This window comes from Yersinia enterocolitica, from assembly GCA_002082245.2.
Classification (GTDB): Bacteria; Pseudomonadota; Gammaproteobacteria; order Enterobacterales; family Enterobacteriaceae; genus Yersinia; species Yersinia enterocolitica_E.
The window spans coordinates 2,710,558-2,768,228 of sequence record NBTC02000002.1 but is presented as its reverse complement, the minus strand read 5'-3'; the positions used below and the strand labels follow the sequence as shown (position 1 = coordinate 2,768,228).

Below are 57,671 nucleotides of genomic sequence, written 5' to 3'. Positions count from 1 at the left end.
CACGTTACGTACCGACGAGAGCATCACACCAAATATCTTTATTGCCATCACCCTATTGGCGATGCTGCCGAGCATCATCGTGTATCTGGGTCTGCAAAAACATTTCAATCGCGGGATCATGTCTGGCGCGGTTAAAGGTTAGGGAGAAACAAAATGGGATCGGTTGTACTTAAAAATGTCTGTAAATCTTACGGTGACACCCATGTGATCCGCGATGTATCGCTGGAAATCCCTGACGGTGAGTTCTGCGTATTAGTTGGCCCGAGTGGCTGCGGAAAATCCACCTTACTGCGTATGATTGCCGGGCTGGAAGAGATTTCCGGCGGCACGGTAGGCATTAATGATAAAGATGTCACCGACGTTGAACCTAAGATGCGCGATATCGCTATGGTGTTCCAAAGCTATGCTCTCTATCCACAGATGACGGTGCGCGAGAACATGGGTTTTGCACTGAAAATGGCCAAAATGTCCAAGGCGGAGATCAATAACAAAGTCGAAACCACGGCAGAGTTATTGGGTTTACAGGCCCTTTTGGAGCGGTTGCCGAAAGATTTGTCCGGTGGTCAGCGTCAGCGCGTCGCCATGGGGCGGGCTATCGTGCGTAACCCACAGGTATTCTTGTTTGATGAGCCATTATCGAATCTGGACGCCAAATTGCGTACTCAGGTGCGTGGTGAGATCCGCGAATTGCATCAGCGGCTGAAAACCACCTCTGTTTATGTCACCCATGATCAAATAGAAGCGATGACGATGGGGCAAATGATCGTGGTACTGCGCGAAGGGCGCATCGAGCAGGTCGGATCGCCATTGGACTTGTATGATCGTCCGGCTAACTTGTTCGTCGCGGGGTTTATTGGATCACCTGAAATCAATCAATTGAAAGGCTCCGTGGTGCAACAGGGTGATAAATTCCTGCTACAACTGGAAGATGGCTCATTGCTGACATTGCCTGTTGGCTTGCAGTTGAGCGACGGGCAGCGCGTGGTGTACGCCATTCGGCCAGAGCAGGTCAACGTGGTAGATGCGACACACAGTGCCAGTGCACTGAAAGCGACCATTACTGCGATTGAGAATACCGGCTCGGATATGCAGCTATTTTGTAGCACTGGCGGTGGCCGCTTTACCTCGGTTTTCAAACAGCGTTTGGCGGTGAATGCAGGGGAGACGGTCTATCTGCAACCTAAGCTTGCCGGTATCCACATTTTTGATGCTGCCACCGGTTTACGGGTTGCTTGTCAGGCTACATAAGGAAGCAAATACCCATGACGCCAATGAAAACGTCTATGACGCCAATAAAATTGTATACGCTGGATCTAGATTGCCTGATCAAGGCGAAAGCGGTATTACAGCAACCTTTTTCACCATTACAACCGGCATTACGCCGGTTATTAAGTGAAGCCGATATATTGCGTGATCAGCCACCGGAAAGTGTGACTGATAAAAAGTTATTGCCGGTCAGTGGTGATATTCACGACTATTACAGCTTTGGTACTTATTGGTGGCCAAATCCGCGCAAGCCTAATGGTTTACCCTATGTGCGCCGCGATGGGCATACCAACCCGCAGAGTCAGAATGACGATACTGATACTCAACGTATCGTACGAATGTGTGATCGCTGCCTGACACTGGGGCTGGCCTACTATTTTACCGGGAATAGCCGTTATGCACAGGTGGCCGCCGAGCAGATACGTTGCTGGTTTTTAGATGCTAAAACTCGTATGAATCCGCATCTTAATTACGGGCAGGCCATTCCTGGTATCGTTTCTGGCCGTGGTACCGGCCTGATTGATACCCGCCTGATGTGGATGGTGATTGATACTCTCGGCTTGATATCACCAGCCAAGCTGCTCGATACCGAGGATACTGCGGTGTTACAGCAATGGTTCCGTGATTTTAACCATTGGATGTTCCACAGCGAAGTGGGCCATTCAGAGTATGTCTGGCACAACAACCACGGCACCTGGTATGACGTACAGCGCGCGGCCAATGCGATGTTTTATGGCGATCGCGGGCTGGTTTCCACCATTATCCAGCAAGGTATCACCCAACGGTTGGCGGCGCAGATTGCCCAAGATGGTAAACAGTGGATGGAGCTGGAACGCACCGTGCCGTTCCATTACTCGTTGTTCAATTTGGAAGCCCATCTACTGCTATGTCGCTACGGTGAACATGTTGAAATTGATCGCTGGGAGTGGATACAGGATGGCCGCAATGTTCAGCAGGGGATTGACTATCTGCTACCGTTTATTGCTGAACCGGAGCTGTGGCCCTACCGCGATTTGCGTGGCATCGACTATGACAGTGCATTGCGGTTGTTATTACAGGCCGCCCGGGGTTACCCGATGGACGCCAAACGCTATCATGCGGTGCTTGCCACCTTCCCGGTGGAAACCCTGACATCCCGTGATCGTCTGTTGTGGCAGAATTAATTGGGTCAAAGTTAATAGAGGCATAGTTGATGTACACTCAGGGCTATTTCTAAGCCAGAGGGCGTTGTGAATAATGAGTGACGTGAATAACCCTGAGGATCTGCTTGGTATTAACCGCTTTCTGCGCCAGCAACATGTACTGACGCTGTGTGCGGGCAGTGGTATCGATATGTGGTGTGCCAACTGTTTTTACGTATTTGATGAAACGCAGATGGCGCTATTTATCATGACAGAAAAGCACACCCGACATGGTGAACTGATGCAGATAAACCCACAGGTTGTCGGCACCATCGCCACCCAGCCGCGCACAGTAGCCTTGATTAAAGGTATTCAATACCGCGCAGAGATAAGCGAATTAACGGGGGATGCGGAACACCGCGCCCGCCAGCGCTACTGCCGCCGCTTTCCGGTGGCTAAAGTGGTATCCGCTCCACTCTGGCAGCTCAATCTGCTGGAAATCAAGATGACTAATAATACCCTTGGTTTTGGCAAAAAACTGTATTGGCAGCAAGACTCTTCACTATAAATTTCCTGTTTTAATGATAACTGCTATTTTTCGATTCTATGTAATAGTGTCTCTGGTATGTATTATTCATAACAATTGATTTCAATAATTGTCTCCGCACTTTTTCGCGGCATTAGCATCAATACCAGAAGGCAGGAGGTCAGATGGCGAAGGTATTATTACTGGGCGCAAGTGGCCTGGTGGGGGGCGAATTACTGCGCCTGTTACGTTTGGATGCCAGAGTGACATCCATCATTGCACCTAGCCGTAAACCCTTGCCAGCCATGAATAAACTGATTAATCCGCAGGGTGAAAATATCGGCGAGTTGCTGAAAACCTTGGATCAACCGGTGGAGTTGGTTTTTTGCTGTTTGGGGACCACCCGTAAGCAAGCTGGCAGCCAGGCGGCATTTCGTTTGGTGGATTATCGGTTGGTATTGGCCGCTGGTGAAACCGGCTTGCGGCTGGGCGCACGGCATTTTCTATTGGTAAGCGCGATGGGTGCTAATGCCAACTCATGGGTGTTTTATAACCGCACCAAAGGTGAGGCCGAGCGTGACTTACAGGCTCAGGGCTGGCCACAACTTACTTTTGCCCGGCCCTCAATGCTGGCAGGTCAGCGCGACAAGCCCCGCTTGATGGAGAGCCTGAGCGCGCCTCTGTTTGCCTTATTGCCAGATAAGTGGCGCTTGATTAAAGGCAAAGATGTCGCACAGGCGATGCTGGATCAGGCTTTTGCGCCGCCGAAAGAGGGCGTGACAATCTTAACCTCCGCTCAGATGCAGCAGCGTTGATCATAATAGGGTAATCGTCTGATTATCATGGGCGATTGCCACCTCTGCCGGTAATGGGTGGTCAAGCAACCATCGATCAAGTTGGTGGCTGGCATGGGTCAGCAACGTCTGTTGTGGCATTAGCAAATCCTTAATGGCTAACGCGATGGTTACATCATTGTGATTGCGTGGCGGCGGCGTCTGCGGCGGGTGGCTGCAATCCAGCACCAGCAGATCGATATTTTTGCTGGTCAGAAATAGCGCACTATCAGCGGGTAGCCCGACGGTATCGGTTAAATAGGCGATGGTCCGGCTGGGGCTTTGCAATAAATAGCCGAAGGTTATTTTGGAATGGGTTAGCGGCACCGGTGTGACCCGTAAGTCACCAAAATGGAGGGTCTGGAATGCGGCCATCGGCGGCTGAAAATGCAGAATTCCAGGATGTTTGAACAGATCGTCACAGCCGTCTGGATCCGGCGGTCCGTAGATCGGGATCGAATTTCCGCATCCCCAACGTAACGGAAATAACCCCTGAACATGATCCATGTGGTAATGTGTAAGCAAAAAACGCTGAATTTCCCCCGCAGTAAACTGCTGATCCAGTGTCGGCAATCCGGCATCAATCAAGGTGGTTTCCCCCTGATATCGCAGCATGGCACTGCAAGGTTTACGGCCCAATGCGGGCTGCACTCTGGCTTTAGCACAAATCACGCAGTCACAACCAAATACCGGCACCTGCTGGGCGCAACCGGTGCCTAACAGTGTCAGTTCCATTTTTTATCCCCCATTTCTTTACTGGTTAGGGGAGCTAGCAGTAATTGTTGTAACTGCCCCAGTGTGTGGTGCAGCTCACCATCATTAGACAGTTGCAAACAGTTAACCGGTAGCTGTTGCTGATAGTGTTGCGCCCGTTGTAATCGTGCATTGATCTGTTCACTGTTCTCTCGGCCACGTTGTTGCAATCGTTGCGCTAAAATAGCCGGAGAAACCGTCAGACAGAGCGGCAAAAGTTGGTCGGAATAGCGCTGTTGTGCCTCTGGCAGATAAGCTCTGGAGCCATTAACCACCACATCTAACCCGTGTTGTAGCCAGATATCAATCTCAATACCTATCCCATAGCGATACTGATGCGCTTGCCAGTACAGCGCGAATAATCCTTGGGCCGCCCGCAGTAAAAACTCCTGTTCACTTAGCGCAACATGGTTTTCCGCCCCGGCATTGGCCTGGCGGGTGATATAACGATGTGCCACGATAATATTTGCCGGATTGGCTGCCCGCAGCGCCGACAGCAGACAATCTTTTCCGGCCCCTGATGCCCCCATCAGATAGATTAAGCGCCCCATCAGAACACCTGTATTCCCTGACGCCAGACGTTTTGCACGTAAACATGTTTACTTTGCGCACTGTCATGAGCGCGTGCCAGTATCAAATCAGCCCGTTTACCTTCGGCAATAACACCACGATCCTGTAGTCCCAAGGCGTTGGCAGGATTACGTGTTACCAAATTAACCGCTTGCGGTAAGGTGAAGCTATTGGTTGCATCGTGTGCGATACGAAAGGCCGCATCCAGCAAGCTGGCTGGGTAATAGTCAGACGATAAAATATCCAGTACTCCAATAGCGGCCAGTTGGTGTGCTGCAACATTGCCTGAATGGGAGCCGCCACGGACGATATTTGGCGCGCCCATCAATACTTGTAAACCATGCTGATTTGACGCTCTGGCCGCCACCTCCGTGGTGGGAAATTCAGCAATCACACTGCCCAGTGCTTGTGATTGTGCCACATGTTCCGCCGTGGCATCATCGTGACTGGCGAGGGCAATGCCCCGCTGAGAGCAGTGATCGGCGATCGCTGTTCGATTCGGCGCTGACCAGCGCGCTGACAGGGTGATTTGCTCTTCCTCAAACTCTGCCATTTGTTGATCATTAAGATGGTATTTGCCCTGATAATACTCACGATATTTTGCCCGGGAGGCGAATTGACGCTGGCCTGGTGAGTGATCCATCAGCGATACCAATGACAGTTCAGGCTGCATCATCAGTTCTTCAAACAGCGGTAGAGTACTTTCATGAGGTAATTCACAACGTAAATGAATCCGGTGTTCTGCCCGGTTCAGTCCCGCCCGCTGACTATCCACCACCGCATTAATCATTTTTTGCAGATTATCCAGACGATGCCCGCCATCGCGCACATCGCCAATCGCCACTGCGTCCAACACGGTGGTGATCCCACTGGCAACCATCAGCGCATCATGGCTGCTCATCGCCGAATGAGCTGGCCAATCAACGTTGGGGCGTGGGGTAAAAAACTTGTCCAGATTATCGGTATGCAGCTCGATCAATCCCGGCAACAGCCAGCCATGGTGTCCATCTATGGCGGCAGAGAGTTGGGTTGGGCGATCACTGTAATTGTGGATAACCCCGTTTTTGATTTCGAGCGATCCGTTGACCACCTGATCTTCAAGAATAAGGTTGATGTTATTGAGGATCATGCGGGTATCTCCGGATTGGCATCGGCGGGAAAGGGCGTCATGACCAGTAAGCGATCACTGACATGGTTACGTACGGCCTCATCGTGGAAAATTCCAATGATGGCGGCCCCTCGCTGTTTAGCTTCATCAATCAGGCTAACGACTGCCGCGCTATTGGTGCTGTCGAGCGATGCCGTTGGCTCATCAAGCAGCAATATGGGGTAATCTTTGATAAAACCACGGGCGATATTGACCCGCTGCTGCTCGCCGCCGGAAAAGGTCGAGGGGGCCAGATCCCATAAGCGTGGTGGAACATTGAGGCGAGTCAGGAGATCCTGCGCGCGCTGTTGGCATATATGGCGTTCAACGCCAAGCTCCAGTAGCGGTTGCATCACCACATTTAATGCACTGATCCGTGGGATCACCCGCAAAAATTGGCTGACCCAACCCACGGTATGACGGCGTACCTCCATAATTTGTCGCGCTGGTGCTGCCACAATGTCGAGCCATTCCCCCTGATGCTTGACCCAGATATGCCCGCTGTCTGGCAGATAGTTGGCATATAAAGAGCGTAGCAGAGTAGATTTACCGCTGCCGGAATGGCCGTGTAATACCACACATTCACCGCTACTCACTTCCAGTGAGGTTTGATGCAATACCGGTAAGCGAATACCATGCTGGTGGTGTAGTACGAAGGTTTTACTGAGATTTTCAACTCTCAGTTGTGGGTGATTGATAGGCCGTTGCTGGTGATTCATAGTGAGCTCTCGTTAATCTATTCACGGGTTAACAGACAAAACAGTCAGTTTTGCAGCACCGATGAAACCAATAGTTGGGTGTAGGGATGATGGGGATCGTCTAGTACTCGATCGGTCAGGCCGCTTTCGATAACCTGACCCTCCTTCATCACCAGCAACCGGTGTGCCAATAGCCGGGCCACACCGAGATCATGAGTGACAATCACCACTGCCAGTTGCATTTCCACCACCAGATTGCGCAGTAAATCCAGTAGTCGCGCTTGTACTGATACATCCAGGCCACCCGTCGGTTCGTCCATAAATACCAGCTTGGGGTGGGTCACCAGATTGCGGGCAATTTGCAGACGTTGTTGCATGCCGCCGGAGAAGGTAGTGGGTAAGTCATCCAGGTGTGATAGTGGGATCTCGACATCCTCCAGCCAGCGCCCTGCTTGTTGGCGGATGTCGCCGTAATGGCGCTGGCCAATAGCCATTAGACGCTCGCCGATATTGCCACCGGCGGAAACCTGTGGGCGCAAACCATCCAGTGGATGCTGATGGACCACCCCCCATTCGGTGCGCAGTAAACAGCGGCGCTGACTTTCAGCCATCTGATATAAATCAACTGGTTGCTGGGCACCAGAGTGGTAAATAACCTGCCCATGCTGTGGCGGCAACCGGGCAGAAATCGATTTTAATAAGGTGGTTTTGCCAGAGCCGGATTCACCGACAATTCCCAATACTTCACCGGGATAGAGCTGGAAAGAGACGTTGCTAAACCCCTTACCTGGCGCATACAAGTGTGTGAGATTCTCCACTGATAGCAGTGGGTGAGCGGCTGCGGATGATGAAATAACCTGTTCGGAAATCATTGAATATTTACCTCTTGTGCCGCCAGTTGCTGCTGGCAAAAATCAGTATCAGAACAGACAAACATTCGGCTGCCCTGATCGTCCATCACCACTTCATCAAGATAGCTGTGGCGCGAGCCGCACAAGGCACAGGGTTCATCCCATTGCTGCACGGTAAATGGGTGATCGTCGAAATCCAGACTTTCCACCTTGGTAAAGGGAGGCAGGGCATATAACCGCTTCTCGCGACCGGCCCCGAACAGTTGCAGCGCGGGCATCATGTGCATTTTGGGGTTATCAAATTTTGGGATCGGTGAAGGGTCCATCACGTAGCGATCGTTCACTTTGACCGGATAGGCGTAGGTGGTGGCGATATGGCCGTAGCGGGCGATATCTTCATACAGTTTTACCTGCATCACGCCGTATTCTTCCAGCGCATGCATTTTGCGCGTTTCGGTTTCGCGTGGTTCGATAAAGCGCAGTGGCTCTGGGATCGGTACCTGATAGATAAGGATCTGATCTTCGCTCAGTGGTGTTTCAGGAATGCGATGCCGGGTTTGGATCAAGCTGGCATCGACAGTGCTTTCGGTGGTCGTCACCCCACTGACGCGCTGAAAAAAACGGCGGATAGAGACAGCATTGGTGGTGTCATCTGCCCCTTGGTCGATCACTTTTAATACATCTTTGCGGCCAATCAGGCTGGCGGTCAATTGAATGCCACCGGTGCCCCAACCATAAGGCATCGGCATTTCCCGCCCGCCGAACGGCACTTGATAACCGGGGATCGCCACTGCTTTTAGCAGCGCGCGGCGTAAAGTCCGTTTGGTTTGCTCATCCAGGTATCCCAGATTATAACCGGTGAGAACCTCAGTCATGGCGTGGTTCCTGTTCTTGAGAGGATGGCTGTTGCGAGGCGAGTAAGTGCTCACGACGCAGGCGTTTTAGCAATTCCAGTTCCGCTTGAAAATCTACGTAATGCGGCAGTTTAAGATGAGAAACAAACCCCGCGGCTTCGACATTATCGGCATGGGAGAGCACGAATTCTTCATCCTGCGCCGGGCTGGTGACCTTTTCGTCATATTCGCGGCTTTGTAAGGCTCTATCCATCAGCGCCATCGACATCGCTTTGCGCTCACCACGGCCAAACACCAGACCATAACCACGTGTAAAGTGCGGAGGTTCTGATTCCGGGTTGACAAAGCCATTCACCATCTCGCATTCGGTCAGTAAGATTTCGCCGATATCAATAGCAAATCCCAGTTCTTCAGGCTGAATTGAAACGGTCAGGTGACCGGTGCGGATCTCGGCGGCAAAGGGATGGGTGCGGCCATAACCACGTTGCGTGGAATAGCTCAGCGCCAGCAGAAAGCCTTCGTCACCACGGACCAATTGTTGCAGCCTGGCCGAGCGATTGCAGGGATAAACGGGGGGATTGCGGGTGATATCTTCCGGCGGAGTACCGTCATCTTGCTCTGTCAGGGCAAGTTGCTCTTGAACTAATAAATCAAACACATGGGCACAGTTATTGTGTAATAAGTCATCGGATAATGTTTCGCCATCGTTGCGCGCTTGCGGTGCATCGCCTGCGGCCAGCAGGGTAAAATCCAGCAGCCGGTGGGTGTAATCATAGGTTGGGCCGAGCACTTGCCCGCCGGGCAAGTCTTTGTAAATGGCCGAAATACGGCGCTCTAGCCGCATATGCTCGCTTGCTAGCGGTTGGCTGACGGCCAAACGGGGCAAGGTTGTGCGGTAAGCGCGTAGTAGGAAAATGGCTTCTACTAAATCGCCGCTGGCTTGTTTAATTGCCAGTGCAGCCAGCTCGCGATCATAGATGCCCCCTTCGGTCATCACCCGATCAACCGCCAGACCGAGTTGTTGCTCAATTTGCTCACAATCGATCGCCGGGATCTGGCTGTCGCCACGCCGTTGCTGTTCCAGCAATTGATGGGCTGCTGCAATCGCTTTTTCGCCCCCTTTGACTGCAACGTACATCAGCACACCTCCACATGGGTGGTTCGTGGGATTGCCATCAGGTTCTCGCCACAGGTAAACAGAAAATCGATGCCAGCCGGAAATGCAGCAGGGCGGTTAAGCAGATAATTCAAGACGGTGGCGGGCAGGTGTGGTGCAACAGTGCGGCTGTGTTCAATACCTGGCCCGCGTAACCGTAATGGCATGCCGTGGTGTAGGCTGTCGGTCTGAATCACCACCGTAGTGGATTGTTCCGGTGACAGTTCATTACCTGCCGGGCAGGTGGCGAGTTGCTCTGCTGTTATCTCATTATTAAATAATGAAAAAGAGGATTTATCACCGCATGTCGTTAGGGGCGCACCGGTATGAAAACGCACATTGTGTTGCACGCTGTCACTATTAAGTGCTGCGTCGAGATAGAGTGGCGTCTCTTGGTCGGCCAGCGTGAGCAAAACACTGGTGGTTGCTGGGTTCAGTGGTTGCCAGCCGGTAGCATGGGGCAGTGTTACCAGCACGCCCGGTTCACTCAACGCTTTGAGAATACGACGAAAAGTGTGCTGCGCATCATCCACCGGATGCTCAAAATGGGTTAATAAGTTCATCAGTCCTCTCCCCGCACCAAGGTGAAGAAATCAACCTTACTGGCGGTGATAGCATCAGCGCGTAATTGCCGCCGTTCTTGTTGTATTGCGGCCAGTGGGTGAATCACGGTTTTCAGCAATAATTCATTCAACCCGGCGGGTTTACCCTTGACGGTGGAGAGTTGTAACAAGGCATCCAGCACGGCGCACAGCTCGGCATGAGGCTTATTACGCCCGGCAATGTAGCTGTAACCATAAATATCCGTGCTGTCGTTAAGCTTGATAACGGCACGCGTTATGGTCATATCACCAAGGATAAAACGGCGACCAGTAGCCCCCATCCGGGCCTGTAATTGGTTTAAACCTATCTCTGGGGCGCGGATCACCTGATATTCCGGTGATAAATTCAAGGCTTGCCAGTGAGCGAGCAACTCTGCTGGCTGGCAGTGGGCTAACACCGACATCCAGTTTTGCCGAGTGGTATGGCGAGTTTCCATTCAGTGCTCCATCGTCAATTCAATCATGTCGGCCCGCGTCAGGCTGACGGAGTATTCCGCCACCTGCTGGCTATCAACACAGATATTTAAGGTTCGCACACAGAGCAGCGGCGCATGAGTCGCAATCTCGAGTAAGCGGCTCTCTTTTGCCTGCGCACGACGTGCGCTGATGCGGGTTTGGCTACGACTCAGTGGTTGTTGTAAATGCTGGGTGATGAATTGATGCAATGAACCGGAGTTGAATTGTTGTAAAGCAGGCCACCAGCGCAGGTCTGGCAGGTAGTGATCGATAACACAGACTGGTACGCCATTAACCCGCCGCAGAGTACGTAAATGGATCACGGTGGTGCCTTCTGCCAGTGAGAGCGCTTTGGCTACATGCTCTATACACGGGCGCAAGACTGCGAGTAAGCGCTCACTGGTGGGGTCACTACCTTGATCCAGCAAGTTCTGGCTAAAGCGAGCATTAGCATGCAGTGGATAGTCATACGGGCGCATTAATACCAGCGTGCCGATGCCCTGGCGGCGTTGTAGCCAGCCACGTTCAACCAGTTCATCCACTGCCCGACGCAAGGTATGGCGATTAACTTGATAGCGATCAGCCAGTTGTTGTTCAGAAGGCAGGTAATCGCCACAACGATAGGCACCACGCAATTCCTGTTCTAATTGGGCCGCAATTTGTTGATAGCGGGTGGGGTAGCTGGTCGGTGGTCTAGATAAGTGCATGGTAGATATACCCTCTCAGTGCTATCCCCCTCATGGCCGTTTCTAGCCGCAGCGAAGCAACAGAAGTAGCAAAACGGACGAGCAGATGGCGGATAGTCATAGTGATAACCGGTAAGTGATCTCACCGCTATGCTGGCTGTTTTTGATGACAGTAGGGTTAAGCTGAGATGGCGGAACGATGAAGTTTTTGCGTTTATCGGTGCGGGTTTTATTGAGAAAATAGAGATTTTTATAAGAAAAAGTTTTATCGCATTATCAAAATGATACATATCCAGCCGATAAATTTTCATTTAAAACAAAAAATAAACATTACCTTAACCTGAGTGAAACATAAGTGTCTCTTATAGTTATTTCACGCCGCTGTGGCGTTCTCTCTGGGGGGTTATGCTATGAGCCCTAATAATATCAGCCGTCTGAGCACAATCAGTTTGGTAATATTGCTTGCCAGCTCACTTGCGGCATGTAGTGGAAGTGGTGGTGGTTCTCACAATACTGCGAAGAATAATGCGGGTCAGGCCGCCGGTGGAACTGGTTCTGGTAGTGATGGCAGTGGCGGCGATGGTAATGGTGGCACTGGCTCTGGTGGCGGCTCTGGCGGCGGAACGGGCGGAGGAACAGATAACGGTGGTGGGACAACCGCGAATAATTCCGCGGTCGGGAATGTGGTTAGTGGTGTCGGTACCGCCGTAGATGGTGTCGGCAATACGGTCAGTGATGTTGTCAGCCAAACACCTGTCGGCAGCTTGCCAATCGTCGGTGGTGGTTTGGTCACCGTGGTTGACAGTGCAGGTAATGCAGTCAGTGAGGTTGGGACCGGATTACAGAATGGCGTCGGCCAATTAGGAAATAATCCTAATGCTTTAGGCACGACAGCCGCCAGTGTACCGAAAGCAGTCGCTGATGTCGGTACTGGTGTTTCAGGATTGGGAGGCACGGTCTCAGGTATCGCTGCTAATACACCATTGGGCGGTGTTACTAGTACGGCAGGTGGGCTGGTGGATAAGACCGGTGGTGCGGTAACGTCCATTGGTAATGGGCTGGCGCAAGACCTGCAAACCGGTACCACCAGTAAGTTGACGACCGCAGCGACCGGCATAGTGACGCCGGTGGTGGGTCAGGTACAAGACATTACGCAAACCGTAGGTGGAACCACGGGGATTGGCGCGCCGGTTAATAACTTATTGACCGCGGTCGGCGGCACCGTTGCGGCGACGGGGACACAAGTGGGTACGAGTGTGCCAACCTTAGCGGGCGTGGGCCAGGTATTACAAGGCACCGGGCAGGCAGTTGAGAAGGCCGGTGGTCTGGTCACTCCTCCTGCGTCAACTGGCGGTTCGAATGGCTTATTGGCGGGCGTTACCACGACCTTGACTCCCAGCACCGGTGGCAGTAATAGCGGGTTGCTGGCAGGTGTGACTAACACCGTTGGTGGCATTACCGGTGGGTTGACTGCGGGCGTCTCCGCTAACGCAAATGCCAGTGCGGGGGGAGGCTTGGGCGGAATATTAAAACCAAAAACCAATTAAAAATATAATGAGATTTGCTCTCCCTTACTCTCTGGGGAGAGCCTCGCTGTCTGACGATAATAAAAATAGGCTATTAAAATTATAATTTAATGTGCGCATAAGGAAATATTCTATGAATAATAGAGTGTGGCTGTTATTGTTATTTGGCACTGGTGGTATATGGCAATATAGTGCATGGGCCAATACGGTTCCCATGTTGATTGATCAGAATAATCCGTCCAGAATATCACGTGACATTGCTAAGCCCCAAACCACACGAACAGTACCACCTGCTATTTCAGTGTCTGCTCCCAATGCTAAGTTAACACTTGAAACCTTAATTGATGTGCAGCATATTCAATTTATTGGCGGTACACGTTATGATCTTAAGTTACTTCGTGAACCGTTCAACGGTTATATTGGTAAAAAAGTACCGTTAAAGAATTTATTGGTGGCAACTCAATCTATTACTACATTATATCAGCAAGACGGTTATATTCTCTCTTATGCTTATTTACCCTCAGATAACTTTATTAATGGCACGGTAAAAATAGGCTTGGTTGAGGGTTACATTGCCAATACGCGGATTCAAAGTGAAAATGTTGCGATAGGCCGCTGGCTAACCAAGCTATCACAGCGCATCATGGCAGAGAAGCCACTGACGCAGGACACCTTTGAACGCTACAATATTTTGATGAGCCGGACCCCGGATACCAAAATCATTGCCACGGCTAAAAACCCGGATAATATTTATGGCGCGACACTACTGGACGTTAAAGCCGAACATCCACGTAACTGGAATGTTAGTACTGCGCTGGATAGTCGCAAAGGAGTATACAGTGGTGTACTTAATGCAACCTTAAGTGGATTTACACCCTATGCCGAACAATTTGGTGTGGCAACGTTATTACCGCTCGACAGTAAAAATCGCGACCAATATCTTGGTTTAAACTATCAACAATATCTAGGGAGCAATGGATTATTACTACAAACCCGTGGCAGCTATTATAAGCAGGTTTCCAAAGACTATACCGATGTACTGACATTGTATCCGCAAGATATTACCTTATCAACGCGTTCCGAGCAGACGCAATATACCGGTGGTGTGGTATTGAGTTATCCATTGCAATTAACGCGCAAGCGGCAATGGACCCTGAGTGGTGGCGTAGATTATCTAGAGAAAAGTTACAATTTAAAAACTCGCGCCCGATTTAATACTGTTAATAATTATTTGCTGGATTTAGAAGAGCAGAATCAGCGAATGCGTTATCCGGCGGCTGAATTAGCACTGGCGGGTTATCAGGAATATACCCAATCTTATTGGAGCACCCGCGCCAGTGTGCGCAAAGGGATCAATGGTGCTCTGGCATCCAGTTCGGTACCGTGGGGCGACTTGGGCTTTACCCGCTGGAAACTCACCGGTGACGGGGCATATCTGATGGACGAGAAATGGCGCTTGAGTGCCTCGGCAGAAGGGGATTGGTCGGACAATGATTTACCCGAGGCCGAGCATGTCACTTTTGGCGGACTGCGCTTCGGCCGTGGTTATCCAGACAGTGACGCAACCGGGGATTATGGTTATGGCGGGCAGGTAGAAATGCGCTATCTGCATAACCGGGAACAGGGCAACTGGTTGAAGACGGTCCAACCTTATGTGGTTTTGGATACAGCCCACACGTGGTACAACTCTGCCATTTTCCCCGCGAAGAAGCTGGCTTCATATGCCGTTGGGGTGACCTTTGGTGACAACAAACACTATTCACTGTCATTGGAAGGGGCGAGGCCGATTGGCGACCTCCCCAGTGATAGCACACGCCGTGATTGGCGGTTTAATGCTACTTTGACCTATAATTTTGCCAATTAACGCAGGTGATGGATAACCTGATTACCGCTGCCACGCCAGATAAGCGAGGGATCTTTTAGATCTTGCACGAATTTGCCGTCAACCAACACGTTGATCAGATCAACCACTTGCTGTTGTTCGTCGGTCAGTTCAGCCAGGGTGTAGCCCGTCCAGACCCAAATATCTTTGCTATCGCACTCATTACGCACTCGCTTAACCAGTTGCAGTATCGCAGACAGGTTTTGCGGGTGCAGCGGATCACCGCCGGAGAGGGATAACCCTTGCCGATGGATGCGGGCGTCATTGAGATCAGCCACTATCTGATCCTCTAGTTCACGAGTAAATGGCTTACCCGAATTCAGTCGCCAGGTACTTTTGTTATAACAACCCACACACTCGTGCATGCAGCCAGAGACGAACAGCGTGCAGCGGGTGCCGGGGCCGTTGATGACATCGACCGGGTAGTATTGATGGTAATTTATAATCAGTGCCTCCCTTTGTACTTGGCGCTGCGGGGGTGTTGGCTGAGTTCGCAAACCCGAATCACTTGACTACTATGTAAGTTCATCGGGATGAGTTCGCTTGCCGGCTACCTGCAACTCCAATTACTTTGGGTAATATCGTATTAAGTGGTTAGCCCAGTTGTCCGTTCGCCAGATGTTTCACGCGCCGCTTCACTTCTTCTTGCTTACCGGCATTGAATGGTCGTGCATCCGGGCTCCCCAGATAGCCACATACTCTGCGGGTTACCGAGACTTTCGATGGCTCATGATTGCCACATTTCGGGCAGGTAAAACCTTTACTGGTACAAGAGAATTCACCGGTGAAGCCACATTCGTAGCACTCATCAATTGGCGTGTTAGTACCGTAATAAGGCACCCGACTGTAGCTGTAGTCCCAGACATCTTCCAACGCTCTGAGGTTGTGCTGCAAGTTAGGGTATTCGCCGTAACAAATGAAGCCACCGTTCGCCAATGGTGGGTAAGGTGCTTCGAAGTCCAGTTTGTCGTATGGGTTAACTTTCTTCTCAACATCCAGATGGAAGCTGTTGGTGTAATAGCCTTTGTCGGTGACGCCGTCCACCACACCAAATTCAGCGGTATCAAGGCGGCAGAAACGGTCACACAGGTTTTCACTTGGTGTGCTGTACAGGCTAAAGGCGTAGCCGGTTTCATTTTTCCAGCTATCTGTTGCTTGTCTCATCCGTTCGACGATAGCCACGCCTTTTTCACGCAACTTTTCGTCATCAAAGACATGGGTCTGATGACCAAACAGCGCATTAACCGTTTCATGAATACCGATAAAGCCCAGCGAGATGGATGCGCGGCCATTTTTAAAGATCTTAGAAACGTTGTCGTCGGCTTGTAAGCGCACGCCGCAAGCCCCTTCCATATACAGAATCGGAGCCACACGGGCTTTAATCCCTTCCAGACGGGCAATACGGGTCATCAGGGCTTTCTTGGCTAACAGCAGGCGTTCATCCAGTAATTGCCAGAACTGGGCTTCATCGCCTTTGGCTTCCAGCGCAATACGTGGCAGGTTGAGACTGATAACCCCGAGGTTATTACGGCCATCGTGGATCTGTTTACCCTCTTCTTCATACACTCCGAGGAAGCTGCGGCAACCCATTGGTGTTTTAAAGGAACCGGTTACTTTTACTACTTGGTCGTAATTTAGAATGTCCGGGTACATGCGTTTAGTCGCACACTCCAGCGCCAGCTGTTTGATATCGTAATTGGCATCGCCAAACTTGTGATTAAGACCGTCACGGATAGCAAACACCAGTTTCGGGAATACCGCGGTTTTGCGATTTTTGCCCAAACCGGCAATACGGTTACGCAGAATGGCCTGCTGGATCATGCGCGATTGCCAACTGGTGCCTAAGCCAAAACCGAAAGTGACAAAGGGGGTCTGACCATTGGCGGTGTGGAGGGTGTTAACTTCATATTCCAGCGACTGGAAGGCGTCGTAACACTCTTTCTCGGTGCGCGACATGGCATAACCGGCGGCATCAGGAATTTGCCACTCTTGAGCCACAGATTTATGTTTGTTAAAACTTTCAGTGACAAACGGGGCCAGAATTTCATCGATACGGTTAATGGTTGTACCACCATAGATATGGCTGGCAACCTGCGCGATAATCTGTGCGGTCACTGCGGTGGCGGTAGAAATGGATTTCGGTGGTTCAATTTCCGCATTACCCATTTTAAAGCCTTGGGTTAGCATGCCATCGAGATCAATCAACATACAGTTGAACATTGGGAAGAAGGGCGCGTAATCCAAATCGTGATAGTGGATTTCACCACGTTCATGCGCTAACACCACATCCCGTGGCAAGATATGCTGTTTGGCATAGTGTTTCGCCACAATACCGGCCAGCAGATCGCGCTGGGTGGGGATCACTTTACTGTCTTTATTGGCATTTTCGTTAAGCAGCGCTTTGTTACTTTGCTCAACCAATCCACGGATTTCCTGATTCAGGCGACCACGCAGCTCCCGCGAGATATCCCGGTCATGGCGATATTCAATATAGGCGCGGGCTAACTGCTTGTATTGACCGGCCATCAGTTGGTTTTCTACCGCAGTTTGGATGTCGCGGATATCAACTTTAGGCTGGTTTTCCATCGTCTGAGCGACCACACGGGCAACAGTTGCACAATAATCTGCGTCCACAACGTCAACAGCCAAGGCTGCGCGCTCGACGGCTTCCTTGATCCGCACCTCATCAAAAGGTACCTGACAACCGTCCCGTTTAATCACTACTGTTTTCACAATGCCTGCTCCTGTAGCCGGTAATAATTATCCACAAGAAATCTTATCCACAAGGCAAGCCGCAGCGGGTAAGGGCTGCGAGGGAGGTGTGGATGGTTTTGTGGATAACTACTACATATAGATGTTTGAATTCCTACAACCACTATATATGGGTAATGGCAGAAGTGACAGTCAACTAATTTGACTTAGAACAAGGAAATCGACGTTAGGTCTATTCCCTGCTCAGTGCGTCACAAAAACGATATTTTTATGTGACTTATTGTGCGGATAAAGCGTGATGTGGGCCGAAATGTTTTAACAGGAAATCAACCCAAACACGGACTCTGGGTGGTAAATCGGCAGAAGCATAATAAAGCCATACTGGGGTCGGGGCGGGCCAGTAACTCACCAATACCGGCATAAGGCTGCCATCGGCAAAGTGTGGCGCTGCATGCCATTGTGCCACATAGGTGATCCCCATATCCGCTAATGCGGCATGTAGCAGCATATCCGGCTGGGAAGAGATCAAACGACCTGATAACTCTAAGGATTGAACCTCATTATTCTGCTGCAATTGCCATTTTACTCTCCGGCCATTTGATGGATTACGGTGTATTAAACACTGATGTTGATAGAGATCCTGTGGGTTGGCGGGTGAACCATTGCGGGCCAGATAAGCAGGGGATGCCGCCAGCAGCATTTGCATTGGGTAAAACTGACGAGCAATCAAGCGGCTATCGGGATCGATGCGAGTGCCGATGCCGACATCAAATCCTTCTCCGACCAAATTCACCACTCTGGCCTCCAGTGAAAGATCCAAATCAATCTGCGGATAACGCGCCATAAATTTTGGAATAAGTGGCATCAACAGTTGGCGGCCAAAGCCGGGAATGACACTGACCCGCACCGTACCACTGGGTTGTTGCTCATCATTACGTACCGTATCCAGAGTGTTGGAAAGTGCCTGCCACAGTGGTGCCACTCGTGCCAATAATGTTTTGCCTTCATCCGTTAGCACCACGCTGTGGGTATTGCGCTGAAACAGACGTAGCGCCAGTTTTTCTTCCAGTACACGAATATTCTTGCTGACCGCAGCAGGTGTGATACCTAGCTGCCTGGCTGCGGTGGAGAAGTTGTCACTCTGAGCTGCGGTGAGAAAAGCGGGCAGTAAACGATGAATATCCAGAGGCAGCGACATAGTGGTTGATACCTTTAGTTGAAATTAATGTGACTGATAGCAGCCTACACCGACCAGCCGGAAAATGAAAAAATAGGTTTATCAAACTGGTTGGAGAAGTGCTATGCCCGCTATTTTAGTCTTAACATCCCATCGTCACCCGGATGAGTCTCGTATTAACCGTCGGTTGATAGAGGCCATCCGCCCATTAGCGAATGTCACGGTGCATGAATTGATGCGTGAATACCCTGATTTTCAGATAGATGTGGCGCGGGAACAGGAGTTGTTGAAGTCACATGATGTGATTGTGATGATGTTTCCGTTTTACTGGTACAGCTCACCGGCTATTTTAAGTGAATGGCAGGATGCGGTATTAACCCATGGTTTTGCCTACGGCAGTGGTGGCAATAAGCTACAGGGTAAGCCGTTGCGGTTGGTGGTCTCCACTGGAGGGAAGGCTCAGGATTATACGCCACAGGGATATAACCGTTATCCGGCGTTAGATCTGTTATTGCCCTTCCATGCCATGGCGAACCTAACCGGAATGGATTATTTACCACCGTTTTTGGTGCAGGGGGCAAATGAGATGGAGGAGGAGACGTTGGATGGCTATGTTCAGGGTGTGGTGGGGTTGATGAAGGGGTTTTAGTCACTAGTCCTGGTGGTAAGTGATCCGGTTCATTATTTTGGTTGATTTGGTGATTTGGTGATTTGGTGATTTGGTGATTTGGTGATTCGGTGCTCGGATTTGGTTGTTAGAGTAGATCGGATCATTATTTCGGTTGATAATCGTTCAGTGCTCAATTCATTTCCGCCACCTCAACCGAGTTAAGGCCCATAAGCGTGGGCCTTAACAATCCGCGCTTGCGCACGTATCGCTGGCCTGCTGCGCAGGTACCCTCAATCATCGTTCCGGCTAACGGACGGCTTTATTCGCGTCCCTGCTCATGACGCCTCAACCCGCCGTCCTTGGCGGGTTGCCTTGTCTACTCTCTTCACTCGGCGGCTCAAATGTGCTTTTAAACATCAAAACCTAAAGAAAAGGTTTTGATTTTGACGTTGGGCGCAATCAGGAATATTGCCGACAAAGATTGCAGGCCGAATGAGCTGCATGGACGCGGCGAAAGGGGCTGTCGAGCTGGGAGCGAGTCGGCCCCGGTTCGATTAGCCTGCAAGCGGCCGGAGGGCATGGCGAAGCCACAATATTTCGCGCAAGCGCGGGATTCCACAAGGGGGCGCGCCCGCCCCCTTTGGCGGTTGAGGCGACTAAGGTTAGGTTAGCCGTAAAGTTATAACAACCGAATCCGAGCACCGAATCAACCGAAACAGTGATCCGATCTATTCTATAAACCAAAACTTAACCCTCGAGTGAACGGCAAAACGCTATCCCATAAAATGCTCAGCCAGCTCTAAATCCCGCCGGGCAAACTCTCTTACTATCTTCCCGCTCTCCATCAGGGCCGCACGTTCAGACATATGGGCCACCACATCGCTGTCGTGGCTGACCAATAAATACGTCATGCCATGTTCGCGTTTCAAGTGATTGAGTAAATTGAGGATTTCCGCCTGAACCGACATATCTAATGCTGAAGTAGGTTCATCCAACAACAACAGTTTAGGGCGCAGCAGCAAGGCGCGGGCAATAGCAATGCGTTGGCGCTGGCCGCCAGAGAACTGATGAGGGTAACGCTGGGCGGCAGAAGCAGGCAGACCTACTTGCTCTAATGCACTTACAATTCGCTGCTGGATATTCTTTTCACCGTGAATCTGTAATGGCTCACCCAATGTGCGTTGAATATTATGCTGAGGGTGCAGCGAGGCATAGGGGTCTTGAAACACCATCTGCACATCTTTACGCAGTTGGCCGGTGAAACGTTGCCCTGGCCGTAACGGCGTACCCAGCAAGGTTATCTCTCCTTGCCATTCTCGCTGTAGACCGGCCAAAGTACGTAATACTGTAGATTTACCACAACCGGATGCGCCGATCAGGCTGAAGGTTTCACCCGCTTCAACCGCAAAGCTTACTGATTCAACTGCGGTTTTCACCTGATTTCTCTGCGGAAAACTGACCCGGAGATTATTGACTTCAATCAGTGCCATGGGAACCTCCAGAGAAATCAGCGCTGCGATCTAATACTGGCAAGTCAGTGCCATAGGTACCGGCACTCGGACGGCAGGCCCATAACGTATGGGTATAAGGATGAGTTGAATAAGGCAAATCTGCCGCCGCCCCTTGATCGACCAGTTTCCCTTGATACATCACCAGCACGCGATGGCAATGCTCAGCGACCAACGGCAAATCGTGGCTTATTAACAGTAAACTCATATTGCGCTGCTCGGTTTGTTCAACAATCAATTCAAGAATTTGATTACGCAGTTTGGCATCCAAGGCTGATGTTGGTTCGTCGGCAATTAATACTCGTGGGTTATTCACCAACGCTATAGCTAACATTGCCCTCTGGCCCATTCCGCCGGAGAGTTGACCAGGATAGCTGTGGTAAGCACCTTCATTCAGCCCGACGGCGGCCAGTGCATTTAATACTCGTTCATGAGCATCGGCCCCTGAAAGAGCATTATGTAACAGCAGGGATTCTTCAATTTGCTTACCCACGGTTCGCACCGGATTCAGTGCGTAGCGGGGATCTTGCAGCACCATAGCAATTTCACTGCCACGTAACGCCCCCCACTGTTTCGGCTTAAGGGATGTCAAATCGTGTTCGACGATCTTACCGGGATTTCCTTGTTCATCGGTATTGTCAGAGTAATAACTCAGCTTTTTGGCGCTGACTTTGCCCGGTGAGCGAACTAACCCCATCAGTGCTCTGGCAGTAATGGATTTACCGGAACCGGATTCACCGACCAGTGCTACGCGCTCATGGCCGAGCTGGAAGGAGATATTATCCACCACCCGCTGTTGTTTAAAGTCGACACTCAAGCCTTCAACGGCGAAAATTTTATCAGTCATGGTGAGGGTCCAAAATATCGCGCAGGCCATCGCCTAACAGATTAAAAGCCATGCTGCTGAGCAAAATGGCGCAGCCTGGAATCGCGGCGATCCACCATTGATCGAAGATAACCTGCATTCCGTCGGCAACCATTGATCCCCATTCGGACATGGGCGGTCTGGCTCCTAGCCCGAGGAAACCTAACCCGGCAGCGGCCAAAATAATGCCAGCTAAATCCAGCGCCAGACGCACCACCGCCGAGGGGAGACACATGGGTAAAATATGGCCCCACAACAGCCGAAGACCTTTAATTCCCATCATTTCAGCGGCGGCCAGATAATCACTTTTGCGCAATAATTGGATCTCGGCTCTGGCCTGACGGGCATAGGCCGGCCAGGTAGTCAGCGCCAATGCCAATGCACCGTTAATCAAACCGGGGCCGAGCATCGCCACGAAGGCAAAGGCCAGAATCAGCCGTGGCATCGACATCACTACATCAGTGATGCGCATCAAAATGCGTTCGAGCCAGCCACCGTAATAGCCGGACAGCACGCCGACCAGCAACCCCAATGGTAGCGTGATCACGGTAACCAGCAGTACCAGCCCTAAGGTTGGGCGGGTGCCGTAAATCAGGCGCGACAGCATATCGCGGCCATAACTATCAGTACCGAGCCAGTGGTGTGCACCTGGCGGTAATAAACGGTCGGCTGCGTTTTGCCAGTTGGGATCTTGTGGCGCTAACCACGGAGCGAAAATCGCAATGATCACCAGCGAGGAGAGAATAAACAGCCCAATGCTGGTGGAGGGGGAACGCTTTAGCGCGTGGCAGAAGGTTATCATCGACATATCAACGCGTTCTCGGATCCAGCAGGCGGACCAGCAGATCCGTCACATTGTTAATCAAAATAAAGCAGATACCTAGCAGCAGTGTCCCGCCCATAATCGCGGTGGTATCGCCAGCAAATAGTGCGCTGGTCAGGTAACGGCCAATACCCGGCCAGGCAAAAACGGTTTCGGTTAACACCGCGCCTTCCAACATACTGGTATAGGCCAGCGCAATCACGGTCAGTAATGTGCCACGGATATTGGGTAGTACATGCATCAGCAGAATTCGCATTTCGCCCGCGCCTTTCGCTCGCGCCAATGTAATGTACTCTTTATTCAACTCGCTCAGACAGGCTGAGCGGGTCAGGCGGGTGATACTGGCTAGGGCATAATAAGAAAGCAGGGAAACCGGCAAAATTAAATGGGCGATGGCATTACTAAAGGCACCAGCATCATCGGAGCGCCAGGTGTCGATCAGCGCAAACCCCGTCTTCGCTTCCACAGTATATTGATAAATATCGTCAAGGCGGCCGGGGCCCGGGCTCCATTGCAGGCGCGCATAAAACAACAGCAACATCAGCAGGCCAAGCCAAAATATAGGTACCGAGTTACCCAGCAGGGTGATAAAGCGAATCGTGGCATCCAGCTTGCTGCCTGCCCAGCGGGCGCACAACAAGCCGAGGATAACCCCCAGTGCTGCGCCAATCACTAATGACAAGGTGGCCAATTCTAACGAGGCAGGGAAAACTGTCAGCAGATCCTGTAACACCGGTTGGCCGCTGGCACTGGCAGTACCCAGATCGCCATGCAGCAGCCGCACCAAATAGTGCCAGAACTGTACGGCTAATGGCTGATCCAGCCCAAGTTGGTGTTTAACTTGCTGATAGGTAGCCTCACTGGCGTGGTCCCCCACGATTTGTAATACCCTATCTACCGGCGACAGCGCCGACAGGAAAAAGGTAATTACCAGCAGACCGAATAAGGTCAGGGCCAGGGTAAATAAACCCTGTAAAAACCCCCAAAGACGACGCCGGGATTGGGTTCCCGGCGTATTATTTAGTGCTACAGACATCGACTAGCAACTCACTATTTCACAAATAAATTTATCAATATATCAACCAGCTATGCCCAAGAACTTGGCGTTACAGGTAGGCGGCAAGTGAACGAGTCCCGATGAGCTTACACTGGTAAGTGATTCGGGTAAGTTCACGCAGCTAACAACCCTGCAACTTCAAGTACGCAGGGAATAGGCTATTTGCTGACACGGTCATAATAGACCATATCCGCATTCAGACCTTGCTGGTAGCCTTTTACGTTATCGCGCAGCACAACTTGTGCTTTGGCTTGATCAATAAAGATATAAGGCGAGTTCTGTTGCAGCTCTTGTTGCAACTGGGTATAGAGCGCAGTGCGTTTCGCCGGATCGGCTTCTGCGACGGCGGCCAGTGTTTGTTTATTCAGCTCAGGAATAACCCAACCGTTTAAACCGGCAACAGTGCTGCTCTTGCCGTCGTTATAGGCAAAGGCGCTGGCATTGGAGTGCGCATCAAAGTAATCCGGGATCCACAAGCGGATAGCCGACTGATGTTGTTTAGCGCGGACTCGACCATATACTTGGCTGCCTGCTGCTGGCAGTAACACCAGTTTCACGCCACCTTGGGCAAAGCTTGCCTGTAACGACTGAGCGATAGTGATAAACGGAGGTTTGTTCTCAACATCCAGTGTCAATGTGGCATCTTTAATGCCTGCTTTGGCCAAAATCTCTTTAGCTTTAGCCGGATCAAAGGTGAATGGATTGCTTTCGAGAGCACCTGGTAAACCGACCGGCAGGAAACTTTGATGCACGAAATATTGGCCTTTCAGCAGATCTTTGGTAATTCCTTCATAATCAACCAAATAGCGTGAAGCGAGCCAAAATTCAGGTTTGCTCAATAGTGGGTTAGCAGGGTTGGCGGTGTTGAATACCAAATAGTTTTGTTCCGCTGAAGGGATCTCAACCACCTTAACGCCAGCTTGTGTTTTCAGCGCGGCGGTCTGATCTGGTCCCAATTCACGGGCAATATCGGCATCACCCTGCTGAATAAGCAGGCGGCGGGCACTTGGGTCCGGTACGTTCTTGATAATAATATTTTTAATCAGCGGTTTATCACCCGGAGATGTCGGGTTGGCATCCAGCACGATGGCTTGGTGCGGCTGATATACCCGCATTTTGAACGGACCACTACCGGCGGAATGCATTTTCAGCCAGGCATTACCATAGTCGTTTTCTTTAACATTGGCGGTGACGGCTTTCTTATCAACAATTGAGGCGATTGGGGTTGATAAGATATTCAGAGCAACCGCTGGGCTGACATCAGCGCTCCAGCTCAGTTGAACGGTCTTGTTATCAATCTTTTTCAGATGTTGATCGATGTTGCTAGCATCCCAGCCCAGTACGTTAAGGATGAAAGCCGGTGAACGGTTCATTTTTATCGCACGGGTAAAGGAGTAAATCACGTCATCGGCCTGCACTGGATTACCAGAAGCAAATTCAGCCTGCGGACGTAATTTCACGGTAAGGGTTTTGGCTGCGGCATCACCTTGCCAACTTTCAGCAAGGATCGGCACCACTTTTGCCGGATCATCACGATCAGCCTGTACCAGCCGCTGGTAGAGACTTGGAACCGTTTGAATACTCGACAGTTCATTACTTTCAGCCGGATCAAGGCTGACGATATCATCCAGGGATTGTACTACGACCAGAGTATCTGGTGGCGTTGCTGCCAATGCACCGCCAGATAGTGCTGTCAAAACCAATAATGACAGAATTTTAGCTTTCATTGTGACTCCCCGAAATGGGCTACAACCACGAATGTTTTTCGCGTTAATAGCAAGTATAGATAGTTAACATCGCTAGGAAATTATTGTTTTTTCGACTATTTCATCGCAGTTTCTCACGATAATGGCTTTACTGTCTGTGGTCAAAGTCTCAACAGTTATTTGTTATAACAATTAGTGATAAAAAAATTTTACAAAAACGTAATGATTATTAATTCGCCCAGCAGCAGCACAATCTTTATTCCAGATTAATAAATGTTAAACACTTCCCACTAAATGAACAGTGAACTGGTTATAATGAAACGTTATTTCATTTTATTTACACGAAAGGGAAAGCCATGATTACCGGAAATATTCATCATTTGGAATTGTTGCCTTATCTGCCTGCACAATTAAAAGAAGCTATTGAGTATGTGAAGAGCCATATCACCGCAGAAACCCCATTGGGTAAGCATGATATTGATGGTAATAATCTATTCGTATTGATCTCCAATGACTGCACGGATTATCTGGAAAATCGCCGTGCGGAATATCACGCTAAGTATCTGGATATTCAGATTGTTTTGGCGGGCGTCGAGGGGATGACGTTCAGTAATCAGCCTGCCGGTAAGCCGGACACTGACTGGTTAGCGGACAAAGACATCGCTTTTTTACCGGCGGGTGTTGATGAGAAGCAGTTTGTCATGCAGACCGGTGATTTTGTGGTGTTCTACCCAGGTGAAGTGCATAAACCACTGTGTGCGGTGGGGGAACCGGCTAATGTGCGTAAAGCTGTTGTGAAGATATCTGTAAAATAAGCTATTTCACTTGTCAGCTTGAACTTCGGGCAGTGCTCGCCGCCGTCACATACTCCGTGTATGCTCCGTTGGCTGCGCGCTGTCCGCACTCAATCTGCCTGCGCCAATAACGCTTATTGATTAGATGTGAAAATAATTAAAAGCCGACACATCAGATGATCGGCCCTGTTATGTTTAGTCTTGACCCAATGTCGCGACCATCACTGCTTTGATGGTATGCAGGCGGTTTTCTGCTTGATCAAATACGATGCTGTGAGCAGATTCAAACACCTCTTCGGTAACCTCCATTCCCCCCGGCAAATCATACTGTTCGGCCATTTGTTTGCCCACGGTAGTTTGGTCATCGTGGAACGCAGGCAGGCAGTGCAGGAATTTGACCTGCGGGTTACCAGTGAGTTTTACCACCTCCATATTGACCTGATAAGGTTTCAGTAAGGCAACACGTTCTTGCCACACCTCTTTCGGCTCACCCATTGACACCCAAACATCGGTGTACAGGAAATCAGCGCCTTTTACCCCTTCGGCAATATCTTCTGTCAGTGTTATTTTTCCGCCCGTTTTCTGTGCCTGCGCCCGACAAGCCGCCACCAGACTGGCCTCTGGCCAACATGCTTTTGGTGCAACCAGGCGTAGATCCATCCCGACCAGCGCCGCCGCCTCCAGCATGGTGTTACCCATGTTGTTACGTGCATCTCCAAGATAGGCAAATTTCATTTCACTCAGCGCCTTACCCGGCAAATGTTCTTGCATGGTCAGCAAATCAGCCAGTAGCTGGGTTGGATGGAATTCATTTGTCAGACCATTCCATACCGGGACGCCGGCAAATTCGGCCAACGTTTCAACGATTTGTTGCCCGTGACCGCGATATTGGATACCGTCATACATGCGGCCTAGCACTCTGGCGGTATCTTTAATTGATTCTTTATGCCCAATTTGGCTCCCACCTGGGCCGAGGTAAGTCACGCGAGCACCTTGATCATATGCGGCAACTTCGAAAGAGCATCGGGTACGAGTTGAGTCTTTTTCGAAGATGAGCGCGATATTCTTACCTGCTAATTTTTGCTGCTCACAGCCTGATTTCTTGGCTTGCTTGAGTTCAGCAGCTAGGTCCAGCAGGGCCGTAATCTCGGTGGGGGTAAAATCCAGTAACCTTAGAAAGTGACGTTTATAGAACTGACTCATCTGTTCATCTCCATTTGCCCTTCATATTTGCTGTCTGGCTACAACACCAATTATTGGGGGGATTAATTGAACTTCAATGTGAATTTAAATTCAATTTATACGTATAAATATTCAATTACAACCCTAATCAATAAATCTTTCTCGTTTATAGTGGAGGCATTAGCGTGGGTGTGGGAAAATAGCATCATACAAAGCCCATTGACTGAGGATAAAGGCATGGCAAACCGCGAAATGCTGGACGAACAACGTGACGAGACCCGCCTGATCATCGAAGAACTGCTAGACGATGGCAGTGACCCAGATGCGCTATACACCATTGAACATCACCTTTCCGCTGAGAAGTTCGACGTGTTGGAGAAGGCTGCCGTTGAAGCATTCAAGCTGGGTTATGAAGTGACAGATGCTGAAGAGCTGGAAGTGGAAGATGGCTCATTAGTGATGTGTTGTGACGTGATCAGTGAAGTTGCACTAAATGCTGAAATCATTGATGCACAGGTTGAACAACTTATTGCACTGGCCGAAACCTGTGGCGTTAACTACGATGGTTGGGGCACCTACTACGAAGACCCGAACGCCGAAGATGACGAAGACGGTGATTTCGACGGTGAAGAGTTGGTGGACGAAGACGACGACGGTAAGCGCCACTAAATTACCCTTCGTCCTTGACGCTATAGCGGTGTTAGCTGCACTCACTCACCCGAATCACTGACTTGAGTCAGCTCATCGGGATTTGCTCGTTTGCTGCCTTGCTATAGCGCCAATGACTTTGGGTAATTGCCTTGGTGCTTGATGCTATAGCGGTGTTAGTGGCTCTTACTCACCCGAATCACTGACTTGAGTCAGCTCATCGGGATTTGCTCGTTTGCTGTCTTGCTGTAGTGCCAATGACTTTGAGGAATCCCCTTTGCTCTTGGCGCTATAGCCGCGTTAGCGGCATTTTCCAGCTAATACTATCAGGGCGCTTGATGCGCCCTGAATAATCACAGTTTTTTTAGCATCGTCACTTCGCAGTCCACATGGCCGGTATTGCCCATCGAACAGTCAATATGCTCAAAACCCAATTTCTCATATAAGCCAATGGCGCTGGTCAGGCTGGCAGTGGTTTCCAGATAGCAGCGACCAAAACCCTGCTGACGAGCAAACGCCAACGCTTGTAACGCTAACTGTTTTGCCAAACCTTTACCGCGTAATATGGGCAGGAAATACATTTTCTGCAATTCACACAGATCGGCTTCGCCACCTGACAACGGTGCTACGCCGCCGCCGCCAGCGATATTACCGTCGACCTCGATCACCCAATAAGCGCTACGTGGCTGACTATATAGCTCAAACAAGTGATCCAGATTAGGATCAGATACGGTATAGCCTTTATCTGCGGTCAAGCCGAATTCAGCCGAAACATCACGGATAACATTGGCGATAGCGAGATTGTCTGCGACGGTGATAGGGCGCACCAGCAGACGGATCGGTGTGGCAGTGGTCATGGCGTATTACTCTATAAACCAATGGGTAATAACATAGTAATAATCTGTAATACCATCTATACCCGTCATACTTCAAGCTGTATGTGCGTTGGTTGCACTCAATAACCCGAATCACTTACTACCAGTAAGCTCATCGGGATGAATGAGGCTCATCCTGCGAGCTAGCATAAATGCTGTTCAAATCGGTTCCCGACCGATTTGTCTCTCGCTTGCCGTCTTCCTACAACTCGGATTATTTATGGTATGACACTGAATGAATGTAATGATAAAAAAAACAGCGGCTAAATAATTAGCTCGCTGTTCTTATCAGGCTGTCGGGACTCGGGTTAATTACAGAGCAGCGATGACTGCCTGCTGTTCAATTAACTTTTGTTTGGCTTCAGCACAGGCCGCCATTCTTTCACGCTCTTTGGCAACTACCGCTTCAGGCGCGCGCGCCACAAAGCCTTCGTTACCCAGTTTGCTTTCGATACGCTCAATCTCGGCTTCCAGTTTTGCGACTTCCTTAGCCAAACGATCCAGCTCAGTAGCTTTATCGATCAAGCCCGCCATTGGAATCAGCACTTCTGCGCCTTCAACCAGTTTGGTCACCGACACCGGGCCTTTATCACCATCAGCGAGCAGAGTGAGAGAGGACAAGCGTGCCAGCGACTGGATGAAACTCTGGTTTTCCAACACACGGCGCTGAGCTTCAGCACTGGCTCCACGCAGTATGACTTCCAGCGGCTTACCTGGCGCGATGTTCATCTCTGCACGGATATTACGCACCGCAATGATGGTTTGCTTGATCCACTCCAAATCACTCAGGGCTTTCTCATCTACCTGGCTGGCATCATATTCTGGGAAAGGTTGTAGCATAATGGTATCTGCTGTAATGCCTTTCAGGGTTTTAACCCGCTGCCAGATAGTTTCAGTGATGTAAGGAATGATTGGATGCGCCAGGCGCAGCAATGCTTCCAGCACCTCAATCAGGGTATGACGGGTACCGCGCAGTTCAGCATCAGAACCACTGTTCATCACCGGCTTGGTCAGCTCCAGATACCAGTCACAGAACTGGTTCCAGGTAAACTCATACAAAATACCCGCCGCTAGATCGAAGCGGTAAGTATCCATCGCTTCACGGTAGGCTTTGATGGTCTGATTGAATTCCGCCAGAATCCAGCGGTCAGCCAGTGATAGCACCATTTCGCCGCCGTTCTGCCCGCAATCTTGTCCTTCAGTATTCATCAGCACGAAACGGCTAGCATTCCACAGCTTATTACAGAAGTTACGATAGCCTTCCAGGCGTTTCATGTCCCAGTTGATATCACGGCCGGTAGAGGCCAGCGCTGCCAGCGTAAAGCGCAGGGCATCAGTGCCGTGCGGTTCAATACCGTTCGGGAACTGTTTCTCGGTGCGCTTGCGGATTTTTTCCGCCAACTGTGGCTGCATCATGTTACCGGTACGTTTTTCCAGCAACTCTTCCAGTGAAATACCGTCAACCATATCCAGTGGGTCGATGACGTTACCTTTCGACTTGGACATTTTCTGCCCTTCGTCATCGCGAATAAGACCGGTCATATAGACGGTCTTAAACGGCACCTGCGGTTTACCATTTTCATCTTTCATAAAGTGCATGGTCATCATGATCATGCGGGCAATCCAGAAGAAAATAATGTCGAAACCACTGACCACAACACTGGTCGGGTGGAAGGTTTTCAAGGCATCGGTTTGCTCAGGCCAGCCCAATGTGGAGAATGTCCACAGACCGGATGAGAACCAGGTATCCAGCACGTCTTCGTCTTGACGCAATGCCACGTCTGCGCCCAGATTGTTTTCGCGGCGCACTTCAGCTTCATCGCGGCCGACGTACACTTTACCTTGCTCGTCATACCAGGCCGGAATACGGTGGCCCCACCACAGTTGGCGAGAGATACACCAATCCTGAATGTCGCGCATCCATGAGTAATACATGTTTTCGTACTGCTTAGGCACGAACTGAATTTCACCGTTTTCTACCGCTTCAATGGCAACTTTAGCCAGCGGTGCCGTGCGTACATACCATTGGTCGGTCAGCATCGGCTCGATAACCACGCCGCCACGGTCGCCATAAGGCACCGTCAGGTCGTGCGGTTTAACCTCTTCCAGCAGGCCAAGTTTATCAAATTCAGCGACGACAGCTTTACGGGCAGCAAAACGTTCCAGACCCTGGAATTGTTCTGGGATTGCACCGCTGCAAGCATCGGTAGCTTCACCGTTAGTATCAAACACTTCAGCTTCAGCACGGATATCACCGTCGAAAGTCAGAATGTTGATCATCGGCAGGGCGTGACGTTTACCTACTTCATAGTCATTAAAATCGTGCGCTGGGGTGATTTTCACGCAACCAGTGCCTTTTTCCATATCGGCATGTTCGTCACCGAGGATCGGAATACGGCGGCCAACTAACGGCAGGTAAACTTCTTTACCGATCAGATCTTTATAGCGCGGATCTTCCGGGTTCACTGCAACACCGGTATCACCCAATACGGTTTCCGGGCGAGTGGTGGCGACCACCAGATAATCTTTACCTTCGGCGGTTTTGGCACCATCGGCTAGCGGATAACGCAGATGCCACATGGAACCTTTGGATTCGCGGTTTTCTACTTCCAGATCAGAAATAGCGGTGCGCAGTTTTGGATCCCAATTCACCAGGCGCTTGCCACGGTAAATCAGATCTTCTTTGTGCAGGCGAACAAACACTTCTTTAACTGCATTAGACAGGCCATCGTCCATGGTGAAACGCTCACGTTCCCAATCCACAGAGTTACCCAGACGGCGCATCTGGCGAGTGATGGTGCCGCCTGACTCGCCTTTCCACTGCCAGATTTTATCGATAAACGCATCGCGGCCATAATCGTGGCGGGTTTTGCCTTCTTCTGCGGCAATCTTACGCTCAACCACCATTTGGGTTGCGATACCAGCATGGTCGGTACCCGCCTGCCAGAGGGTATTTTTCCCCTGCATGCGCTGGTAGCGAATCAAGGTATCCATAATCGTCTGCTGGAAAGCATGGCCCATATGCAGGCTGCCGGTTACGTTTGGCGGCGGGATCATGATGCAATAGCTTTCTTTACTGGTATCGCCGTTCGGTTTGAAATAGCCCTGTTTTTCCCAGTGTTCATACAGCGGCTGTTCGATTTCTTGCGGGCTGTATGTTTTATCGAGGGACGGCTCAGTTTTGTCGATATTAGAAGGTGTGTTTTCCATTTTCTTTTTATTTCAATTAGTTGGCGGCGTTGCCGTAGTCAAGTGGAAGCCGACGCTGCGATAAGACTTATATCGGTCGCGCGCCAACTGTTTCAAATTTTCTTCGTAAGGGACGAAGTCTACCACTTCATGGAAAGCGGTGGCAAAACCTGCGAACTCTGGCAGCAGGCTGATAAGCAGGTCGCGGGGTGAATTACCGCGCCGTTCCGGCCAGGCAAGTTCGACTGGCGCGCCATATTTTGGCCCTTCACCGGCCAGATTGTGTGGCACAAATTGGTCTGGTGCTCGTTGCCACAGGGCTTCATCCAGCCGCTGAGCCTGTTCCTGACTTTCACAGGCGATTAGCACCCGTTTGCCCGCCCGCCAATGGACAGCTGCAACTTCGCAGGCCAACGCCTCATGAGCACGTAGTTCACCGGCGGGCGTGTCGTGTTCGAGCAGGTAGAAGGTGGCGTTTTTCATAGGTTCTCAGCACTCTTCGTCCTTGACGCCGCAGGGGTGTTGGTTGCACTCACTCACCCGAATCACTTACTGATGTAAGCTCATCGGGATGAGTTCGTTTGCCGCCTACCTGCAACCCCAATGAGCTTGGGTGTATATCAAATGGAATACATCAAACGATTAATCGTCGCCGTTTAGTCCTGCACGATTTAGCAGGAACTGAGACAACAACGCGACCGGACGGCCTGTTGCACCTTTGTTCTTGCCTGAACGCCATGCAGTGCCGGCGATATCCAGATGCGCCCAGCTATATTTACGGGTAAAGCGCGACAAGAAGCAGCCTGCGGTAATGGCTCCACCAGCACGGCCGCCAATATTTGCCATATCGGCAAAATTGGAGTCCAGTTGCTCGGCGTATTCATCACCCAGCGGCAAGCGCCATGCACGGTCACCGGCTTGTTCGGACGCCCCAATCAGCTCATGAGCTAATGGATTATGATTCGACATTAAACCGGTAATGTGGTGCCCTAATGCCACCACACACGCGCCGGTCAGTGTAGCGATATCAATCACCAGTTCTGGATCAAAACGCTCAACGTAGGTCAGCGCATCGCACAGTACCAAACGGCCTTCAGCATCGGTATTCAACACTTCGACTGTTTGGCCGGACATGGTGGTTAGAATATCACCAGGGCGATAAGCACGGCCACCCGGCATATTCTCACAACCCGCCAATACACCAATTACGTTCAACGGCAATTGCAGCTCAGCCACCACCCGCATCACGCCATAAACGGTTGCTGCACCGCACATGTCGTATTTCATCTCGTCCATGCCTTCGGCCGGTTTGATGGAAATACCACCAGAGTCGAAGGTCAGCCCCTTGCCTACCAGCACAATTGGCTTAGCGTCAGGGTTCGGATTACCCTTATATTCTATCACCGACATTAATGATTCATTCTGCGAACCATGGCCAACAGCCAGATAAGAGTGCATTCCCAGCTCTTTCATCTGCTGCTCACCAATGACGCGAGTAATGATATTGGTGCTAAACGCATCGGCCAGTTGGCGCGCCTGAGACGCCAGATACGCGGCGTTACAGATGTTGGGTGGCATATTGCCCAAGTCTTTAGCGGCTTTGATACCAGATGCCACAGCCAGACCGTGCTGTATTGCGCGCTCACCGCTGGTCAATTCGCGGCGGGTTGGCACATTGAACACCATTTTACGCAACGGGCGGCGAGGCTCGGTTTTATTACTTTTAAGTTGATCGAAGGTGTAAAGCGTTTCTTTGGCTGTTTCTACCGCCTGACGCACCTTCCAATAAGTATTGCGGCCTTTAACATGCAGTTCAGTCAGGAAGCAGACTGCCTCCATTGAACCGGTGTCATTAAGGGTATTGATGGTCTTCTGGATCACTTGCTTGTACTGGCGTTCATCAAGCTCACGCTCTTTACCACAACCAATTAACAAGATGCGCTCGGAGAGAATATTCGGCACATGGTGCAGTAACAGCGTCTGCCCGACTTTGCCTTCAAGTTCACCACGGCGCAATAAAGCGCTGATGTAGCCATCACTAATTTTGTCGAGTTGTTCGGCAATTGGAGATAGACGACGAGGTTCGAAAACGCCGACTACAATACAGGCACTGCGCTGTTTTTCCGGGCTGCCGCTCTTTACACTGAACTCCATGCACTCTCCTGAATCTTAAAGACAAAGGCGGAAGCTACCGCTAGAATGTAGCGCTCCGCAACGATCTCTCTCCGTTGTGTTAACGACGTGTGTTAACCTTAACGGCATAAGTTGTTTTGTTTTGGCGACTATAAGCATGTTCCTATAGGACACCTAAACGCTAGATGCTGTAATACTATTTTAGCTGTGAAGGTTGCCATATGATGAGAATAAATGGCGGATTAACGATGAAACTATCGATTTTCCTGCAAAAAGACAAGTTTTCACAGGCGTATTAGCGTGATCATCATTAGATATCTGGTACGGGAAACACTTAAGAGCCAAATTGCGATTCTGTTCATCCTGCTATTAATCTTCTTTAGTCAGAAGTTAGTACGGATATTAGGCGCTGCGGTCGATGGTGAAATACCGACAAACCTGGTTTTATCCCTTTTAGGGCTCGGTGTGCCGGAAATGGCACAACTTATCCTGCCATTGAGCTTATTCCTTGGCCTGCTGATGACGTTGGGCAAATTGTACACGGAGAGTGAAATCACCGTGATGCATGCCTGCGGCATGGGCAAAAAATCCCTCATAATGGCTGCATTGATTCTGGCGCTGGTGACTTCTGCTCTGGCGGCGGTTAATACCATCTGGCTTGGTCCGTGGTCTTCTAAACATCAAGATGAAGTATTGAACGACGCCCGCGCTAACCCAAGTTTGGCCGCTTTGGCCGGTGGGCAGTTTAAGTCTTCAACCGATGGCAATTCAGCCTTATTTATCGGTAATGTGACAGGCAAAGAGTTTAACCGTGTATTTTTGGCACAATTGCGGCCAAACGGTAACCAACGCCCCTCTGTGGTTGTAGCAGATAGCGGCCATATGACCGAACGACCAGATGGCTCACAAGTGGTTATTTTAAACAAAGGTACCCGCTATGAAGGCACCGCGTTGTTGCGCGATTTCCGCATCACTGATTTTGTTGATTACCAAGCAATAATCGGCCATCAGGAAGTGCAACAAAACAACAATGTGGCTGAACAGATGACTATGAAACAGCTATGGCGTGCAAATGAACCCGATGCCCGCGCAGAGTTTCATTGGCGTCTGACACTGATTGTATCGGTGATTATCATGGCGTTGTTGGTGGTGCCACTGAGTGTTGTCAATCCACGTCAGGGGCGAGTGCTGAGCATGTTGCCGGCAATGTTGCTGTATTTGATTTTCTTCCTGTTACAAAGCTCCCTGCGCTCTAATGCAGGTAACGGCAAGCTGGACCCACTTGTCTGGATGTGGACCGTAAACGGTGCATATCTGGCGGTTGCGGTGGTATTGAACCTGTGGGATGGCCTGCCGGCTCGTAAGTTACGTGCGCGATTGAGAGGTGCTGCCTGATGTTTGGTGTATTAGACCGTTATATCGGACGGACTATCCTCAATACCATTTTGATGACGTTATTCATGCTGGTATCGCTCTCTGGCATCATCAAGTTTGTCGATCAGCTACGTAAAGTTGGGCAGGGTGACTACTCAGCAGTTTCCGCTGGCATGTACACTCTACTGAGTATCCCTAAGGATATTGAGATCTTTTTCCCGATGGCGGCGCTATTAGGCGCATTGCTGGGTCTTGGGTCATTAGCGACTCGCAGTGAACTGGTGGTGATGCAGGCATCAGGTTTTACCCGCATGCAAATTGCCGCGTCGGTGATGAAAACCGCGATTCCGCTGGTATTGTTGACAATGGCGATCGGCGAGTGGGTTGCGCCTCAAGGTGAGCAGATGGCGCGTAATTTCCGCGCTCAGCAGATGTATGGTGGTTCACTCTTATCAACGCAATCGGGTCTGTGGGCGAAAGACGGTTCTGACTTTATCTATATCCAGCGGGTATCGGGTGACAATGAACTGACCGGGGTTAACATTTACCATTTTGATAAACAAGATCGCCTGCTTTCAGTGCGTTACGCCGCAACAGCCACTTATGACGACAATATTTGGCGTTTATCGCAGGTTGATGAATCTGATCTTACCAATCCTAAGCAAGTGACTGGCTCTCAGACCTTGACTGGCGAGTGGAAGACCAATCTGACCCCAGAGAAACTGGGGGTGGTTGCGATGAATCCCGACTCGCTCTCCATTCGTGGTTTATACGATTACAGTAAGTACCTGCGGCAAAGTGGGCAGGAATCGAGCCGTTACGAGTTGAACATGTGGGGCAAGATATTCGCACCATTCTCAGTCGCGGTAATGATGCTAATGGCGTTGTCATTTATTTTTGGCCCATTACGTAGTGTACCGATGGGTGTTCGGGTGGTCACCGGTATCTTCTTCGGCTTTGTTTTCTACGTACTGGATCAGATTTTTGGTCCACTTAGTTTGGTTTACAGCATTCCACCGGTCATCGGTGCGCTGTTACCGAGTATACTTTTCCTCCTAATCAGTGTTTATTTGCTGCTAAAACGGCGTTGATGGCGTTTTTTTCGACACTTAGACTAAACTTGGTGGGATAACAGTTGCATGCGGATCATTGCTAGGTATAATTCACCTCGTTCTCCGCATACTACTTCAGTGCCGAAGTGGCGAAATCGGTAGACGCAGTTGACTCAAAATCAACCGCCGCGAGGCATGCCGGTTCGATTCCGGCCTTCGGCACCATTAGTATGAAAATCAAGTCACCGCAAGGTGGCTTTTTTTTTGCCTATCATCCAGTAAAGTCCATTTTCCTCCGCAAAAGTCTATATAAAACAGCATCTAACATTCTGGTGGTTTTTGCCATGTATCCATTCTAGTATTTTTACGTCCATTGGCTGCCATCATCACTGGGGGTCAGAAAGGGGGTCTGCTCGGTTCGGAAAATTTGTGACCCCCAAATATGTAGCAGATACAGACGGTATAAGCCTTTGTGAAGATATTAGCAGGGTTGGCTGTAGCATCGGGGGATTATCTCTTTACAAAGGACATTTTGGGGTGTCCTTGGTGCAGAGATAATTCGACGCTATCGCTTTCTGTAATATCATTGATTTACATAATAATTTGTAGAAAAACCAGTTTAAACTCTGTCCTTATCATCCGTTGACAGCCATAACACTCCAATAGCATAGTGAGCGCCTTCTGGGTTCTATAAGGATGTGACCCCCAATGGCGCTGACTGATGCCGCAATTCGAAATGCCAAACCTCGCGATAAAGCTTATAAACTCACTGATGCTCAAGGACTCTACCTACAGATACAACCCCGTGGTACTAAGCTCTGGTACCTTAAATTCCGCATTGATGGAAAGGAAAGCCGTATTGCTTTTGGTGGTTATCCTGCTGTCAGCTTAGGGCAGGCTCGAGCTGAGCGTGATAAAGCGAAAGCGCTGATCGCGCAAGGGATCAGCCCGACAAATAAGCGTGAACAAGAAAAAGAAATTATACAAAATACGCATACCTTTGAATTGGTTGCCCGCGACTGGCATGCCAGCAACAAGAAATGGTCTGCACAGCATTCCGAGCGCGTTCTGCGCTACTTCGAGATGTATTTATTTTCTGCTATTGGTAAGCGAAATATCGATGAGCTAAAAATCCGTGATCTACTTGCTCCCTTAAGAGTGGTGGAACAGACGGGAAAATTAGATGTGGCCGCACGGTTGCAACAACGAATTACCTGCGTGATGCGCTACGCGGTACAGAATGGTTTAATCGAATACAACCCGGCACAAGACCTCGCAGGTGCTTTGGTTACCCGTAAGGCAACTCACCGTGCGGCGCTCCCGCTAGACCGTCTCCCTGAGATTTTACTGCGTATGGATTACTACTGTGGCAGGCCATTGACTCGCATGGCGGTAAAGCTTTGTCTGCTGGTATTTATTCGTTCAAGTGAACTGCGGTTTGCCAGATGGGATGAAATCGATTTGGAAAGAGCCTTATGGACACTACCGGCAGAGAGGGAAGTTATCAATAAGGTCAGGTATTCGCACCGGGGTTCGAAAATGAAAACCCCTCATCTGGTGCCATTATCCGGGCAAGCTATTGCCATTCTTGAGCAAATTAAGGCATTGACCCAAGATGATAATCTGGTGTTTCCAGGTGACCACCATCCCAACCGTCCTATGAGTGAAAATACCATTAATAATGCATTACGCCGTATGGGATACGACACCAAAACAGAAATTTGCGGTCATGGATTCAGAACAATGGCCTGTAGTGCTTTGGTTGAATCAGGTATGTGGTCGCGTGATGCGGTAGAACGGCAGATGAGTCATCAGGAACGCAACAATGTTCGTGCGGCCTATATCCACAAAGCCGAACATATGGATGAAAGAAGGCTGATGGTGCAATGGTGGGCGGATTATTTGGATAGGTGCCGCGATGGGTATGTGGTGCCTTATGGATTTAAATAATGATATTGTTTAAAGATATCAGATTAAATTTTAATGGAGTCTGTTTATTTAAAATTTTCATTGATGCCGAGGTCAATATGGAAGAGGTCAATAGGATTGGGTCTTTTATGAGTAACTTTAAAAAATATTGTTTTTATGCATTAAAAATATTTCCTTTGTATATTGTTTTTTCTGTGTTGATTATTTGGGGGTATTTAGGGTATTTTTCGCGTTTGGATTTATTGATGGGTTCGGTAAATAACAATGCAACTCTTGTTTCGATATTTTTTTCATTTGTCTTTGTATCTATATTGATATCAATATTAATCATGCTTCCAAGTATTAATTTGATATCTCTTTCTTATTTTGTTCATGAGAGTTATATAACCAGCGCAAAAAGAATGCCATCAATTACATTGTTAACGGCAATGTCAATGTTGGGATTTGTCTTTGTTTTTTCATCCGATTCATTCTCTAATTTTTTAACTAGACATAGTGATATAAAAAACATCGCATCGTATATAGGAGAACCCATTCGTTCTTTATTTCTATCCTTTATCGTTTCGGTTGTTATTACATGCATTCCATTGAAGGTTAAAAACAGTCATGCTAATATACACAGCGGATTAATTAAAGTCTGGAAAGTGATTTTTTCCATTTTTATTATTTCATTCATATGTTTTGCTTCATCCCTCTCGATAATAATGTCTATATCTATTATTATGTTGAATATTGATGGGCATACATTTTCTGCATTTATATACGCTTTTTTGTTTTTGTCTTTTTATTCATTACTTTCATTGTTTCCTGCTATGGTTTTTTATTCAAGTAATTTTTCAAAAAACAATAAAAACTGGTTTGATGTTAAATTTTTAAAGGAGTTTATTTTTTCCGTTATGGCCTCGCTGTTTTTTATCATTATAATTTGGCCTAATGGATTTCTCTTTATAGGGTCCAGTGTTTTCAGCGTAATGGGGGTGCTAGATAAAAAAACACATTACTATAATATTACCTCAAGTAAATACTATAAGGAATTATTTCCTAAATCAATATGGGATACTCGTTCCCTAAGTGGAAGGAATGATTTCTTTATTAAAGCTGTCAATATGTTTTCACTTAATGGAGTCAATCTTATTTGCCCAGTATATGTGGAGAACCTCAGAAAAAATACATTAGTTTCAAGTTTTGATGAGTTTCCTCCAAAGCAAGATAAGCATCTTGTTAAGTATTTCAAGGCAATGACTAGAGGCTGTGTAGTTCTCGGCAGTGATGAGTTCAAACAGTGGGATACAATTATAGGCGCAAGTGGTGATTTTAAAGAAAAATAATACTTTCACTCCATTATAATGAGAGGGGGATGGTAGTATTTACATAGAAATGGGGGTTGGATTTATTAACAATCCAAGATCCCCCACATTTCCCCCACTTAACTGACTCCCACTTCTTCCCCCACCTGATTTTTGCTCTGTACTCTCAGCCCAGTCATGGCGTGGGTTTGCTCTCTTTCCCCCATTTAGTGTGTATAGATAACTGGGAAGTGGGGGATTCGAGACTAAGTTTGTTAAAAATTCGCGGTTCCCCCACTCGGTTCCCACTTTATCCCCCAGTTAGTTGCTTGCTGTATTGCTTAATGAATTAGGGCAGATATTCTCGCCATCAATATGAATCAGCCCATCAATTTCCAGCTTGTCGAGCCAGCGGGTAAATTTCTTCGCAACATCAAAACCCATACCGCGCATATCATCTCTCACCAGCGATTTTGTACAGGCCTCGCCACTGGCGGTACGGGAGCGGATAGATTGCCACAGCGCGATATGATTGGCCGTCAGGCGCTGAATACCCGCCAGTTCGGCCTCATAGGGTGAGCCTTCATCGAAGATTTCACGCCCTTTATCACATAGCACCAATGAGTTAACTTCTTCGCCATCATTATCGATATACAGATTGAGCGGCGAGAGGTCATAGGCCCGTGTGGCGGGCTCTTCTGAATCCTTCATTTTGGTGCAACTCAGCACCAGTGCGCCGCCGTCGCCCTCACGACGTACATTGAATTCGACATCCAATGCCGCGCGGAAGGCGCTGGAGCCGCGCGCGCCTTTATCCAAATCTTTGCCGGAATGATGGATAACCAGCACTGTTGCGCCAGTTTCTGCCTTGATAAAATCGCAGCCCTGAATAAACGCGCCCATATCTTTGGCGGCGTTCTCGTCGGAGCCACCAAAGCAACGGGCCAGCGTATCCAGCACAATCAGGCGCACCGGTGAGCCGGTTTGTTCGGTGACGTCCTGAGCGGCTTTAATCACCTGTTCGACGCTCTCCGGGCTGGCGGGAAATACCGGGCAGTCGATGCGGTATAGCGATTCAATCGGTGTGCCACCGTTAAACTCCATTTCCCATGCACGGATACGGCGTGGTACGCCAATGCCGCCTTCGCCAACGATATAGACCACCGAGCCTTGGGTCACACGACGCGAGGCCCACGGCTTGCCGGTGGCAATATGGCAGGCCCATGAGACAGCCAGAAAGGATTTATATGAGCCGCTGGGGCCATAAATACTGGCTAGCGTATTGCTCGGCAAATGGCCCTTGATATTGTAATCCTGCGGGGTGTTATAACCGTCTGAACCTTTGCGCAACGGCAGGTTGGTGGCGAATTGCACCGGTTCATTGTCAATCAAAGTGAGCGGCATTTTCATATCCATTCCTTGGGATTGTAGAGTTGGCGGAAAAACTCGATACGGGCGGTGTCCGTTCCGACCTGTTGGCGATAATCATCCCAGTCAGCCTTATCGCCGGTGGGGGGCAGGGTCACCAGCCCATTGACCGCGAGTGCGGCGTGTTCCGCCTGTTGTTTGCCGGGATTGTGGTCTGAGTCGGTTACGTCATTATCTGCCGCGAGAATAATCTGCGCATTGGGATAACGTTCTCGCAGTGCTACGGCAACATGGGTCAGATTATTGGCCGAGATGGCGGCCACCACCGTGACGGCGACAAATCGTGATATGACCAGACCGGTGGCAAAACCTTCAGTAATGATGATTGTTTGTGACAGGGCATGATTGGTGATGGGGATAAATGAAGATTTAATCCTTGAGCCGGGCAGTAAGCGCTTTTCTCCCCGGCGATTGATTAACAGCGCACCGGTAGTGTTGCCACTCAGGTCCACCAGTGGCAGCACCATGCTGCCAACATTAAAATGCACCCCGCCAATATTTTTAGCGCTGTTGGCGGGCATTAAAAATCCCCGCTGCGCAAGGCCCTTATGCAACAGGTAATCACTGGTTCCCTGCGTACAGGTCGCCAGCAGGGCGGCAACTTTTTGTGTGATGTCGGCGTGAGAGGGCGGTTCAGTTCTTTCTTTGGCGGGTGCTGTTGGGGTTAAGTCGGTTAAGCAGGAAATTTCTCTGGCGGCCTGAATTAAATCACATTGCCGTACCAGAGTGACCAGATCCAGACCATCGCCATGGCCGCAATAGTTGCAGAACCACGTCCCTCGTCCTTTTTTATCATCAAAACGGAAACGGTCTTTACCTCCGCAGAGCGGGCAAGGGCCGTGTTTTCCGCCGGGAAGAACAGGGATGTCCAGTGCGGTAAGAATAGACGGCCAGCGATGGCGCGATTGGTGGGTAATATCAGAAATGAATTTACTCATCTGCCAGCCCCTCTATTTCCAGCTCTTCGCTTAACATATTCAGCCGTTCCCACAGCATAAACATGAGCAATTCTTTGGCGAGAGGGTTATTCAGTTCGATGATGGCATAAGCCAGTGCACAGCAATGGTCGGTGAGTTCAGCCGAGGTAAGTGGTGTGGGGTCATACAGCATCGTGCACCCCCGGATGGGTACGAACGTATTGCGGGTACAGACAGTGAAGGGTAGTAGCCATTGGGCCGCCTCCGTTAGGGTGTTTTTTAAGCTACCCCCAGAGACGCCAAGCCCATTGGGTGGTAGCCCGAACAAGGTTGGCGTACCGGCCCTAACGGATCCCGGCCTTCCTTTCGAAAGCCTTGCCCGGACTACCATAGACAACAGGTGTGCACGAACATTACCCAAGTACACTCTGTGTGTGTATTTGGATACCGTAAGGGGATTCGGAACGCCAATTCCGGCTACGGATTTTGCCGCAGCTCCAAGATTATACTGCAAAGCGCCCGCCAGAAAAAAATAAAAAATCATTATTCCCGACCCTCCTCGCGTTGATTGATTCTTTCACGAATCCAGCTATTGATTTCATTTTCTACCCACGCGACAGAACGAGAGCCAAGCTTCACTGACTGAGGGAAGTCACCTTGCTTCATCAGGAAATATATCCATGATTTTTTAAGGCCGGTTTTCTGTATTACGTGGGGTAAGCGAATCAATTTAATATCAGGCATGGTTACGCCTCCTTGCGGGTATAAACGCGTTCAACATAGCGGCCACGGCCATCACCATGGCCCAGATCCATTGAGGTTAATGCTCTGGCTTCAATGCGGGTAAACCCAGCGGTGAGGTAATAACTGATAGCCTCTTGCGCCCAGGCATAGCGGAGACTGTGGGGGGAGTAATGCCCGGTCAGCCCCAGGCGGGTGGTATGGGAGCGCCAGAAATTCATGGCGGTTTTTAGGTCAGGCTTATCAATCAGTTTGCCGCCGCGTGTTTCTGCAACCCGTTGTGCTTCTTTGACGGCCAGTTTGACTGCTTCACGATCCAGAACTCGGGTTTCGCGTGAACGGCCTCCTTTGGTGCCAAACACCACGGTTAATTTAGAATGGTTATGTTTAAGCTGCTTTTGCCACGTTTTCAGTGAGTTGGCGCATTGTACTGCTTCTTGTGAGCGTAACCCCAGCAAGCGGGCCAGTTGCAGGGCGCAGGCCAATCCTTTGTCTTGCTGTTGGGCGGTGTGCAAGGCGGCTTGATAGACTTGCTCGGGGATAGCGAATTTGCTGCCTGCGCGGCTGGCTCCCCCTAATCCCAACGCTTTGTTGGTCAAGCGTTCTGATATGACCATTTTATCCCGGCCAGCGAGTCGGAAAACGGTGCGCAATGCTGCCATTTCGTTATGAAGGGAACGAATAGCGATCCCCTGTGAAACACGGTCAGCAATATAACTTTCAACATGCTTTGCTTTTAGGTGTTTAACATCACGCACCTGAATATTAAGGGCCAACAAATGGCGGCTAAACCTGTCCATAATCCGAATACGGTCATGAACGGTTTTATGGCTGCCGCCTGCTTGTTTTGCCAGCATTTTCATCTCACGGCTTAACTGACTCATAGCGAACTTCTCCCAAACAATATCAACGAGCTGCATTTCTCTGGCGCATGGGGAATGGCAGGTTATCTGCCTTGAACGATACCTGTGCGCCAGAGCGGGCAGCAGTTGAGGTATTGCGGGGTATAGGTGATGCACTCAGTGCAGCCTCCTGCTATTGCAGGTCATCCCCTCAGGCTGTGGGCCTGCCTCGGTATCAGTTCAACTATCCGGTAAAAGTGGTCAGTCTGACGTGTTGAGGCGGTGTCAGATGCATGACGTGTTGAGTGAAGTCGCTTATCTCAACGGCTGAGGTGGGTTCGTGCCGTGGCGTCACTTTCACTTGTAAAAGTGACGCCACGAGCCACACGCCGCAAGGTCAGCGCCAGCAGATGCCATGCGGCATAGCAGATCGCAGCCAGCAACGTTTAGCACGCACCAGAAATTGAGGCATAAGGAGTTTTTTGATGCAGTGATGCATCTTGCGTTAAGCGTGCCAATAACAATACCATCACCGGCAGACCTACGGCTTAGAAGGCCGTTGCTCTACTGAGGAGAGTTATTCGCTTGGTTGATAACCAATAGCAGTATCCGTGACAGACAATACTGGTTGGTCAGGAAATGCTCTTTATTAGCCATTTCGTCAGTGATAAGTATACCTTCATCACCAAATGAGGTGATACCCGTTTTCAAAGGTTCAAGGGGTTTACCGCTCATATAGCGCTACTTTTCAGGTCACGGTAGCTATTTTGTGGTCGCTCGAAAGCGTCAGTCTCAGACCACACTCCATTCCGTATGACTTTGGGTTTATGACCACCCGAAGGCGTTTCTCTCAGGTCATTAGTATCAATCCCGATACTGGAAACATTGGGTGCTGTCGTTGACAGCGAATTTACATGAGGGAAATTACGGCAAGAATGAGATAGCTGCAAGTTATTGGGACATGTAATAAGGAAGAGTAATGAAAGGGCTGTGAAGGGGTGAGTAATTCTAGTTAGAGTGCCAGGGGAGGTAACATAATCGTTCTGCGCCCCAGATCATTATGGTCATCTTACTGGTACTACTAAATCAACGGGTTTTAAGCGTATTCAGAACGATTTGATACCTAATTCTTTTATAACAATTAGTTAGATAGACTTTAATCATATTAACATATCTAAACTTGAAGGATTGAAATCACATCTATGTACTTGGCTGCAATAGACTCACTAAAAAACTTACAAATTATATAATTTTGTAATATCCTTTCTTAAAGTATGGTTTTTCATTGAGTAAGTATATAAAATATAGCGAAATTGAAGTTATAACAATATGAAAAATATTCACTTATTTATTTTCCTGCGGCCTGAATAAGTATTAATTATCTATAAACGTAAAGTCGTTGAAAATAGTTTCTTAAGTAAATAATTAGTCATTTATCTGTTTTGTGATCTTCCATCAGTATGATGACCTATCTCCGCTCATTAATCTGATGGTTAATTATATTGGTTTAATTCTGCAACCGATATCTATGAGCAAAGTTTTCAAGTCGCCTTTATGGGGTTGTTATGTGGCATAAAAAAATAATAAAAACAGATAGTTCAGAATGGATCGTAAGAAACAGCCTTTACTGGATGTCATCCTTTTGTCGCTGGAAGCTCGATCAAAATGATGATTATTGGTTGATAACTTTCGATACTTTTAGCGATGAGATTCAGTTTGAGTTTGAGCGGCTATTGAATGATTACTCATTGAGAGAAAAACTTCATGCTCAGACGTATAGGATCAGAACTTCTATTATTGATAACGTATTGAAAAGTATAGATGCGAGACTAACAAAATGAGAATGATGCCATTTAACTTTGAAAGGCTAAGTGACGGCTCATTTTTCATCAGCAATCTGGCTGGCTTCCATCATTTTATCTCAGAAGATGAATTCTCTCATTTAGCCAATAATTCCATGACAGGGAACCAGAGTCAGGATGAGGAATTAGAGAGCAAACTTTTCATATGTGATGATAAAGAAGAACTTTTTGCCGCATCAGCGCTGAGCTCAGGTTTTGCTAAACGTCTCATGAGTGATCTGGCAGTAAATCCAATTTTTATGATTGTTCCCACCTTAAGATGCGACCATACCTGTAAGTATTGCCAAGTTAGTCGGGCTGCAGTCGGAGCAAGGGGATATGATTTGGATCCTACTCAGATTCCCCACATAGTAAATGCCATTAAAAAACTATCTTCACCTCCGTACAAGATAGAAGTCCAAGGGGGTGAACCCTTATTGCGTTTTGACCTCGTTAAAGAGATTTATGAGCAGTGTGTTCTGGCTTTAGGGATAGAAAATGTAGAAATGGTTATTGCAACCAGCTTGTCTTTGCTGGATGCATCTGTGATTAAATGGGTGAAAAACAAAAATATATTATTCTCGGTCTCATTAGATGGAGAGGAAGTCATTCATAATAAGAATAGAATTCTTGCTGATAATAACGCTTACTTGAAAGCGATGGGTGGGATTCTATCTATCAAGAATGAGTTAGGACGCCAAAAAGTTTCAACTGTGACTACCGTCACAAAAGAGCTTATTAAAAATCCGACCTCTATCATCGATGCTCATTTGTCTCTTGGACTCAAAGATCTGTTTGTCAGGCCAGTAAGCCCATATGGTTTCGCTCATAGAGAAAAATTTGCGTTTTCAATGGATGAGTATTTCGAATTTTATTCTTCCTTAATTAATGAAATCGTCAAACATAATGAAAATGGAATTCCAGTTGTTGAACATTCAGCTGCTATCCATTTAAAACGCGTCTTTAATCCAGGGTTTAGTGGTTATGCAGATTTAAAATCACCCAGTGGGGTTGTCCTTAATTGTATTCTGTTTAACTACGATGGACGAATATATGGCAGCGACGAAAGTCGTATGCTGCAAAAAGTTAATAATGAGGTTGATTTCAGCGCGGGTGATTTTGGAAGTCCGTCATTTTCAAAAAGTGACTACTATCGCAATACCTTAGCTTCATCATTTAATTTCGCATTACCTGGATGTGATACTTGTGCTTACCAACCTTTCTGTGGCGCTGATCCTTGCCAGAACATCAGTGTTCAGGGCGAACCAGTGGGGGATAGAAGTCGCTCTATATTTTGTCAGTACCATAAAGGGATGTTTCGTTTTCTGATGGATACCCTTGCTGAGAATGGGGCTGCAGCTAGGTTATTAAAAAGGTGGGCTTATGTCTGAGGTACTGAGAAACGATATTTTCCATTTTAGTAGTAAAGTAGTGATACCGATAGGTTTTTATCGGTTATGTAAATCGAAGCCGGTAAACCCACAATTTTTTCTACCTAATTTATTTGTAGGTGCTGACAGTCCAGAAAAAACAATGCCTCAATATTATTCAGGTACTCTTGCCAGTAAGAGCCTTACCGCTTCAATAGAAGATGGTGATATTGGCGTCGTGAATAATGGTAACATGCTGCGGGTAATACTGTCCCGTAGGGCAAATCATAATACGGTACTGGTCACTGAGAGGTGCAACAATTTATGTCTATTTTGCTCTCAGCCGCCCAAAAATATTAATGATGATTGGTTGCTGACTCAATCAGCTTTGGCGATAGCATCATTCAATTTGGATGGTATTGTTGGCGTGAGTGGGGGAGAGCCACTTCTTTATGGTGAGGATTTCCTATCATTTTTAGATTTCATTATTGAAAACTCCCCTGAAACATCATTGCATGTTTTGACTAATGGTCGGCGGTTTTCTGATGCAAGTTTTGTGGCAAAGATAAAGCAGCGAAGCGACAAACTGAAAATAACTTTTGGTATTCCTTTATATTCTTCCCGCCATAGAGTTCATGATGAATTAGTTGGAAGCCGTGGGGCATTTAGTGAGACGGTTCGTGGTCTGATAAATGCTGGAAATTCTGGAATCAATATTGAATTAAGAATCATACCTACTAATATCAATTATCAAGAGTTACCCCTAATTGTTGAATATGTTAGCCGAGTATTTTCCAATATTAGTCAAATATCTCTTATGGGCTTAGAATCGATTGGTTGGGCGAGAAAAAACTGGGCTGATATTTTTGTTGGACATAAGGAATGTGCTATTTCGTTATCAGCAGCAGTTGATACAGCTTATAGAGCAGGAATTCCAGTATCAATTTTCAACTATCCATTATGTCATCTCCCTGAGGAGTTATGGGACATATCGACTCAATCTATTTCCGATTGGAAGAACTTTTATCCAGAGGAATGCGGTAGTTGTAGCAAAAAACCAGTTTGTGCTGGTTATTTTAGTTCATCAAAAGGGCGTTTTCATCAATCTCCGGAACCGATTTTATGAAGAAATTTAATTTTGCCGCGTTACTTCCTGGCTTTTTAGCACTGAATAATTCAGTTTGGGCAAGTGAGGGGGTCACAGGATCAAATGATCTCTCAGGGCTAATGCTAAACGAAGATAATTTGGTTCTGGCTCCTTTAAATATAGATATACCATTTTATATTGCGGGCCATCGAAGCCATAGTTCTCATCGTAGTCACAGTTCCCATCGTTCTTCTTCTGGCGGTGGGTATAGCACACCATATTATCCAAAGACTTATGAGACTACTACTCCCACTCGTAACTCTTATCCTTCGACTGGAACATCCAGTTCTGGTTCATCATCTGTCAGGTCGTTAAGTTCAGATTCAGAAACGAGTAAAACAAGGACAACCTCAACGAATAATGCAAACTCCTCTGTTGGCAGTATTACATCGGACCCTGAGAAAAGACGCAGGTTGATCATGCGTGTTCAGTTCGCCTTATTCGATAAGGGCTACTACGACGGAAATATAGACGGGGTAATGGGGCTTTCTACGAGAAGCGCTTTGAGTTCTTATCGTATGGATTATAGCCTGCCAGCATCTGACACACTGGACACTCCATTGCTTAATTCACTTGGTATATTGGCAAGATAATTATTGACGATTTTAGTGAGGGAGTAATATGAGATTACTCCTCTCAATTTATTTAGTAAAAAATAGCAATGGAATTCAATCAGATATTTAAACTAGATAGGGTCAAACTCCGGATTGGATTTACGTTGAAGATGCAACGGGACGAAAGCACTACCAATATCTGTAGATAAAGCGGCTTTCATCAGATATCTGACGTGACATATCACAACATATATTCATACCCAAGAATCTACATTCCAATCAAGTCTGGTGACAAATCACTCACACGGTATATAATGGATATAACCGATATATCCATTTATGTGACGAGGTGAGTGATGCCGAATAGAGTGAACACCGTGCGGCGTAAAGAATTCCCTTATGAAATCAAGACGCTGAGTGGTAACGAACTGCATAACTTCAATACGCATGCTGATTCCGAGTATTTGGTCATTGATTTGGGGAATGTTAAAGGCCGTCGATCAGACTTTAATAAAACAATAGAGGTGGCGATGAGTGCGGCAATGAACGCAGTGCTGGCCTCTATGCTTGAAGTTGCTCCGGTAGCGAAAAAGAGTAAAGCGGCAAACCTCCCACCGGCGGCTAAGTCGGTTAACGAGGCTGTTGATGGGGCAGATAAGCAGGCTCGCGCAGCGCGTAACGCTCAGCGCCGTGAACAGCTTAATGCCAGGATACTTGCAGATTCCGTATGGCTGACAGCGAGTGAATTGTCAGAAAAGGCAAGTTTCAAAAATACCAATCCCAGTGCAGGGCCGAACCGCTGGAAGTCTGCTGGCCGGATTTTTGCACTTCAGCTTAATGGAAAAGACAAATACCCTGAATACGCATTAGATGAAGGGTTCCGCCCTATCCCAGTGGTTAAACAAGTGATATCCCTGTTAGGTGAAAAGAAAACCCCTTGGGGATTGGCTATCTGGTTTGGCTCTGAAAACAGTTGGTTAGGTGGGAAAAAGCCAAAAGATGTGCTGGCAACTATGCCAAAGCAAGTTTTGCTAGCAGCACAGGCTGAAGCAGAGGGAGGGACTCATGGTTGATCCAGACGACAAGGATAATGTTGTCAGAAAAGTACCTGTACCTAAGGCTAATTTGCAGGTGAACTTCACCACCTGGATTGCTGGGAAGCCTATCTACCGGATACATTCGGCGGAGTTTACCGCTACTCAGTTCAATCCAGGCAAAGGAAATGCACGATTTAGCCCTATGGGTAATGGTGTACCCACTTTGTACGGTGGAGTGAGTATCGGTGTTGCAGTAATGGAAACTATCTTGCATGACATTCCCCTTGATTCTGCCGGTGTACCATATGATTTGGGAAAATTAGAGGGATTGGTGCATTCCGCAGTGAAACCCAGTGAAGATCTTCATCTTGTTGATCTCAATCCAAAGACATTGCGAAAAATGGGTGTGAAAAGGGCCGATATTTTGGATTCATCGGCGGATCAATATGTGTTCACCCGTGAATATTCTGTAGCAATACATCAGGCTTATCCCGCTGCACAGGGCATGCAATGGTCTTCTAAACAGCATGGTGACACCGCTTTGATGCTTTTTGGCGACAGAGTAAGGTCAGAACAACTTGAGGTTGATATTGAATCTGAGCGGGTGCTTGAGTCAGAAAAGGTTATGGACGTGATAGAAGAAGAGGCTGATCAACTGGGCTTGGTGCTAATTGAGCCGTAGGGTGGTAACGAGCCAGGCAAAATATAATACACAGTCAGCTACTTTCTTCATAAGCTGGTATTCAGCCAACATTACTCTTGACACTACCTTATCCCAGTATCCGCTAAAGGATACGTAACTGATTCGGTATAATGGGTTTGTGGAGTTTTTGATAACTACAAAGATAAATTCAAGTGTGCAGGATTTGAACCATTAGGACATTCAAGAAACCTTCACCAAAAATATGAAAGATCCCCAACCAATTGGAAATCAAAAAAACTGCACAATACGCTGAATGTTTGTAGGTTTGTTTTATCTCAACTTGGATGCCAGCATTCTAGACGTTCACAAATAGGGGGAAGTGCTTGGGTTAGTTGTCCTTGAGGCTTCTTATTGTGGCGTAAAATCATAGATTAATAGTGTTATTTCTAACATAACAGATCAACCTTACTTATTGATTTTTTTATATACTCTCAGTTATCCACTTATCTTTCGTTATCTGGGAATATTAAATAATCAATACGACATTATGATTTTTCAGGTGATGAGCTATTTGATGATAAATGTATAAAGGGTAACGCAAGTCAAAGTTATAAGATGTGCTTAAGTTTTTACTTCTAAAGTAGACAGCTGAATGATAGTTTATATATACAATAGGAAAAATCTCTTTTGTTATGGTTGTGGCTGGTTTTTTAAGGAGAAAAAATGCTAAGTGACACCTTTGCGCTCAGAGAATTTTTAAAACAAATTTATCCTAATTTTTGTGTTACTACGGTTGCAAAAGCTTCTGGCCAGCGTGTTGTTTATTTCGGTAGTTTCCCTGAAAGGGATGAAATTGAACCTGAAGGTTGTGAAAGTTGGGGGGAGGTCGTTGTTAAAATAAGTGAGGCGACTTCAAGAGCCTCAATATCATATATACAGAAGGAAATCGAAGTACTTAAATCTTTGAAGTCTAATAATTTTCCAAAACTATTCTTTGATGAAGTTATTACCGTTGACCCTTTTACTGAAGAACCACTCAATCCTGTCAGGATGATCAGTATCGAAGAGAAAGTTGAGTCTAGGGTACTTTCTGAAATAATAAATGAGTATGCAACAGAAGTTAAAGTAATTGATTTTCTTACTCAAACCATTAATGCTTTGAGGTGTTTATGGGATCACCCTCAAAAACTAGTTCATCGAGATCTTAAACCTGATAATATCTTGATTAGGACTAATGGAGAAATAGTTATTATCGATCTAGGAATTATGAGACAACAGGGAGTAGCAGGTAATACTCAAAGTTTTTATTCATTTGGTCCTTGCACTCCATATTATGCCAGTCCTGAACAAGCTACAAATGATAAACAGAATATCTCTTTCAAAACAGATTTATTTTCTTTAGGTATAATTTGTTATGAAATGCTTAGCGGCAAAAATCCATTTATACATGATGGTGAGGATAATTATGTTGATGATGTATTAGATCGTGTTTGTACGTTTAATCCTGTTTGCTTAACGAAAAAGGATATCTCAGATGGTTTTTCAAAAATAATTTCAAAGATGATGAGTAAAGAACCCTATCGAAGATATAGGACGGTCGATTTACTTTTAAATGACTTAGAGGAGGCAAGGCAATGTCTTTAAATATTTTACATCAAATGGGACATAATTCAGTCTGGAATAAAGAGTCATTTCGCAATGATGGTATTGGGTCAGGTCTAATATATAGTCCGGTCCATGAGACTTGCACTAATATAGAAAAATCTGAACCGATATTAAAAGTCACATCGTATTTTGATCCTCAGTTCTATTTACCAAGTTCTCAGAAAAAGAAATTTCAATCCTATGATTTCTTCCCTAATACTATATTAGGCGAACAAGGTTTTAATACTGTTGATTTCTCATCTGTAGCAAGTGAATCGGCTAAGAGGTGTGTTGATTTTCAGTTGAGAAATAATTTTGAAGGTGTAATTATACCTGCAAGATTTTATGAGCAGATGCACCCTCAATTTATAGAGCAACAAAATGAGTCTTTTGTTTCACCATTCTTAAGCTATATCCGACAACATAATATTCATAAAACGAAAAAAATATATTTGTCTGTCCCGATCACCGCAGGAATGCTTAATGTTGGAGAATATAAGAATAATATACTAAATTGGGTAACTAGTCATCCAGAAATAAGTGGTGTTTATTTTATATGTCAGCATGATAGGAATTCAAAACAAATAACAGATGAGAGCTTTTTGGTAGAGTATATGGATGCATTACATACGACTGCACAAGCAGATCTTGATGTTATTATAGGTTATACAAATACTGAATCTATTTTGTATACATTGTGTGGTGAGGTAACCCTTACTATTGGTGCATTTGAGAATACAAGGATATTTTCTCTCGATAAGTTTATAGTTTCAGATGAAGAAAGAAGAGGGCCTAAACCCAGAATTTATATGCCAAAATTACTAAATTGGATTAATTTTGAAGAAGCTACATTACTTGCTAAAGAAGCTCCAGAGTTATGGAAAAAATTATATTGTGAAACTTCATATTCTCGAAATGCATTTGAAGCAACTAAAACAATTACATTTCAAAGTCCTTTGTTATATAAAGATTATTTCATTAACTTTAATAATCAAATTAATAGATTATCAGAAGCAAGTATAGTAGAAAGGAGAGAGGTTATTGTTCGGTGGATTGATGAGGCTTTTGAAAATTATGAAAAGATAGAGAATTATAGGAAGCTAGAAAAAAATGGCAGTTCTTCTCACCTGCTACCGTGGTTAAATGCTATAAAATCATTTTCAAATAGGATTTCTCTCTAAATATTCTTTAGCAAGTAGAGAATTGGCTTTCCAAAAGGCCAATTCTGATTTGTAATCTTCTGGTGACGGTGTAAATATTTCCTCATATAAACCATCGACTGTAACGGTAGCTAACCCTATATTGTATTTTTCAAATTCTTTGATATTAGATATAGCCGGATTTGCATTATGTTTATCAAGTACAACCCAAGATTGATTAGAGAAAATTTTATAACGACTTGCTTGCCAAAGAGCACGTTTCCAATCTTTTAACTTAGCTTCAATAGCAATAATAGAATTACAAATTGGAGTCGGTTTTTTTACTTTTATAAAATAATTATCTTCAGTTCTTTCACAGAATCCAGCAGCAATAAATTCTTTTATTGCTTTTCTTGCTGAATTTAACGATGCGCCTGATAGTTCACTTACATTTTCAATGCTAAATTTTTTCCTAAGTGGGAGACATTTTAGTGTAAATGCCCAATCTGAAGATATTTTTCCTAAATCAGTTGCTTCATGCTTGTCGAGTTTTTTATAGATAACAATATCGGCTATTCCGAAGCCACAGTTAAACTCGTGGGACAGGTGTACATTTTTTTTACTGGATCTTAATAATGATGAAAAACTAGCCACCAAAGCATCTTCTGTAAGAAATGGGTGGCTTTGGAGAACGTTTTTCTTTAAGTATCTATCTATTTTTATTATGTTTTTCATCGTTTATCTTCACTCGATACATCTTAGTGTATGATAGTATAATATTATATAGGCTAATGCACCACTATCAATTTGATGGGATAAAAATGGATATGTTAAAAAATATAGAAGCTCATCGGATCTATAAGAAGAATAGTAATGGTGTCGATTATTTTATGGGAGATCTTCATGGTAACTATGATTTATTTATCGAGATTTTGAAAAAAATAAACTTTGATAAAAGTAAAGACAGAATTTTTTCGGTAGGTGATTTAATTGATAGAGGGGATGAATCATTTGAATGTCTAATGCTCTCTCAAAATGAATGGTTTATTCCTGTCTTGGGTAATCATGAGGAGATGCTTATATCTTCAATTGATAATAAGTACATTAGAGATATATGGGGGAAGAATGGGGGGGGGTGGTGGGAACTATTGGATGAGAATGATAAAAATAAAGCTGTTACCGCTATAATAGAAGAGTTCACGATCACTGCAACAATCGAAACGTGTTATGGTTCCGTTGGGTTAGTTCATGCAGATTATTTAGAAAGTTCATGGCCTATTAACCACAGCAAGTTGAACAAGGAGTTATTGAAAAAAATATTATGGGGAAGAACAACAATATCCGAAAAAAAAATTAAAGATATTAATGGAGTGGACCTTATTATTTCGGGACATACTCCTTTAAAAAATCCTGAACTTATAGGGATGCATGTTTTTTTAGACACTGGTTGCGGTCATTTTCCCAATGAGTTGATTAACCATCCCAAACTCACTGTTGCAGTGTTAACTGAAACCGGAATAGTGTGCCACATGTTGGGTAGAAGTAACTATCAGATGATAACTTTGGGGTAAGTGCTTAAAAGACCCAAAACCCTCAAGGGGTCAAAAACGGGGTCTGACACATTTTAAAGTTTAAAAATAAATTTATATTACAATGAGTTGAATTTATTTTACGAGTCCGGCCTTCGCACCATTAGTATGTAAAGAGACGTCTACGAGCGTCTTTTGTATATCTATAACCCAGCCCCCACGGGGCTTTCTCTCTTTTCAGTCCACCGATGTCAATCTGAGTTACCCCACATCAACCTGCTTGTGTATATGTAGGTTCGATAATGTTTATACTGCCGAGCTTGAAGCTAAAGCTTATAAGCCCACAGATGGCGACGTTATGGTTATGGTTGAAGGAATGCATAGAGAGGTAGATGAGCCATTAAGAACGTAGCTCTGTACGTGCGGCTTATATCCATAAAGCTGAGCGATCCAATGGGGGCTGATTATTTAGATGCCAACCGGGAACGGATGATTAGGCCGTTTGATTTTGCCAAGAAAAATGACCTGTAAAGATCACCGATGGCGGATAATTCTGATTAGTCAGCTGGTTAGCCATCGACAAAAGGGGCGTTAGCCCCAGTAGTTAATTAAGACGGAACTTATTTACGATCTTTATTCGCTTGTGCTAATACAGAGGCTGCTAGCTGCTTTGTCAATGCACAGGAATTTGGGTTATCAAGTGCAACCGATGCTTTATGTTCCATTTCTCCACTTGTCTGATTTGGTGTTCCTCGTTGGGAGAGAGCAGAACCAGCAAGGCTTTTCTGGATTGCAGAAGCGTTAGGGTCATTTAAAGTCTTCGCAGCAATGGAAGCTACATTGCCAGATGTTTGTTTTGTATTTTTACTCATGGCCTGAATCCTTATAAGAGAAGTATTGATGTAGCATATATGGTATCTTGTTTTTATATAGACACAATATATGGTGTTAATCCTAATATTTAGTGGTTAATTTTTCAATAGTAACTCAGACGGTTTACTGGACTAAATTACAGTTAGTAGAATGTTCAGTATTTTATGTTGAAAATATGACTTAAAATGATGTTATTTGGATTTGTTAACTACTTTATTGAGATGAGCGCACAGACTTGAATGTTTGGAGTCATAATTTAAATCTATGAAATGTGATGCTCTAATTGATCCTGGATTATGCAAAATAATTGAGCTATAAATTAAATGTCAGTAAATTATTCATATCTAATACTGACATAGCGTTTAACAGCTTCGACCATCTGGGTTCCCGCTGTAGGTTCTCCAGTCCTTGTCCAATATCGCGTAAATATAACAGCTCTCCAGGCAGGGAGGGAAGGTTATAATACAGAAAATAATACACTAGCTATTAATATAAAATAATATGAGCGTGACGCAAAAATCTTCTTAGTCAATATATTGGATATATGAATATAAAAATAGTGTGCGCATTATGTTTATATAAACGTTACTTATAGTGTATTTTGTAGTGAGAGTACGATAATTAAAGTAGGGGTAATTGAATAATAAATGGTGTTAAAAAGAAATAAAGTAAATTAAATTACATTTAATTCATTATTTAATATGGCTCTGATCTTTATTCTCATGGAAGAGAGATTGTAAATCCGATGGTCGGTCGGCGGTCAACTCTTCCGACTTGCGACAATACAGAAATATTTATGCTGGACTGGTACTGAAACACGGTATTGAGTGCAGACTTACTGTTGGGGATCTCTCGACAAGCTTGAGCTCAAGCTCATAGTGAGTGGTAAATAAAAACGGAACGGCCAGTTTTTGACTAGGTAGACGGTAAATGAGCATATTAAGCAATAAAATTTATGGATTTTGGGGAGGATGAGCGGCCCCCCTTTGGCAAGTTAGCCTTGCTCTACAGGTGGAGCCGTGAGTTATTGATAGGTTTCCCCGATAAAGCCCTGGTGAGGCGAAATCAGTATTTGCAGACAGAGCAGGCCAAACAGATAACATTCACGAGATAAGTTGGTATTTTTTAGCTCTGTCACATTAAATATAAACACTTAACGCCATTGTGGGAACGGGTGAAAACCACTCTTGTAACACTTTAAGAAAAGTGATATTAAAATCAGTTGGAGTTTATTAATTTGATTGCAATTTGAATTATTAATATAGGAAGGTATGTTACGAAAATGAATATTAACGTCACGGATACGCCAAACCCACAAGACGAAGAGTATGTCATTGATAGTCTTTGGGCTCACAATAATAAAACTGAAGCTGTAGACATTCATCCGCTATTCTTAACGGTTACCAACGACAACGGCAAAATTGTAGCAGGATTGGTTGCCAGAACCTGGTGGGGTGGGCTTGAGGTCCAGTATCTTTGGGTCAGTGATGAATATCGTAAAAGTGGCTATGGTCGCCAATTAATGGAAAAAGCAGAAGAAGAAGCCATAAAACGCGGTTGTCATATGGCTTATGTAGATACTTTCGATTTCCAGGCCAGAGGTTTTTATGAAAAGTTAGGCTATCGTGTCTATGGCGATTTAGGTGGATATGCCAAAAAACATACTCGGCACTATCTGGCAAAAGAAATTTAACCGGTTTTAATCGGCGAGGTCGTAATGGATTTGCCCGATAAAAATAATGAAATTTATTTCAAGGGCCTTATTGCCATGATGGAGCACCTCAGTGAGCCATGGGGCATTAAAGATCTCAATTCCCGCCATATCTATATGAACAAGGCAGCCTATCTTTATACCAATACACCATTGAACTTTGAGATAGAGGGGAAGCTGGACGATGAGTTTCCTGCTAACTGGGCTGAATTTTCTCCCGAGTTTATGGAGCATGATAAGAGAACCGAAGAGTCACAAGATCGGGTTACTGTCATAGAAACACATTATTGGTATGGTAAAGATACTCTGACCCCCTTTATCAGTGAAAAACTGCCTATTTATAATGATAAAAAAGAAGTCATTGGTGTTATGTGGAGTGCCAAACCGCTTAATACGTTATCTCCACTC

General features: G+C 47.0%; 56 protein-coding genes, 1 tRNA gene and 2 pseudogenes (2 of these 59 only partly in view). 28 read left to right on the top strand and 31 right to left on the bottom strand.

Translation table 11 applies throughout. The features are described from left to right. The 5 genes from A6J66_014110 to A6J66_014090 form a co-directional block, all read left to right on the top strand. Window positions 1–142, top strand: partial view of a carbohydrate ABC transporter permease gene (locus A6J66_014110; GenBank protein PNM25215.1) — the end only. Its footprint begins 698 nt before the window's first position; the window shows 142 of its 840 coding nt (coding positions 699–840); its start codon lies beyond the left edge, outside the window; it ends in the stop codon at window positions 140–142. Between the two features lie 11 nt (window positions 143–153). Then, entirely contained in the window at window positions 154–1,248 is a 1,095-nt protein-coding gene (locus A6J66_014105) for an ABC transporter ATP-binding protein (GenBank protein PNM25214.1), read from the top strand. 14 nt (window positions 1,249–1,262) lie between these two features. Then, a complete protein-coding gene (locus A6J66_014100) occupies window positions 1,263–2,429 on the top strand; it encodes an alginate lyase (GenBank protein PNM25213.1) in 1,167 nt (388 codons plus the stop codon). A gap of 82 nt (window positions 2,430–2,511) precedes the next feature. Further along, window positions 2,512–2,955, top strand: a complete 444-nt coding sequence (locus tag A6J66_014095) for a hypothetical protein (GenBank protein PNM27019.1) — start codon at window positions 2,512–2,514, stop codon at window positions 2,953–2,955. 143 nt (window positions 2,956–3,098) lie between these two features. Further along, entirely contained in the window at window positions 3,099–3,728 is a 630-nt protein-coding gene (locus A6J66_014090) for a hypothetical protein (protein ID PNM25212.1), read from the top strand. On the opposite strand, the gene A6J66_014085 is transcribed toward A6J66_014090, so the two are convergent. The 10 genes from A6J66_014085 to A6J66_014040 all read right to left on the bottom strand — a co-directional run bounded on the left by A6J66_014085 (window position 3,729) and on the right by A6J66_014040 (window position 11,540). Further along, window positions 3,729–4,481 (bottom strand): phosphonate metabolism protein PhnP, encoded by a 753-nt coding sequence (locus A6J66_014085; GenBank protein ID PNM25211.1) that lies wholly within the window; start codon window positions 4,479–4,481, stop codon window positions 3,729–3,731. After that, complete coding sequence (locus tag A6J66_014080; protein ID PNM25210.1) at window positions 4,472–5,050, bottom strand: ribose 1,5-bisphosphokinase; 579 nt, start codon at window positions 5,048–5,050, stop codon at window positions 4,472–4,474. The genes A6J66_014085 and A6J66_014080 overlap by 10 nt, the downstream gene beginning before the upstream one ends. Continuing rightward, window positions 5,050–6,198 carry an alpha-D-ribose 1-methylphosphonate 5-triphosphate diphosphatase gene (locus tag A6J66_014075; protein ID PNM25209.1) on the bottom strand — a complete coding sequence of 383 codons (1,149 nt, stop codon included), beginning with the start codon at window positions 6,196–6,198 and terminating at the stop codon, window positions 5,050–5,052. Before A6J66_014075 ends, A6J66_014080 begins: the two co-directional genes overlap by 1 nt. Continuing rightward, a complete protein-coding gene (phnL, locus tag A6J66_014070; GenBank protein ID PNM27018.1) occupies window positions 6,195–6,914 on the bottom strand; it encodes a phosphonate C-P lyase system protein PhnL in 720 nt (239 codons plus the stop codon). Before phnL ends, A6J66_014075 begins: the two co-directional genes overlap by 4 nt. Window positions 6,915–6,979: 65 nt before the next feature. Beyond that, a complete protein-coding gene (gene phnK, locus A6J66_014065) occupies window positions 6,980–7,786 on the bottom strand; it encodes a phosphonate C-P lyase system protein PhnK (protein ID PNM25208.1) in 807 nt (268 codons plus the stop codon). Next, window positions 7,783–8,640 (bottom strand): carbon-phosphorus lyase complex subunit PhnJ, encoded by an 858-nt coding sequence (locus A6J66_014060; protein PNM25207.1) that lies wholly within the window; start codon window positions 8,638–8,640, stop codon window positions 7,783–7,785. The genes phnK and A6J66_014060 overlap by 4 nt, the downstream gene beginning before the upstream one ends. Next, window positions 8,633–9,757: a carbon-phosphorus lyase complex subunit PhnI gene (locus A6J66_014055; GenBank protein ID PNM25206.1), complete on the bottom strand. Its 1,125-nt coding sequence runs from the start codon at window positions 9,755–9,757 to the stop codon at window positions 8,633–8,635. Before A6J66_014055 ends, A6J66_014060 begins: the two co-directional genes overlap by 8 nt. After that, on the bottom strand, window positions 9,757–10,338 hold the full coding sequence (locus tag A6J66_014050) for a phosphonate C-P lyase system protein PhnH (protein ID PNM25205.1): 582 nt from the start codon (window positions 10,336–10,338) through the stop codon (window positions 9,757–9,759). The genes A6J66_014055 and A6J66_014050 overlap by 1 nt, the downstream gene beginning before the upstream one ends. Continuing rightward, window positions 10,338–10,814, bottom strand: coding sequence for a phosphonate C-P lyase system protein PhnG (phnG, locus tag A6J66_014045; GenBank protein ID PNM25204.1), 477 nt, complete (start codon window positions 10,812–10,814; stop codon window positions 10,338–10,340). The genes A6J66_014050 and phnG overlap by 1 nt, the downstream gene beginning before the upstream one ends. Next, window positions 10,815–11,540: a phosphonate metabolism transcriptional regulator PhnF gene (locus tag A6J66_014040; GenBank protein PNM25203.1), complete on the bottom strand. Its 726-nt coding sequence runs from the start codon at window positions 11,538–11,540 to the stop codon at window positions 10,815–10,817. A gap of 389 nt (window positions 11,541–11,929) precedes the next feature. On the opposite strand from A6J66_014040, the gene A6J66_014035 reads away from it, so the two are divergent. After that, window positions 11,930–13,066 (top strand): hypothetical protein, encoded by a 1,137-nt coding sequence (locus A6J66_014035; protein PNM25202.1) that lies wholly within the window; start codon window positions 11,930–11,932, stop codon window positions 13,064–13,066. A gap of 112 nt (window positions 13,067–13,178) precedes the next feature. Then, window positions 13,179–14,909, top strand: a complete 1,731-nt coding sequence (locus tag A6J66_014030) for a ShlB/FhaC/HecB family hemolysin secretion/activation protein (protein PNM25201.1) — start codon at window positions 13,179–13,181, stop codon at window positions 14,907–14,909. Here the strand turns inward: A6J66_014030 and A6J66_014025 are convergent. The 3 genes from A6J66_014025 to A6J66_014015 form a co-directional block, all read right to left on the bottom strand. Further along, complete coding sequence (locus A6J66_014025) at window positions 14,906–15,370, bottom strand: anaerobic ribonucleoside-triphosphate reductase-activating protein (GenBank protein PNM27017.1); 465 nt, start codon at window positions 15,368–15,370, stop codon at window positions 14,906–14,908. The two genes, A6J66_014030 and A6J66_014025, sit on opposite strands and share 4 nt — an antisense overlap. 151 nt (window positions 15,371–15,521) lie before the next feature. After that, the gene (locus tag A6J66_014020; protein PNM25200.1) at window positions 15,522–17,660 is read right to left on the bottom strand and encodes an anaerobic ribonucleoside-triphosphate reductase; all 2,139 of its coding nucleotides are present in this window, start codon (window positions 17,658–17,660) and stop codon (window positions 15,522–15,524) included. A 256-nt stretch (window positions 17,661–17,916) separates the two neighbouring features. Continuing rightward, complete coding sequence (locus tag A6J66_014015; protein PNM25199.1) at window positions 17,917–18,837, bottom strand: LysR family transcriptional regulator; 921 nt, start codon at window positions 18,835–18,837, stop codon at window positions 17,917–17,919. A 103-nt stretch (window positions 18,838–18,940) separates the two neighbouring features. Here A6J66_014015 and A6J66_014010 point away from each other — a divergent pair, with 103 nt between their 5' ends. Continuing rightward, entirely contained in the window at window positions 18,941–19,465 is a 525-nt protein-coding gene (locus A6J66_014010) for an oxidoreductase (protein PNM25198.1), read from the top strand. Between the two features lie 734 nt (window positions 19,466–20,199). On the opposite strand, the gene A6J66_014005 is transcribed toward A6J66_014010, so the two are convergent. From A6J66_014005 to A6J66_013985, 5 genes are all read right to left on the bottom strand, one after another. Then, window positions 20,200–20,916, bottom strand: a complete 717-nt coding sequence (locus tag A6J66_014005) for an ABC transporter ATP-binding protein (GenBank protein PNM25197.1) — start codon at window positions 20,914–20,916, stop codon at window positions 20,200–20,202. Then, window positions 20,903–21,781: an ABC transporter ATP-binding protein gene (locus A6J66_014000; GenBank protein ID PNM25196.1), complete on the bottom strand. Its 879-nt coding sequence runs from the start codon at window positions 21,779–21,781 to the stop codon at window positions 20,903–20,905. The genes A6J66_014005 and A6J66_014000 overlap by 14 nt, the downstream gene beginning before the upstream one ends. Continuing rightward, on the bottom strand, window positions 21,774–22,607 hold the full coding sequence (locus tag A6J66_013995) for an ABC transporter permease (GenBank protein PNM25195.1): 834 nt from the start codon (window positions 22,605–22,607) through the stop codon (window positions 21,774–21,776). Before A6J66_013995 ends, A6J66_014000 begins: the two co-directional genes overlap by 8 nt. Before the next feature lies 1 nt (window position 22,608). After that, complete coding sequence (locus A6J66_013990; GenBank protein ID PNM25194.1) at window positions 22,609–23,658, bottom strand: ABC transporter permease; 1,050 nt, start codon at window positions 23,656–23,658, stop codon at window positions 22,609–22,611. A 179-nt stretch (window positions 23,659–23,837) separates the two neighbouring features. After that, window positions 23,838–25,406, bottom strand: coding sequence for an ABC transporter substrate-binding protein (locus A6J66_013985; protein ID PNM25193.1), 1,569 nt, complete (start codon window positions 25,404–25,406; stop codon window positions 23,838–23,840). Between the two features lie 335 nt (window positions 25,407–25,741). Between A6J66_013985 and A6J66_013980 the strand changes: the two genes are divergently transcribed. Next, entirely contained in the window at window positions 25,742–26,200 is a 459-nt protein-coding gene (locus tag A6J66_013980) for a YhcH/YjgK/YiaL family protein (GenBank protein PNM25192.1), read from the top strand. Between the two features lie 174 nt (window positions 26,201–26,374). Here the strand turns inward: A6J66_013980 and argF are convergent, their stop codons facing one another. Further along, a complete protein-coding gene (argF, locus tag A6J66_013975) occupies window positions 26,375–27,382 on the bottom strand; it encodes an ornithine carbamoyltransferase (GenBank protein PNM25191.1) in 1,008 nt (335 codons plus the stop codon). A 216-nt stretch (window positions 27,383–27,598) separates the two neighbouring features. On the opposite strand from argF, the gene A6J66_013970 reads away from it, so the two are divergent. Continuing rightward, window positions 27,599–28,030, top strand: a complete 432-nt coding sequence (locus A6J66_013970) for a ribonuclease E inhibitor RraB (GenBank protein ID PNM25190.1) — start codon at window positions 27,599–27,601, stop codon at window positions 28,028–28,030. Window positions 28,031–28,362: 332 nt separating this feature from the next. Here the strand turns inward: A6J66_013970 and A6J66_013965 are convergent, their stop codons facing one another. The 4 genes from A6J66_013965 to A6J66_013950 form a co-directional block, all read right to left on the bottom strand. After that, window positions 28,363–28,866: an N-acetyltransferase gene (locus tag A6J66_013965; GenBank protein PNM25189.1), complete on the bottom strand. Its 504-nt coding sequence runs from the start codon at window positions 28,864–28,866 to the stop codon at window positions 28,363–28,365. 330 nt (window positions 28,867–29,196) lie between these two features. Next, the gene (locus tag A6J66_013960; GenBank protein PNM25188.1) at window positions 29,197–32,094 is read right to left on the bottom strand and encodes a valine--tRNA ligase; all 2,898 of its coding nucleotides are present in this window, start codon (window positions 32,092–32,094) and stop codon (window positions 29,197–29,199) included. A 12-nt stretch (window positions 32,095–32,106) separates the two neighbouring features. After that, entirely contained in the window at window positions 32,107–32,556 is a 450-nt protein-coding gene (locus A6J66_013955; GenBank protein PNM25187.1) for a DNA polymerase III subunit chi, read from the bottom strand. Window positions 32,557–32,715: 159 nt separating this feature from the next. After that, on the bottom strand, window positions 32,716–34,227 hold the full coding sequence (locus A6J66_013950; GenBank protein PNM25186.1) for a leucyl aminopeptidase: 1,512 nt from the start codon (window positions 34,225–34,227) through the stop codon (window positions 32,716–32,718). A 279-nt stretch (window positions 34,228–34,506) separates the two neighbouring features. On the opposite strand from A6J66_013950, the gene A6J66_013945 reads away from it, so the two are divergent. The 6 genes from A6J66_013945 (at window position 34,507) to A6J66_013920 (ending at window position 40,200) form a co-directional block, all read left to right on the top strand. Continuing rightward, a complete protein-coding gene (locus A6J66_013945; GenBank protein ID PNM25185.1) occupies window positions 34,507–35,601 on the top strand; it encodes a lipopolysaccharide ABC transporter permease LptF in 1,095 nt (364 codons plus the stop codon). Continuing rightward, the gene (locus A6J66_013940; GenBank protein ID PNM25184.1) at window positions 35,601–36,671 is read left to right on the top strand and encodes a lipopolysaccharide ABC transporter permease LptG; all 1,071 of its coding nucleotides are present in this window, start codon (window positions 35,601–35,603) and stop codon (window positions 36,669–36,671) included. The genes A6J66_013945 and A6J66_013940 overlap by 1 nt, the downstream gene beginning before the upstream one ends. A 101-nt stretch (window positions 36,672–36,772) precedes the next feature. Then, window positions 36,773–36,857 (top strand) — tRNA-Leu (locus tag A6J66_013935). Between the two features lie 483 nt (window positions 36,858–37,340). After that, entirely contained in the window at window positions 37,341–38,582 is a 1,242-nt protein-coding gene (locus A6J66_013930) for a DUF4102 domain-containing protein (protein ID PNM25183.1), read from the top strand. 77 nt (window positions 38,583–38,659) lie between these two features. Further along, complete coding sequence (locus tag A6J66_013925; GenBank protein ID PNM27016.1) at window positions 38,660–39,889, top strand: hypothetical protein; 1,230 nt, start codon at window positions 38,660–38,662, stop codon at window positions 39,887–39,889. A gap of 56 nt (window positions 39,890–39,945) precedes the next feature. Next, a complete protein-coding gene (locus A6J66_013920) occupies window positions 39,946–40,200 on the top strand; it encodes a hypothetical protein (protein ID PNM25182.1) in 255 nt (84 codons plus the stop codon). Here A6J66_013920 and A6J66_013915 read toward each other — a convergent pair. The 6 genes and pseudogenes from A6J66_013915 to A6J66_013890 all read right to left on the bottom strand — a co-directional run bounded on the left by A6J66_013915 (window position 40,169) and on the right by A6J66_013890 (window position 44,163). Then, on the bottom strand, window positions 40,169–41,257 hold the full coding sequence (locus A6J66_013915) for a transcriptional regulator (protein PNM25181.1): 1,089 nt from the start codon (window positions 41,255–41,257) through the stop codon (window positions 40,169–40,171). The two genes, A6J66_013920 and A6J66_013915, sit on opposite strands and share 32 nt — an antisense overlap. Then, window positions 41,254–42,213 carry a DNA primase gene (locus A6J66_013910; protein ID PNM25180.1) on the bottom strand — a complete coding sequence of 320 codons (960 nt, stop codon included), beginning with the start codon at window positions 42,211–42,213 and terminating at the stop codon, window positions 41,254–41,256. The genes A6J66_013915 and A6J66_013910 overlap by 4 nt, the downstream gene beginning before the upstream one ends. Continuing rightward, window positions 42,206–42,736 carry a hypothetical protein gene (locus tag A6J66_013905; protein ID PNM25179.1) on the bottom strand — a complete coding sequence of 177 codons (531 nt, stop codon included), beginning with the start codon at window positions 42,734–42,736 and terminating at the stop codon, window positions 42,206–42,208. Before A6J66_013905 ends, A6J66_013910 begins: the two co-directional genes overlap by 8 nt. Beyond that, window positions 42,736–42,936, bottom strand: coding sequence for an AlpA family transcriptional regulator (locus tag A6J66_013900; GenBank protein PNM25178.1), 201 nt, complete (start codon window positions 42,934–42,936; stop codon window positions 42,736–42,738). Before A6J66_013900 ends, A6J66_013905 begins: the two co-directional genes overlap by 1 nt. Before the next feature lie 2 nt (window positions 42,937–42,938). Then, complete coding sequence (locus A6J66_013895) at window positions 42,939–43,817, bottom strand: DNA-binding protein (GenBank protein PNM27015.1); 879 nt, start codon at window positions 43,815–43,817, stop codon at window positions 42,939–42,941. Window positions 43,818–43,839: 22 nt separating this feature from the next. Then, window positions 43,840–44,163: pseudogene (locus A6J66_013890) on the bottom strand (hypothetical protein). 1,177 nt (window positions 44,164–45,340) lie between these two features. Here A6J66_013890 and hxsD point away from each other — a divergent pair. The 8 genes from hxsD to A6J66_013850 all read left to right on the top strand — a co-directional run bounded on the left by hxsD (window position 45,341) and on the right by A6J66_013850 (window position 53,192). After that, window positions 45,341–45,616 (top strand): His-Xaa-Ser system protein HxsD, encoded by a 276-nt coding sequence (gene hxsD / locus A6J66_013885; GenBank protein ID PNM25177.1) that lies wholly within the window; start codon window positions 45,341–45,343, stop codon window positions 45,614–45,616. Further along, a complete protein-coding gene (gene hxsB / locus A6J66_013880; GenBank protein ID PNM25176.1) occupies window positions 45,613–47,007 on the top strand; it encodes a His-Xaa-Ser system radical SAM maturase HxsB in 1,395 nt (464 codons plus the stop codon). Before hxsD ends, hxsB begins: the two co-directional genes overlap by 4 nt. Further along, on the top strand, window positions 47,000–48,112 hold the full coding sequence (gene hxsC, locus A6J66_013875; GenBank protein ID PNM25175.1) for a His-Xaa-Ser system radical SAM maturase HxsC: 1,113 nt from the start codon (window positions 47,000–47,002) through the stop codon (window positions 48,110–48,112). The genes hxsB and hxsC overlap by 8 nt, the downstream gene beginning before the upstream one ends. After that, complete coding sequence (gene hxsA / locus A6J66_013870) at window positions 48,109–48,726, top strand: His-Xaa-Ser repeat protein HxsA (protein PNM25174.1); 618 nt, start codon at window positions 48,109–48,111, stop codon at window positions 48,724–48,726. Before hxsC ends, hxsA begins: the two co-directional genes overlap by 4 nt. A 317-nt stretch (window positions 48,727–49,043) precedes the next feature. Further along, a complete protein-coding gene (locus A6J66_013865) occupies window positions 49,044–49,760 on the top strand; it encodes an integrase (GenBank protein PNM25173.1) in 717 nt (238 codons plus the stop codon). Then, window positions 49,753–50,406 (top strand): RES domain-containing protein, encoded by a 654-nt coding sequence (locus tag A6J66_013860; protein PNM25172.1) that lies wholly within the window; start codon window positions 49,753–49,755, stop codon window positions 50,404–50,406. Before A6J66_013865 ends, A6J66_013860 begins: the two co-directional genes overlap by 8 nt. Window positions 50,407–51,090: 684 nt before the next feature. Next, window positions 51,091–52,011: a serine/threonine protein kinase gene (locus tag A6J66_013855; protein ID PNM25171.1), complete on the top strand. Its 921-nt coding sequence runs from the start codon at window positions 51,091–51,093 to the stop codon at window positions 52,009–52,011. Then, window positions 52,002–53,192: a hypothetical protein gene (locus A6J66_013850; protein ID PNM25170.1), complete on the top strand. Its 1,191-nt coding sequence runs from the start codon at window positions 52,002–52,004 to the stop codon at window positions 53,190–53,192. Before A6J66_013855 ends, A6J66_013850 begins: the two co-directional genes overlap by 10 nt. Here A6J66_013850 and A6J66_013845 read toward each other — a convergent pair. Beyond that, the gene (locus tag A6J66_013845; protein PNM25169.1) at window positions 53,172–53,885 is read right to left on the bottom strand and encodes a hypothetical protein; all 714 of its coding nucleotides are present in this window, start codon (window positions 53,883–53,885) and stop codon (window positions 53,172–53,174) included. The two genes, A6J66_013850 and A6J66_013845, sit on opposite strands and share 21 nt — an antisense overlap. On the opposite strand from A6J66_013845, the gene A6J66_013840 reads away from it, so the two are divergent. After that, window positions 53,825–54,721: a hypothetical protein gene (locus A6J66_013840; GenBank protein PNM25168.1), complete on the top strand. Its 897-nt coding sequence runs from the start codon at window positions 53,825–53,827 to the stop codon at window positions 54,719–54,721. The two genes, A6J66_013845 and A6J66_013840, sit on opposite strands and share 61 nt — an antisense overlap. Window positions 54,722–55,041: 320 nt before the next feature. Next, window positions 55,042–55,210, top strand: a pseudogene (locus A6J66_013835) (integrase). A gap of 89 nt (window positions 55,211–55,299) precedes the next feature. Here the strand turns inward: A6J66_013835 and A6J66_013830 are convergent. Then, entirely contained in the window at window positions 55,300–55,551 is a 252-nt protein-coding gene (locus tag A6J66_013830; GenBank protein PNM25167.1) for a hypothetical protein, read from the bottom strand. 1,283 nt (window positions 55,552–56,834) lie between these two features. On the opposite strand from A6J66_013830, the gene A6J66_013825 reads away from it, so the two are divergent. Continuing rightward, entirely contained in the window at window positions 56,835–57,245 is a 411-nt protein-coding gene (locus A6J66_013825; GenBank protein PNM25166.1) for an N-acetyltransferase, read from the top strand. Between the two features lie 24 nt (window positions 57,246–57,269). After that, window positions 57,270–57,671: the 5' portion of a helix-turn-helix transcriptional regulator gene (locus tag A6J66_013820; GenBank protein ID PNM25165.1), read on the top strand. The gene runs 288 nt beyond the window's last position; only the first 402 of its 690 coding nucleotides appear in the window; its start codon is at window positions 57,270–57,272; its stop codon lies beyond the right edge, outside the window.

Bases quoted from the DNA above. Each gene is read 5' to 3' on its own strand.
- A6J66_014105 (PNM25214.1), top strand. From the start codon at position 154: ATGGGATCGGTTGTACTTAAAAATGTCTGTAAATCTTACGGTGACACC.
- A6J66_014100 (PNM25213.1), top strand. From the start codon at position 1,263: ATGACGCCAATGAAAACGTCTATGACGCCAATAAAATTGTATACGCTG.
- A6J66_014090 (PNM25212.1), top strand. From the start codon at position 3,099: ATGGCGAAGGTATTATTACTGGGCGCAAGTGGCCTGGTGGGGGGCGAA.
- A6J66_014085 (PNM25211.1), bottom strand. From the start codon at position 4,481: ATGGAACTGACACTGTTAGGCACCGGTTGCGCCCAGCAGGTGCCGGTA.
- A6J66_014080 (PNM25210.1), bottom strand. From the start codon at position 5,050: ATGGGGCGCTTAATCTATCTGATGGGGGCATCAGGGGCCGGAAAAGAT.
- A6J66_014075 (PNM25209.1), bottom strand. From the start codon at position 6,198: ATGATCCTCAATAACATCAACCTTATTCTTGAAGATCAGGTGGTCAAC.
- phnK (PNM25208.1), bottom strand. From the start codon at position 7,786: ATGATTTCCGAACAGGTTATTTCATCATCCGCAGCCGCTCACCCACTG.
- A6J66_014060 (PNM25207.1), bottom strand. From the start codon at position 8,640: ATGACTGAGGTTCTCACCGGTTATAATCTGGGATACCTGGATGAGCAA.
- A6J66_014055 (PNM25206.1), bottom strand. From the start codon at position 9,757: ATGTACGTTGCAGTCAAAGGGGGCGAAAAAGCGATTGCAGCAGCCCAT.
- A6J66_014050 (PNM25205.1), bottom strand. From the start codon at position 10,338: ATGAACTTATTAACCCATTTTGAGCATCCGGTGGATGATGCGCAGCAC.
- phnG (PNM25204.1), bottom strand. From the start codon at position 10,814: ATGGAAACTCGCCATACCACTCGGCAAAACTGGATGTCGGTGTTAGCC.
- A6J66_014040 (PNM25203.1), bottom strand. From the start codon at position 11,540: ATGCACTTATCTAGACCACCGACCAGCTACCCCACCCGCTATCAACAA.
- A6J66_014035 (PNM25202.1), top strand. From the start codon at position 11,930: ATGAGCCCTAATAATATCAGCCGTCTGAGCACAATCAGTTTGGTAATA.
- A6J66_014030 (PNM25201.1), top strand. From the start codon at position 13,179: ATGAATAATAGAGTGTGGCTGTTATTGTTATTTGGCACTGGTGGTATA.
- A6J66_014015 (PNM25199.1), bottom strand. From the start codon at position 18,837: ATGTCGCTGCCTCTGGATATTCATCGTTTACTGCCCGCTTTTCTCACC.
- A6J66_014010 (PNM25198.1), top strand. From the start codon at position 18,941: ATGCCCGCTATTTTAGTCTTAACATCCCATCGTCACCCGGATGAGTCT.
- A6J66_014005 (PNM25197.1), bottom strand. From the start codon at position 20,916: ATGGCACTGATTGAAGTCAATAATCTCCGGGTCAGTTTTCCGCAGAGA.
- A6J66_014000 (PNM25196.1), bottom strand. From the start codon at position 21,781: ATGACTGATAAAATTTTCGCCGTTGAAGGCTTGAGTGTCGACTTTAAA.
- A6J66_013995 (PNM25195.1), bottom strand. From the start codon at position 22,607: ATGTCGATGATAACCTTCTGCCACGCGCTAAAGCGTTCCCCCTCCACC.
- A6J66_013990 (PNM25194.1), bottom strand. From the start codon at position 23,658: ATGTCTGTAGCACTAAATAATACGCCGGGAACCCAATCCCGGCGTCGT.
- A6J66_013985 (PNM25193.1), bottom strand. From the start codon at position 25,406: ATGAAAGCTAAAATTCTGTCATTATTGGTTTTGACAGCACTATCTGGC.
- A6J66_013980 (PNM25192.1), top strand. From the start codon at position 25,742: ATGATTACCGGAAATATTCATCATTTGGAATTGTTGCCTTATCTGCCT.
- argF (PNM25191.1), bottom strand. From the start codon at position 27,382: ATGAGTCAGTTCTATAAACGTCACTTTCTAAGGTTACTGGATTTTACC.
- A6J66_013970 (PNM25190.1), top strand. From the start codon at position 27,599: ATGGCAAACCGCGAAATGCTGGACGAACAACGTGACGAGACCCGCCTG.
- A6J66_013965 (PNM25189.1), bottom strand. From the start codon at position 28,866: ATGACCACTGCCACACCGATCCGTCTGCTGGTGCGCCCTATCACCGTC.
- A6J66_013960 (PNM25188.1), bottom strand. From the start codon at position 32,094: ATGGAAAACACACCTTCTAATATCGACAAAACTGAGCCGTCCCTCGAT.
- A6J66_013955 (PNM25187.1), bottom strand. From the start codon at position 32,556: ATGAAAAACGCCACCTTCTACCTGCTCGAACACGACACGCCCGCCGGT.
- A6J66_013950 (PNM25186.1), bottom strand. From the start codon at position 34,227: ATGGAGTTCAGTGTAAAGAGCGGCAGCCCGGAAAAACAGCGCAGTGCC.
- A6J66_013940 (PNM25184.1), top strand. From the start codon at position 35,601: ATGTTTGGTGTATTAGACCGTTATATCGGACGGACTATCCTCAATACC.
- A6J66_013930 (PNM25183.1), top strand. From the start codon at position 37,341: ATGGCGCTGACTGATGCCGCAATTCGAAATGCCAAACCTCGCGATAAA.
- A6J66_013925 (PNM27016.1), top strand. From the start codon at position 38,660: ATGGAAGAGGTCAATAGGATTGGGTCTTTTATGAGTAACTTTAAAAAA.
- A6J66_013915 (PNM25181.1), bottom strand. From the start codon at position 41,257: ATGAAAATGCCGCTCACTTTGATTGACAATGAACCGGTGCAATTCGCC.
- A6J66_013910 (PNM25180.1), bottom strand. From the start codon at position 42,213: ATGAGTAAATTCATTTCTGATATTACCCACCAATCGCGCCATCGCTGG.
- A6J66_013905 (PNM25179.1), bottom strand. From the start codon at position 42,736: ATGATTTTTTATTTTTTTCTGGCGGGCGCTTTGCAGTATAATCTTGGA.
- A6J66_013900 (PNM25178.1), bottom strand. From the start codon at position 42,936: ATGCCTGATATTAAATTGATTCGCTTACCCCACGTAATACAGAAAACC.
- A6J66_013895 (PNM27015.1), bottom strand. From the start codon at position 43,817: ATGAGTCAGTTAAGCCGTGAGATGAAAATGCTGGCAAAACAAGCAGGC.
- hxsD (PNM25177.1), top strand. From the start codon at position 45,341: ATGTGGCATAAAAAAATAATAAAAACAGATAGTTCAGAATGGATCGTA.
- hxsB (PNM25176.1), top strand. From the start codon at position 45,613: ATGAGAATGATGCCATTTAACTTTGAAAGGCTAAGTGACGGCTCATTT.
- hxsC (PNM25175.1), top strand. From the start codon at position 47,000: ATGTCTGAGGTACTGAGAAACGATATTTTCCATTTTAGTAGTAAAGTA.
- hxsA (PNM25174.1), top strand. From the start codon at position 48,109: ATGAAGAAATTTAATTTTGCCGCGTTACTTCCTGGCTTTTTAGCACTG.
- A6J66_013865 (PNM25173.1), top strand. From the start codon at position 49,044: ATGCCGAATAGAGTGAACACCGTGCGGCGTAAAGAATTCCCTTATGAA.
- A6J66_013860 (PNM25172.1), top strand. From the start codon at position 49,753: ATGGTTGATCCAGACGACAAGGATAATGTTGTCAGAAAAGTACCTGTA.
- A6J66_013855 (PNM25171.1), top strand. From the start codon at position 51,091: ATGCTAAGTGACACCTTTGCGCTCAGAGAATTTTTAAAACAAATTTAT.
- A6J66_013850 (PNM25170.1), top strand. From the start codon at position 52,002: ATGTCTTTAAATATTTTACATCAAATGGGACATAATTCAGTCTGGAAT.
- A6J66_013840 (PNM25168.1), top strand. From the start codon at position 53,825: ATGGGTGGCTTTGGAGAACGTTTTTCTTTAAGTATCTATCTATTTTTA.
- A6J66_013845 (PNM25169.1), bottom strand. From the start codon at position 53,885: ATGAAAAACATAATAAAAATAGATAGATACTTAAAGAAAAACGTTCTC.
- A6J66_013830 (PNM25167.1), bottom strand. From the start codon at position 55,551: ATGAGTAAAAATACAAAACAAACATCTGGCAATGTAGCTTCCATTGCT.
- A6J66_013825 (PNM25166.1), top strand. From the start codon at position 56,835: ATGAATATTAACGTCACGGATACGCCAAACCCACAAGACGAAGAGTAT.